The organism is Gemmatimonas groenlandica (assembly GCF_013004105.1).
GTDB lineage: Bacteria > Gemmatimonadota > Gemmatimonadetes > Gemmatimonadales > Gemmatimonadaceae > Gemmatimonas > Gemmatimonas groenlandica.
Genome location: NZ_CP053085.1, coordinates 3977220 through 4034890, shown reverse-complemented (window position 1 = coordinate 4034890; position 57671 = coordinate 3977220). Strand labels below are relative to the sequence as shown.

Annotated in this window: 45 protein-coding genes (2 of these 45 cut by a window edge); 23 read left to right on the top strand and 22 right to left on the bottom strand. The window is 65.5% G+C overall.

Annotated elements, in window-relative coordinates; all coding sequences use genetic code 11:
- The 3 genes from HKW67_RS17170 to HKW67_RS22465 form a co-directional block, all read right to left on the bottom strand.
- Positions 1–2154: the 5' portion of an OPT family oligopeptide transporter gene (locus tag HKW67_RS17170; protein ID WP_171226558.1), read on the bottom strand. 162 nt of this gene lie to the left of the window's left edge; the window shows 2154 of its 2316 coding nt (coding positions 1–2154); the start codon lies at positions 2152–2154; its stop codon lies off the left edge, out of view.
- Entirely contained in the window at positions 2154–2684 is a 531-nt protein-coding gene (locus HKW67_RS17165) for a DUF4199 domain-containing protein (RefSeq protein WP_171226557.1), read from the bottom strand. Before HKW67_RS17165 ends, HKW67_RS17170 begins: the two co-directional genes overlap by 1 nt.
- Before the next feature lie 130 nt (positions 2685–2814).
- The gene (locus HKW67_RS22465; RefSeq protein ID WP_171226556.1) at positions 2815–3300 is read right to left on the bottom strand and encodes a helix-turn-helix transcriptional regulator; all 486 of its coding nucleotides are present in this window, start codon (positions 3298–3300) and stop codon (positions 2815–2817) included.
- 117 nt (positions 3301–3417) lie between these two features.
- On the opposite strand from HKW67_RS22465, the gene HKW67_RS17155 reads away from it, so the two are divergent.
- Positions 3418–4563, top strand: coding sequence for a M23 family metallopeptidase (locus HKW67_RS17155; RefSeq protein ID WP_171226555.1), 1146 nt, complete (start codon positions 3418–3420; stop codon positions 4561–4563).
- Here HKW67_RS17155 and HKW67_RS17150 read toward each other — a convergent pair.
- The gene (locus tag HKW67_RS17150; protein WP_171226554.1) at positions 4552–5991 is read right to left on the bottom strand and encodes a pyridoxal phosphate-dependent decarboxylase family protein; all 1440 of its coding nucleotides are present in this window, start codon (positions 5989–5991) and stop codon (positions 4552–4554) included. The two genes, HKW67_RS17155 and HKW67_RS17150, sit on opposite strands and share 12 nt — an antisense overlap.
- Before the next feature lie 46 nt (positions 5992–6037).
- Here HKW67_RS17150 and HKW67_RS17145 point away from each other — a divergent pair, with 46 nt between their 5' ends.
- Positions 6038–6820 (top strand): dimethylarginine dimethylaminohydrolase family protein, encoded by a 783-nt coding sequence (locus HKW67_RS17145; RefSeq protein WP_171226553.1) that lies wholly within the window; start codon positions 6038–6040, stop codon positions 6818–6820.
- 12 nt (positions 6821–6832) lie between these two features.
- Here the strand turns inward: HKW67_RS17145 and HKW67_RS17140 are convergent, their stop codons facing one another.
- The 4 genes from HKW67_RS17140 to HKW67_RS17125 form a co-directional block, all read right to left on the bottom strand.
- A complete protein-coding gene (locus HKW67_RS17140; RefSeq protein ID WP_171226552.1) occupies positions 6833–8470 on the bottom strand; it encodes an NAD-dependent malic enzyme in 1638 nt (545 codons plus the stop codon).
- Positions 8467–8946 carry a RidA family protein gene (locus tag HKW67_RS17135; RefSeq protein ID WP_171226551.1) on the bottom strand — a complete coding sequence of 160 codons (480 nt, stop codon included), beginning with the start codon at positions 8944–8946 and terminating at the stop codon, positions 8467–8469. The genes HKW67_RS17140 and HKW67_RS17135 overlap by 4 nt, the downstream gene beginning before the upstream one ends.
- A 104-nt stretch (positions 8947–9050) precedes the next feature.
- A complete protein-coding gene (locus HKW67_RS17130) occupies positions 9051–10535 on the bottom strand; it encodes a pyridoxal phosphate-dependent decarboxylase family protein (RefSeq protein WP_171226550.1) in 1485 nt (494 codons plus the stop codon).
- Positions 10532–11563, bottom strand: a complete 1032-nt coding sequence (locus HKW67_RS17125; RefSeq protein ID WP_171226549.1) for a DUF1835 domain-containing protein — start codon at positions 11561–11563, stop codon at positions 10532–10534. Before HKW67_RS17125 ends, HKW67_RS17130 begins: the two co-directional genes overlap by 4 nt.
- A 139-nt stretch (positions 11564–11702) precedes the next feature.
- Here HKW67_RS17125 and HKW67_RS17120 point away from each other — a divergent pair, with 139 nt between their 5' ends.
- Positions 11703–12851 (top strand): mannose-1-phosphate guanylyltransferase, encoded by a 1149-nt coding sequence (locus HKW67_RS17120; RefSeq protein WP_171226548.1) that lies wholly within the window; start codon positions 11703–11705, stop codon positions 12849–12851.
- A 12-nt stretch (positions 12852–12863) separates the two neighbouring features.
- On the opposite strand, the gene HKW67_RS17115 is transcribed toward HKW67_RS17120, so the two are convergent.
- Positions 12864–13670, bottom strand: coding sequence for an enoyl-CoA hydratase/isomerase family protein (locus HKW67_RS17115; protein ID WP_171226547.1), 807 nt, complete (start codon positions 13668–13670; stop codon positions 12864–12866).
- Between the two features lie 171 nt (positions 13671–13841).
- Between HKW67_RS17115 and HKW67_RS17110 the strand changes: the two genes are divergently transcribed.
- On the top strand, positions 13842–14333 hold the full coding sequence (locus tag HKW67_RS17110; protein ID WP_171226546.1) for a hypothetical protein: 492 nt from the start codon (positions 13842–13844) through the stop codon (positions 14331–14333).
- Here the strand turns inward: HKW67_RS17110 and HKW67_RS17105 are convergent.
- Entirely contained in the window at positions 14278–14865 is a 588-nt protein-coding gene (locus tag HKW67_RS17105; protein ID WP_171226545.1) for a 2'-5' RNA ligase family protein, read from the bottom strand. The genes HKW67_RS17110 and HKW67_RS17105 overlap by 56 nt on opposite strands.
- A 78-nt stretch (positions 14866–14943) precedes the next feature.
- Between HKW67_RS17105 and HKW67_RS17100 the strand changes: the two genes are divergently transcribed.
- The 7 genes from HKW67_RS17100 to HKW67_RS17070 all read left to right on the top strand — a co-directional run bounded on the left by HKW67_RS17100 (position 14944) and on the right by HKW67_RS17070 (position 21746).
- Positions 14944–15204 (top strand): hypothetical protein, encoded by a 261-nt coding sequence (locus tag HKW67_RS17100; RefSeq protein WP_171226544.1) that lies wholly within the window; start codon positions 14944–14946, stop codon positions 15202–15204.
- Positions 15201–16013: an SDR family oxidoreductase gene (locus tag HKW67_RS17095; RefSeq protein ID WP_171226543.1), complete on the top strand. Its 813-nt coding sequence runs from the start codon at positions 15201–15203 to the stop codon at positions 16011–16013. The genes HKW67_RS17100 and HKW67_RS17095 overlap by 4 nt, the downstream gene beginning before the upstream one ends.
- A gap of 79 nt (positions 16014–16092) precedes the next feature.
- Positions 16093–17133, top strand: a complete 1041-nt coding sequence (locus HKW67_RS17090; RefSeq protein WP_171226542.1) for an L-threonylcarbamoyladenylate synthase — start codon at positions 16093–16095, stop codon at positions 17131–17133.
- 54 nt (positions 17134–17187) lie between these two features.
- Positions 17188–18105: an enoyl-[acyl-carrier-protein] reductase gene (locus HKW67_RS17085; protein ID WP_171226541.1), complete on the top strand. Its 918-nt coding sequence runs from the start codon at positions 17188–17190 to the stop codon at positions 18103–18105.
- 3 nt (positions 18106–18108) lie between these two features.
- A complete protein-coding gene (locus tag HKW67_RS17080; RefSeq protein ID WP_171226540.1) occupies positions 18109–20022 on the top strand; it encodes an ATP-binding protein in 1914 nt (637 codons plus the stop codon).
- A gap of 12 nt (positions 20023–20034) precedes the next feature.
- A complete protein-coding gene (locus HKW67_RS17075) occupies positions 20035–20487 on the top strand; it encodes a hypothetical protein (protein ID WP_171226539.1) in 453 nt (150 codons plus the stop codon).
- Positions 20488–20570: 83 nt separating this feature from the next.
- Complete coding sequence (locus HKW67_RS17070) at positions 20571–21746, top strand: MFS transporter (RefSeq protein ID WP_171226538.1); 1176 nt, start codon at positions 20571–20573, stop codon at positions 21744–21746.
- A gap of 62 nt (positions 21747–21808) precedes the next feature.
- Here the strand turns inward: HKW67_RS17070 and HKW67_RS17065 are convergent, their stop codons facing one another.
- Positions 21809–25087, bottom strand: a complete 3279-nt coding sequence (locus HKW67_RS17065; protein WP_230981048.1) for a WD40/YVTN/BNR-like repeat-containing protein — start codon at positions 25085–25087, stop codon at positions 21809–21811.
- Positions 25088–25427: 340 nt separating this feature from the next.
- Here HKW67_RS17065 and HKW67_RS17060 point away from each other — a divergent pair, with 340 nt between their 5' ends.
- From HKW67_RS17060 to HKW67_RS17045, 4 genes are all read left to right on the top strand, one after another.
- Positions 25428–26297, top strand: a complete 870-nt coding sequence (locus HKW67_RS17060) for an SPFH domain-containing protein (protein ID WP_171226537.1) — start codon at positions 25428–25430, stop codon at positions 26295–26297.
- 18 nt (positions 26298–26315) lie between these two features.
- On the top strand, positions 26316–26522 hold the full coding sequence (locus tag HKW67_RS17055; RefSeq protein ID WP_171226536.1) for a type II toxin-antitoxin system antitoxin: 207 nt from the start codon (positions 26316–26318) through the stop codon (positions 26520–26522).
- Between the two features lie 18 nt (positions 26523–26540).
- A complete protein-coding gene (locus tag HKW67_RS17050; RefSeq protein ID WP_171226535.1) occupies positions 26541–28181 on the top strand; it encodes an alpha/beta hydrolase family protein in 1641 nt (546 codons plus the stop codon).
- Between the two features lie 515 nt (positions 28182–28696).
- Positions 28697–31009, top strand: coding sequence for a zinc-dependent metalloprotease (locus HKW67_RS17045; protein WP_230981047.1), 2313 nt, complete (start codon positions 28697–28699; stop codon positions 31007–31009).
- 36 nt (positions 31010–31045) lie between these two features.
- Here HKW67_RS17045 and HKW67_RS17040 read toward each other — a convergent pair whose 3' ends face one another.
- Genes HKW67_RS17040 through HKW67_RS17020 form a run of 5 tightly spaced genes read right to left on the bottom strand, consistent with a single transcriptional unit; the run spans position 31046 to position 34732 of the window.
- On the bottom strand, positions 31046–31549 hold the full coding sequence (locus HKW67_RS17040; protein WP_171226534.1) for a DUF6702 family protein: 504 nt from the start codon (positions 31547–31549) through the stop codon (positions 31046–31048).
- Entirely contained in the window at positions 31546–32145 is a 600-nt protein-coding gene (locus HKW67_RS17035) for a HupE/UreJ family protein (protein ID WP_171226533.1), read from the bottom strand. Before HKW67_RS17035 ends, HKW67_RS17040 begins: the two co-directional genes overlap by 4 nt.
- Positions 32146–33408 (bottom strand): tetratricopeptide repeat protein, encoded by a 1263-nt coding sequence (locus HKW67_RS17030; protein ID WP_171226532.1) that lies wholly within the window; start codon positions 33406–33408, stop codon positions 32146–32148.
- A gap of 11 nt (positions 33409–33419) precedes the next feature.
- Positions 33420–33980, bottom strand: a complete 561-nt coding sequence (locus HKW67_RS17025; protein ID WP_171226531.1) for a DUF4331 family protein — start codon at positions 33978–33980, stop codon at positions 33420–33422.
- A gap of 32 nt (positions 33981–34012) precedes the next feature.
- Complete coding sequence (locus HKW67_RS17020) at positions 34013–34732, bottom strand: DUF4331 family protein (RefSeq protein WP_171226530.1); 720 nt, start codon at positions 34730–34732, stop codon at positions 34013–34015.
- Positions 34733–34989: 257 nt separating this feature from the next.
- Between HKW67_RS17020 and HKW67_RS17015 the strand changes: the two genes are divergently transcribed.
- The 8 genes from HKW67_RS17015 to pdeM all read left to right on the top strand — a co-directional run bounded on the left by HKW67_RS17015 (position 34990) and on the right by pdeM (position 48740).
- On the top strand, positions 34990–37095 hold the full coding sequence (locus HKW67_RS17015; RefSeq protein WP_171226529.1) for a TonB-dependent receptor: 2106 nt from the start codon (positions 34990–34992) through the stop codon (positions 37093–37095).
- A gap of 57 nt (positions 37096–37152) precedes the next feature.
- Positions 37153–39732 (top strand): zinc-dependent metalloprotease, encoded by a 2580-nt coding sequence (locus tag HKW67_RS17010; protein WP_171226528.1) that lies wholly within the window; start codon positions 37153–37155, stop codon positions 39730–39732.
- Positions 39733–39860: 128 nt separating this feature from the next.
- Positions 39861–41756, top strand: a complete 1896-nt coding sequence (locus tag HKW67_RS17005) for a serine/threonine-protein kinase (RefSeq protein WP_171226527.1) — start codon at positions 39861–39863, stop codon at positions 41754–41756.
- Positions 41757–41821: 65 nt separating this feature from the next.
- Entirely contained in the window at positions 41822–42727 is a 906-nt protein-coding gene (locus HKW67_RS17000) for a pirin family protein (protein WP_171226526.1), read from the top strand.
- 179 nt (positions 42728–42906) lie between these two features.
- Positions 42907–43947, top strand: a complete 1041-nt coding sequence (locus tag HKW67_RS16995) for a ligase-associated DNA damage response exonuclease (RefSeq protein WP_171226525.1) — start codon at positions 42907–42909, stop codon at positions 43945–43947.
- Positions 43944–45548, top strand: coding sequence for an ATP-dependent DNA ligase (locus HKW67_RS16990; RefSeq protein ID WP_171226524.1), 1605 nt, complete (start codon positions 43944–43946; stop codon positions 45546–45548). The genes HKW67_RS16995 and HKW67_RS16990 overlap by 4 nt, the downstream gene beginning before the upstream one ends.
- Positions 45535–48072 (top strand): ligase-associated DNA damage response DEXH box helicase, encoded by a 2538-nt coding sequence (locus HKW67_RS16985; RefSeq protein WP_171226523.1) that lies wholly within the window; start codon positions 45535–45537, stop codon positions 48070–48072. The genes HKW67_RS16990 and HKW67_RS16985 overlap by 14 nt, the downstream gene beginning before the upstream one ends.
- A complete protein-coding gene (gene pdeM / locus HKW67_RS16980; RefSeq protein ID WP_171226522.1) occupies positions 48069–48740 on the top strand; it encodes a ligase-associated DNA damage response endonuclease PdeM in 672 nt (223 codons plus the stop codon). Before HKW67_RS16985 ends, pdeM begins: the two co-directional genes overlap by 4 nt.
- A gap of 517 nt (positions 48741–49257) precedes the next feature.
- Here pdeM and HKW67_RS16975 read toward each other — a convergent pair.
- The 6 genes from HKW67_RS16975 to HKW67_RS16950 form a co-directional block, all read right to left on the bottom strand.
- A complete protein-coding gene (locus HKW67_RS16975; RefSeq protein ID WP_171227714.1) occupies positions 49258–49614 on the bottom strand; it encodes a DoxX family protein in 357 nt (118 codons plus the stop codon).
- A 13-nt stretch (positions 49615–49627) separates the two neighbouring features.
- Positions 49628–50275 (bottom strand): PAQR family membrane homeostasis protein TrhA, encoded by a 648-nt coding sequence (gene trhA, locus HKW67_RS16970; RefSeq protein ID WP_171226521.1) that lies wholly within the window; start codon positions 50273–50275, stop codon positions 49628–49630.
- A gap of 64 nt (positions 50276–50339) precedes the next feature.
- The gene (locus HKW67_RS16965; protein ID WP_171226520.1) at positions 50340–51806 is read right to left on the bottom strand and encodes an HD-GYP domain-containing protein; all 1467 of its coding nucleotides are present in this window, start codon (positions 51804–51806) and stop codon (positions 50340–50342) included.
- Positions 51803–53509, bottom strand: coding sequence for a HEAT repeat domain-containing protein (locus tag HKW67_RS16960; protein WP_171226519.1), 1707 nt, complete (start codon positions 53507–53509; stop codon positions 51803–51805). Before HKW67_RS16960 ends, HKW67_RS16965 begins: the two co-directional genes overlap by 4 nt.
- 58 nt (positions 53510–53567) lie before the next feature.
- The gene (locus tag HKW67_RS16955; RefSeq protein ID WP_171226518.1) at positions 53568–54821 is read right to left on the bottom strand and encodes a serine hydrolase domain-containing protein; all 1254 of its coding nucleotides are present in this window, start codon (positions 54819–54821) and stop codon (positions 53568–53570) included.
- Positions 54818–57671 carry the 3' portion of a WD40/YVTN/BNR-like repeat-containing protein gene (locus HKW67_RS16950; RefSeq protein ID WP_171226517.1) on the bottom strand. Its footprint extends 299 nt past the window's final position, so the window shows 2854 of its 3153 coding nt (coding positions 300–3153); its start codon lies beyond the right edge, outside the window — the gene reads right to left on this strand; its stop codon occupies positions 54818–54820. The genes HKW67_RS16955 and HKW67_RS16950 overlap by 4 nt, the downstream gene beginning before the upstream one ends.

Below are 57671 nucleotides of genomic sequence, written 5' to 3'. Positions count from 1 at the left end.
CGCCATCGCCGGTACTCCCGCCACGAAGGCGATCAGGATGCCGGCGATCGCGCCGCCCGCGATGTAACCGGACGCCATCAGCACCCCGGGACTCTTGTCGCCCTCCGCCGCCAGTTCATCGTCGGTAAGGTTGCGCCCGACATGCTTGCGCGCGATCCAGCGATCCACCGCCCAGCGCACCACACCGCCCACAAAGATCGGCGCGGACGTTGAGATCGGCAGATACACGCCGACCGCAAAGGCCAGCGACGGAATGCCCGACAGCTCGAGCACCAGCGCGATCATCGCGCCCAGCAGCACAAGCCCCCATGGCAGCTTCCCGCCCAGAATGCCCTTGATGATGTACGACATCAGCGTGGCCTTCGGCGCGTCGAACTTGGGGACGTCCTGACCGTTCGCGAGCTTCCGAATGCTGCCGTTGATGCCCGGATCCACGAAGTACACCGGCTTGCCCGCGTCGTCCACGAGGTACTTCTCGGCGTTGCCACCGCTCGGGTCTTGCTTGTGCCACACCCAGTACTCGCGCGAGTCGGTGCTGCCGTCGGCCATGAGACCGTCCACCGACTCACGACGCGCGAGCGTGCGCACATCCACGGTCTCGCCGCTGGTGAGCGCGGTGCCGCCAGGCGCATCGGCCGCTATCGCCGACGCACTCACATACACGGTACCGGCGGCATTGAGACGCAGCAGAATCGGTCCGAGCGCCAACGCTGACACCAGCGCCCCAACCACGATCGCAATTTGCTGTGAGCGCGGCGTGGCGCCCACCAAGAAGCCCGTCTTCAAGTCCTGCGACGTTGTGCCGCCATTCGACGCCGCGATGCACACGATCGCGCCGATCGACAGCGCGGTCACGTAGTAGTTGCTGCCCGTCCACCCCAGCAGCACAAACGCCAGACAAGTCAGCAGCAGCGTAGCCACCGTCATGCCGGAAATCGGATTCGACGACGAACCGATCTCGCCGGTGAGGCGCGACGACACGGTCACGAACAGAAAGCCGAACACCACGATCAGCAGCGCGGCCGCGATCCGCGTGCCGAAGCCGGTGCCTCCCACGTACAGCGGGCTCGCGCCCACCAGCGCGACGAGCAGCGCAACGATACCGAGCAGCACCAACTTGATCGACAGGTCGCGGTCGGTCCGCACCGTATCGCGAACCGTGGCAGCTGTGGAATTCGACACATCGCGCAGTCCCTCGCGCAGCCCATGCCAGATCGTCGGCATCGATCGGATCACGCTGATGATGCCGCCCGCCGCCACCGCGCCCGCGCCGATGTACAGCACGTACGCGTTACGGATCGCTCCGGGGCCCATGTCGCGAATCAGCGCGCGGGCCTCTGGTGCCAACGGGGTCGTGAGCGCCGATCCGAAGTAGGCGATCATCGGAATGAGCACGAGATACGCCAGCACGCCACCAGCAAACATCACCGCCGCCACGCGCGGGCCGATGATGTAGCCCACTCCCAGCAACTCCGGCGACACTTCCACCGAGACCGACGCGGCCGAGAAGGGCGCGCCGAACACTTTCTCAGGAACATCCTTCCACGCGCGAAGCGCCGACATCGCCGTCTTGTACACGATGCCGATGCCGAAGCCCGTGAAGATCGTGCGGGCACTCGTGCCAGCCCCACCCAACGCTTCCTGCTCGCGCTTCGCCGCATCACTCGCCGCCGCGCGCGACTCGGCATTCGCGCCGGCCTTGAGCACCTCGGCGCACGCCGTCCCCTCCGGATATTTCAGCACACCGTGCTGCGCCACGATCAACGCCCGACGCAGCGGTATCATCATGAGAATGCCCAGCACACCGCCCAGCACCGCCACCAGCAGCACGCGCGCAATCTCGAGGTCGAAGCCGAGAATGAGGATCGCCGGCATCGTGACGCCGATGCCGAAGGCAATCGATTCGCCCGCCGAGCCCGCCGTCTGCACGATGTTGTGCTCGAGGATCGTCGCATCACGGCCGCCCAGTCGTGCAAAGAGGCGGAAGATCGTGATCGAGATGACCGCCACCGGGATCGACGCGCTCACGGTGAGCCCGACTTTGAGCACGAGATACAGCGACGAGGCGCCGAAAATCAGGCCGAGCACCGCACCGACGAGCAGCGGAACCGGGGTAAGCTCGCGCAGGCGGGTTTCGGGGGCGATATACGCCATCAGGTTTGTCGTGGAGGGATCGAGCGGCGGCTGAGCAACCCAGCGGACACCAACGTCATAATCAACGCCACCGGCAGCGGTTCGAGGAAGGTCATGGCCGCATTGATCGCCGGATTCCGGTACATCACCGCGAACTCCGCCATCTCCTGCTGCTTCTTCGCAATCGCTTCCGGGCTCTCGCCGGCGGCCCGCGCCTTGGCAACCGTGTGCGCCGTCATCTTCGCGGTGAAGTCGGGCATGAACTTGAAGTACATGACTTCCCACGTGGCCACGTAGCAGCACGACGCGATCAGCGCGATCAACGCGCCGACTTTGAACGCCCGTCCAAAGGTCAACGAGCCACCAGCCACGGTATCGCGATAGCTACGGATGCCGAAGTAGACGAAGAGAAAGGAGAGCACCATCGTCGTGTAGCCGACGATCATGCCGTAGTCGAAGCCGATCTCGTCCTGGAATGGGATCGTGATGGCCATCATGACCGACAGGAGCGCGCCGGAGATCAGGCCGAACTTCAGAACGATGTTGCGCATAGGTCGTGACGTTGGCGTGGAGAGAGCGAGCGTGAACGTGCGCCAGTCTGGTCTCCGGAGGCCCGCGGGCGCGTCACCCGAATGGATGATTTCGCCCGAAACGGCCGAAAATCACCCGTTCAGGCGACCCTCAGGGGATGAGCCCGGCCTCTTTGGCCAGCTGGACGGCCTGTGTGCGCCGCTTGGCATCGAGTTTGTCGAACAGGCGGGCCGCGTGAGTTTTCACGGTGTTTTCACTGACGAACAGCCGTTCGGCGATCTCTCGATTGCTGTGGCCGGCGGCCATCGCCTCCAGGATGTCGAGTTCCCGCGGCGTAATGCCGAGCGATGCCAGCCGCGTCGCGTTGCGCTCGAACGGTCCGACCGGCACTTCTACGGGAACCTCTACGCGCACTTCGACCGGCACCTCGACCGGCACCTCGCGCACGACCACGGTCTCGCGCGGGCGCGTCAGCTTGCGGCCGAGCCAGAGGCCGAGCGCCGCGAAGAGGGCGGCGACGATCCCGCCGTAGATCTCGAGCGAGTGCTCGAGCACGAGAAAACGGTATTCGACCAAGCGCAGGCCGGCGATCAGCACGCCACCCACGAGGCCGTACAGGAGAACGGTCTTTTTCACGCGGCATCCTCGGGACGGCCAAAGATGCGTCGAAGACCGGCGTTGGGCGACCGGCGTCGAGCGGCCGATACCAGCAAGGGTACAACCTCCGAAGGCGCTCTACTCAGGAGTCGACCCATGTCCCACCCTCGCACCGCCCTCGCGTTCACCCTCTTCGCCGCCGTAGCTCTCGGATGCGGCGACGGTGGCGCGACGGGCAATGACAGCACGCAGGCGCCGGCGGCCGTGCGCGACGTGCCCTGGGTCGACGGCGCGTACACCCAGCCCGTGCCAAGCTGGGGCTCCCCGGTTCGTCTCGCACTGCCAGTTGCGCTGGCCGACATCCGCTTCGGCCCTGGCGCGGGCCTCGGTGCCTTCGGCGCCCACCAGGGCGGCCACGTGGAGGGGCTCAATCACGTCTGGATTCCGACACGGCTCGGCATACCCGTGCGCAGTTGGGCCGCCGGCACCGTGTCCAAGATCGAAGACATGGGCTTGCGCGGTACCGCCGACGGGCGCCACGAGTACTTCATCACGATCGACTATGGTCAGGGGCTCGTCGGTAAGCACCTCGATGCGGACCTGCCGTTGGTGTCGCTTGGCGCCAAGGTGCGCGAGGGCGACCCGGTGGGCAACATGAGCGGCAGCGCCGAGTTCATGCTCATCGACAATCGCCGCACCGACGGCGAACGCACTGGGGGCACGACCGGCTCGCCCGTGTCGCCATTCGACTATCTGCGCGACGACCTCAAGGCGGCGCTCGTGGCACGACACGTCGCCGAAGTCGTTCAACCGTACTTTCGCACCGGTGCTGAAAGCGGAAACAGTCGTCCGTGGGAGCCGCTGCTCACGAACCGTATGCTCTACCACGCCCAGCACCGGGGCACGTTCGTTGGCGAGTGGATCCTGCGAAACCGCAGTTGGAGTGCGCCCGACCCGTTGTACTTCGACGTCATGGCGCTCTTCGATGAAACGAACAGCTACGGCCATTTCCAGCGCGTCGAACTCATGGACCACGACTGGGCGGCGCCCGGCAACAAGCAGCATATCACCGGGACGTGGACGGCGAACGATGGTCCGGGCAAGGCGATCTTCACCCCGGAGCGCGGCGTTCCGTGGTATGCACTTTACGCAGTGAGCGAATCGGGCGGGCGCGCCACACTCACGATGGAGTGGAGGCTCGCTGGATATCCCGCCTCCATCTCGTCGAATGCGGCGGTCTACACCGAGCGCGCGCCGATTTACCTGCGCGGCGACGCCGAGGCGTTGGGGCTACTGCGATAGGGTCCGGTGCTTCGCCACGACCTCCGAGATCGCGGCGTCCATGTCCTCGACGAGATGATCGATCTGCGCCGCATGCGTCCGGAAGCTCAGCACACAGACCCGGCCCACGTAACGACCACCGGCCACCGCGCCGCTGATCATCACGCGTCCCCGCTGCGACACAGCCGCCATCAGCTCGCGAGTGGCCGCGTCCTCCTGCGCCAACGTAGCATTGGGCCACGTGAGATGAAACGGAAACAGCGAAAGCTCCGGCGGCGCGTCGAGCACCACATGCGGCAACTGCGCGACGCGAGCCGCCGCGTCGAGCGCCAGCGCACGCTTCTCGTTGATCGCCGCCCGGAAGGCATCGGCGCCATACAGCTTGATCGTGAGCCACATGCGTAGCCCGGGAAATCCGCGTGACAGGTCCGGCCCATGCTGACTCGGGTCATAGAACTCCGATGCACTGGGCATATCGGGCAGATAGTCGGCCGTGGCTCCATGCGCCGCCCGCAGCGCCGCGCCATCGCGCACCAGTAGCGCACCCGTGCCATACGGCATGAACATGCCCTTGTGCGGATCGAGCGTGAGCGAATCTGCGCGCTCGATACCACGAAGCACCGCGCGCGTGTCGTCGCACAGCTGGAAGAACGCGCCGTAAGCCCCGTCCACATGATGCCAGAGCTGTTCAGCGACGCAGAGGTCGGCGACGGCATCGAGCGGATCCACGGCACCCGTGTTGGTGGTGCCGGCGTTCGATACCACCATGAATGGCAGCAGCCCGTCACGGCGGTCCTGCGCGATCGCCTCGCGCAACGCGTCGACGGCCACGTGGAACTGCGCGTCGCAGGGAATGGAGCGCACGCGATCGGGCATGATGCCGGCCAGCTTCGCCGACTTGATCACGCAATGGTGCGCCTGATCCGACGTGTACAGTACGCCGCGACGAATATCGACGCCCAGGTGCCGTTCACGCGCGCAGAGTACGGCGTTGAACGTGGCCATCGATCCACCGGTGGTGAACACGCCGCGCGTGCCGATGGGAAATCCCATCCATTCGCGCAGCCACTCCAGCGCATTGGCCTCCAGCTGCACCAGCGCCGGAGCCGCTTGCCAGATGCCCGTGTAGCGATTGGTCGTATCCGCGATGAAATCAGCTAACGCCGCCGGAAACAGGCCGCCGCCCGGGATGTACGCGAGATACCCAGGCGATGGCGTATTGAACGACTGCGGGATGTACGTCGTGAACAAGTCGTCGAGCAGCGCGGTCAACGGCGTGCCGGAGTCTGGCGACGACTCGCGCATGCGCTCGCAGAGCGCCTCCGCGTCGTGCACCCCGTACAGCGGTTGGCGCGGCAGCGTGGTGATGTGCTCCACACACCGCGCCACCACCTGGTCGGCCATTGTGCGCATCTCGTGCGCGCTGAATTCGAGATCGATGAGTTCCACGTGCGGAAGTATTCCGCCGCGACACGCGAAGCGCCATACTCTGCGTATGTTCTCACGCTTCACACAGGCGATTGTCCGCCCACCCGCGCGCAACTTCGCCGACGGACTCACCACCGTCGATCTCGGCCTTCCCGACGTCGAGCTGGCCCTCGCGCAGCACGCCGCGTATTGCGCGGCGCTCGAGCGGCACGGTTGCGACGTCATCGCCCTTCCCACTGACGACGCGCATCCCGACTCCACGTTCGTCGAGGACACCGCACTCATTCTCCCCGGCCAGGGCGCCATTATCACCCGTCCAGGCGCGGAAAGTCGCGCCGGTGAGGTCCACGCCATCCGCGACGCCCTCGCTGGGTTCTTTGCGGAGCTACCGGAGATCACGAGTCCCGGGACGCTCGATGCGGGCGACGTCTGCGAGGCTGGCGACACGGCGTTCATCGGCATTTCGCTGCGCACCAATCACGAGGGCGCCCGACAGTTGGCCGAGTGGTTGTCGAAGCACGGTGTCGCATCGCGGCTCGTCGATATCCGCCAGACGCCTGGCATCCTGCATCTCAAGAGCGGTGTCGTGGCCCTCGACGCCGATCGCCTGCTCTGTATCGAGTCGCTCGCGGCGCACGAGGCATTTGCCGACCGGACAGTGCTGCGAGTGCCGGCCGGCGAGGAGTACGCCGCGAATTGTGTGCGGGTGAATGATGCGATCTTCGTGGCCGACGACTTCCCCGGCACGCACGCGATGCTGCGTGCGGCCGGTTACACGCTGGAACCGTTGGCGATGAGCGAGTTTGCCAAGATGGACGGGGGACTGAGCTGCCTCTCGTTGCGATTCTGACTTAGCTCAACACTAGATCAGCGACACGTAGTGCGGCTCGAACATCGCGTCCGTCACGGCGGCCGCGATGTCAGCCGGCCGCTCCACCCGCGCCAACCCGCGGTCGAAGGCCAACGTGGCCACTTCGATCGCGATGGCGCGTGACACTTCGCGAATGCGCGACAAACTTGGATAGATGCGTCCTATCGCCAGGTCATCGTCGGTCACCATCGACGCCAGTGTGCGCGCCGCCGACGCGAACATCGCTTCCGTCACGCGGGACGACGCACTCACGGTGACGCCAAGGCCGACGCCGGGGAAGATGTACGCATTGTTGCCCTGTCCCGGCACGTGGGTCTTGCCCTTGTACGTGACCGGCGCAAACGGACTGCCGCTGGCAAAAATGGCGCGACCATCGGTGGCCGAATACGCCTGCAGCGCCGTGCACTCGGCCTTCGACGTGGGATTCGACAGCGCGAGCACGATCGGCCGCGCACGCTCCCTCGCCATCGCCTCCAACACGTCCTTAGTGAACGTGTTCGGCGTGCCCGAGACGCCGATGATGGCGTGCGGCTTGAGCGATTCCACCGCCTCCAGTAGCGTCTTCACCGGTGCATGATCGTGCGCGAAGGGCTTCTTGTGCTCCGCCAGGTCGGTGCGCGAGTGCTCCACGAGTCCCTTCGAATCCACGAACCAGCAGTGACGCCGCGCCTCGGCGAGCGACAGGCCCTCCGAGCAGAGCGCCTCGACCACGAGATCGCCGATGCCGATGCCGGCCTCGCCGGCGCCAAGAAACAGGAGGCGCATATCACGCAGCGGCGTACCACTGATGCGTGCCGCGGAATACAACCCGGCGAGGGCGACCGACGCGGTGCCCTGAATGTCGTCGTTGAACGTGCAGATTCGGTCGCGCCATCGTTCGAGCAGCGAGAACGCATTGTGGTTGCCGAAGTCCTCGAACTGCAGACAGGCCATCGGAAAGCGCGCCTGCACCGCCTCGACGAATTCATCCAGCAGCTCGTCGTACTCGGCACCGCGCAACCGCGGCTGACGCAGCCCCACGTACGAATGACTCTCCCGCAGCGTGGTGTTGTTCGTGCCCACATCGATCGTGATTGGCAAACACTGATTCGGAGCCACACCCGCGCACGCCGTATACAACGTGAGTTTACCGATCGGGATGCCCATGCCATTGGCGCCGAGATCACCCAGACCGAGAATGCGTTCGCCGTCGGTCACGACGATCATGCGGATATCGTCCTGCGGCCAGTTGGCGAGGACCTCCGCCACGTGTCCCTTGTCGGCGGCCGTGATGTACATGCCGCGACTGCGACGGAAAATGCGGCCGAACTCCTGGCAGGCCTGACCGACCGTCGGCGTGTACAGGATCGGCATCAGCTCTTCGAGGTGATCCATCACCAATCGATAGAAGAGCGTGACGTTGCGATCGTGCAGCGCAACGAGGTACACGTACTGCTCGAGCGGCGACGGCTTGGAGCGTACGCCAGGCAGAATGCGCTCCATCTGCTCGTCCTGCGACATCACCCGCGGCGGCAACAGCCCGCGCAATCCAAACGCATCGCGCTCGGCGTCGGTGAAGGCGGTGCCCTTGTTCAGGAAGGGGTCGTGCAGAAGGTCTGCACCACGCTTGGAGTGGAGCGGGGTCGTCACGGCGTCTCCGGAGAACGGATCTGTGCGCTGCACTTGATTTCCACGCGCGCGGCGGGACGCGGGAGGGCGGTCACGGCGACCGTCGCGCGCGCCGGGGGATCGACGCGGAAGTACTCGGTATATACACCATTCATCGCGGCGTAGTCGCGCATGTCGGTCAGGAATACCGTGCACTCGCCGACATCGGCCATGCTCGCACCAGCCGACTGCAGGGCGGTGCGGATGTTCTCGAGTGTCTGACGCGTCTGAATCTCGACGCCCCCCTCGATGATATCCTGCGTGCCCGGTTTGATGCCGGTCATGCCCGACACAAACACCTGAGAGCCGGATCGAATCGCCACCGAGTACGCCGGCACCAGCGGCGAGATGCCCGGTGGATTGATCGTGCGCCGGGCGAGCGTGGTCGGCGAGCAGCCGCTGATCAGCAGCAGTCCGAACGCCGCGGCGCCACCGCGCGTCAGCAGGGTGTTGCGCATGTCGGGAGTCTCATGAACCGAGGGGAGGGGAGGCTTCGCATCAGAACACAGATGCGCCCTCGCGCCGCGATGCGCTAGTGCTAGCGCGTGTGCCGACGCGTGTGCTAACGCTTATGCAGCAGCAGCGCGGCCTCCGCCGACAGTCCGTCCACCAGTGTGGCGAGGTGCGTTTCGTTGGTGCGCGCGTTCATCACGGTAATGCGGAGCACGCGACGACCGTCCAGCGTGGTCGCGGTGATCCAACCACGACCCGAGCGGTTGTAGCGCTCGCGCAGCGCATCGGTCAACATATCGAGATCGGCCGCGGCCACTCCCGACGGCGTCCAGGCGAAGCACAGAATGTTCGACATCGGCTCGTGCAGCGGTGTGAAGTCGCTGCGGGCGCTGAGCAGGCCATGCAGTGTCTGCGCCATCCGGCAGAGCCGATCGTACAACCGCGCCAGATTGTCGGATCCATAGCGCTCGATCGCCACCCAGAGCTTCAGCACATCGGCGCGACGCGAACACTGGAAGGAGCGCGGACCCATATCCCAGATCTGCGCGTCGGATCCGGAGCTGAAGAGATACGGTGCCTCCTGCGTGAAGGCGCGCGTGAGATCGTCCTGATCGCGCACCAGCACCATGCCGGCCGACAGCGGCAGCAACAGCGTCTTGTGCGGGTCCCACGCGAACGACCGCGCCCGCACGATCCCCTTCACCCGATGGCGATGCTGCGCTGACAGGATCGCGGCACCGCCATGCGCCGCGTCGACATGTAGCCACAACGGACCATGATCGTCCGCGAACTCGTCGCAGAGGTCGGCCACTGCGTCGAGATCATCGAAGCTGCCCGTCGCGGTACACCCTGCCGTAGCCACCACGGCCATCACCCGCGTGCCGGTGGCCCGCAACGCCGCCAAACGCGCGCGCAGGGCGTCGGTATCCATGCGCAACGCGCGCGACGGAATCACGATGACCCGAGCGAGGCCAATTCCCATCTCACCCGCCGCCCGCGACACGGCGTAATGCGCATGCTCGCCGCACACCACCACCGGCGGGTTCGCTCCGAGCCCGTTCGTCCAGACGTCGGGCACCGCGCGACTGCGCGCCGCCAACAGCGCGGTGAACGTCGCTTCGGTACCACCTGACGTCATCGTGCCACCCGCCTGCTCATCCCACCCCACGAGATCGGTCATCCACGCGATCACCTGATGCTCCAGCGGCGTGAACGACGGCGACATCTCGCGCACGGCCTGCGACTGATTGAGCGCGCTGATCAGCGCATCGGTCCACACGGCCGCCGGCAGCGGGGCCGACACCTGATGCCCGATGTACATCGGGTGCGCCAGTCGGTTCACGTCCTCCAACAGCAGCGACGACAAGCGGCGCGCCACATCCGGCAGCGCCCGCGCACCGCGCGGCATCGGCCCGGCGATGCGGTCGGCGATCACCTGCGCACTGTGCCACGTGGACACCGGGCCCTCGCCCCGTCGCGTGTCGGCGAAGTAGCCGGCCGCCAGCTCGAGAATCGGACGCGCCGCCTCGAGTGTCATGTCTGCTTCGAGCATCGCCAGCAGTTCGGCGTCAACGTCGGCGCTGGGGTCCATCATGGGCGGGGAAAGAGTTCGGTTCGTTGCGTGCGCGCATCCCAACGCCAGTACTGCGCATTCGTGCAGTGCGTGCCGCCGATCCAGCGGTCGATGCCGTTGGCCCGAACAACATCAGCGCGGGCGCGAACCACATCCTGTCCGAACGGCGTCAGCTGCACGGCGCGCTCCCAGAATGCCCGGCCGTCGGTGTCACGCAGCGGCGCAATCACGCGCGAGCCGTTGGTATGCACTACGATCGGATGCGCGCAATCACTGAGACGCTCGGCGTACCACGCGAAGCTCAAATCACCGAGCCACACCCACGACTCCGTGGCCTGATGTGCCGCGAACAGCTTGCCCAGCGTGATCGTGCCCGGCGACAGTGCCTCACACAGCTGTCGTTCGCTGCGCGACAATCCGGCGTCGGTATCCGGATACTCCTCGAGCTGCCGACGCAACGCCGCCACCAGATGCGGCAACCGCACACGATCATCGGAGGTGTAGGTGCGCGCGGTCACCTCGCGGTCGAGCCGGTTGGTCACGTCGAGCAGGTCGTCGGGCGTAGTCGACGTAAACGCGCGCCACGCGACGCCGCCGTGCACGAGGTCGTCCGACGTGATCGCGCGACGTGCCGCGTACAGTGGCGCGAACTTCTCCGGCAGCATCGGTCCGAGGTAGCAGTCGGCAGGGACGATCGTGAGGCGTGGTCGCTCACTCGGTGCCCGACGCTCGAATCGCGCGAGAATCTGGATCAGCTGCAGTTGATCGTACAGGTCGGGCTCGAACCACAACACCACCTCGTCGCCCGCCCCCACATCTTCCAGTCGAGCATCGCGTTGCTCGAAGTCGGTGACCGCCGCCGCGATGTTCGACCACCCGCGGCTCGCCAGAAATTCGGCGCGGACGCGGTGAAACGCGCCGAGGTCGTCATCAGGTGGCACGGGACCGTCGTGCAACAGGTCGCGCCAGGAGACAATGTCCCCGGGAAGGCCGGAGCGCGCGAGCGCGCTCGCGGCCGAGTCGCCGTTGGTGAGGTGCAGGGTGAGCATGGCTTAGGTATGTTGTCCGTAGCCGAGCAGATGCGCCAGTTGCCACGGGCGTTTGCATTCGCAGCCCGCCCTTCGTGTTCTCCACTCCGCTGCCACGATGCCAGAGCCCCGCGCTGTCGCTCCTCACGTCGCACCTCCCGTGATCGTCGAATCATCGCCGATCGCGGATACCATGGAGGAGTTCGAACTCGAGCCCCTGCTCGAGACGCAGACCGCGCTCTGGGCCGTGGTCTTTGCCGGTGGCATCGGCACCCGCTTCTGGCCGCTGAGTACGCCCAAGCGCCCCAAGCAGCTGCTGGCCCTCGTCAACGAGCGCCCGCTCATTGTCGACACCATCGAGCGCCTCTCGCCGCTGGTGCCCGCCGAACGCGTGCTCGTCGTCACCAGCGCGGATATCGCGGACGCGCTCCACGAAGCCATTCCGGAAGTCCCGCGCGCGAATATGCTCATTGAGCCGCGGCCGCTCGGCACTGCGGCCGCGCTGGCCTGGGGCGCCCATGAAGTCGCCAAACGCGCCGGACCCGACACCGTGTTCTGCGCCCTGCACGCCGATCTGTCGGTCGGGTTTCCCGGGGTTTTCCGCGACGCGCTGCGACGAGCCGCCACGATTGCGTCATCGGAGCCGGTGCTGGTGGCGCTCGGTGCCACCCCGACGCGCTGTGAAACCGGCTTCGGGTATCTGCAGCCCAGTACCCCGTTCGATCCGTTCATCTCACGGGCCGAGGGTGGCGCGTGCCACGTGGAGCACTTCGTCGAGAAGCCCACGGCCGCGCTGGCCGACACGCTCATCGACAAGGGCGCGCTCTGGAACACCGGCATTTTCGTGTGGCGCGCGCGGGTCGTGCTCGACGAGCTCGAAGCCAATACCGGTGAGCTGCAGCATGGATTGCCCAAACTGGCCACCGGCGACATGACCAGCTTCGCCGAGCTGGTCACGTCAGTCTCGATCGACCGCGGGTTGCTCGAGCGCAGCCGCCATCTGGTGGTGCTCCCCACCGAGTGTGCGTGGGATGACGTCGGCACCTGGGCCTCGCTGCGCCGCGTACGGGATCTCGACGACACCGGCAATGGCGTGATGGGCCACGTGCACTGCGTCGACGCGTCCGGCAACGTGATTCACGCCGACGGCTGCTGCGTCGTGGCCTACGGCATTTCCGGACTGTTGGTCGTGTCACTCGACGGACTCACCTTCGTGACCACCCTCGAGCGCGCCACCGAACTCGGACCGCTGCTCAATTCCCTGCCCGGCAGTCTGCGCTACAACCCCGGCCGCAACACCACGAGCTGATTCACGTCGCGGTCAGCGTCCCTCGAACGTCGGGACACGCTTTTCCTTGAACGCGACCATCGCTTCGCGCACATCGGCACTCGCGAAGCAGCTCTTGATGTGCGTGAGCTCCTCGCGTAGTTGCGCGTCGAGCGTCGCGTCGGGACTCGCCAGCAGCAGGCGTTTCGACAGCGCCAGCGCGAGCGGTGGACCAGCCGCCAGCTGCGCCGCGTAACGCTGCACACCATCGGCAAAGGCATCATCCGCCAGCACCGAGGTGGCGAGTCCGATACGTTCGGCTTCGTCGGCGCGCACGTCACGACCGGTGAGAATGATGTCGGTGGCGCGCGCGTGACCGATCAGTCGCGGCAGAAACCAGGTGACGCCGGCGTCGGGTGACAACCCGCGTCGTACGTAGCCCGCCGTGACCGTGGCACTCGCACTCACCAGTCGGAGATCACAGGCCAGCGCCAGACCGAATCCGGCGCCGGCCGCCGCGCCATTCACCGCCGCGAGTACCGGCTTCTCGCAGGACGTGATCGACTGCACCCACCGCCCCACCCAGTAGTACGGATCCAATCGTGTGGCACGGTCGGCATCCTCGCGCAGACCCGGCTCGCCTAGATCGAGACCGGCACAGAAGCCCCGTCCCGCTCCGGTGATCACCACCACACGGACCGCGTCTTCGCGCGCCGCATTCGCCATCGCGATCGGCAGTTCGGTGGCGAGTCGCGGATTCACCGCATTCAGTCGCTCGGGGCGGTTCAGCGTGATCGTCCGCACGCCGGCGGCCGTCGTGTCGATGAGCAGATGCTCGAAGGAATCGATGTGGGCAGTCATCTACCAAGCATACAGGACGCGCCGGAGATACGGGTCCGACTTGTGTCGATTCACGTATCAGCCTTCGCACACCCACTACCACGCGTATGGGTGCGTTCGCTAGATCACATGGTGTGCCTGTTCGAACCGGTTATCAGGCGCACGGACCCGCTGGCCACTCTTGCCCCCACCATGTCCCCCTCCCGCGCTGCTGCTTCCTCGATGATGCTCGACGACCCGACCGCTGCGCAGCAGGGGCCGATGTACTGCTGCGACGCCCTCGCGCGTACCGCGTCGGAGACCTGCCGTCAGCATGAGCGACTCGCCCGCCTGAACGCATTGTCGGTGGCAAAGTCTGAGCTCGGAGCCGCCCACGCCATGGTGGACAACATCGATTTAGCGCTCGCCGAGTGCGTGCGCGACTTCGAAAAGACCTGCTCGAAGGTCACGATCAGTGACGACGCCGACATCCGGCAGGCGGCCAACGCCATGTGGCTCGCCGCCCGCGAGTACCTCCGTCGTCACAGCATCGCCGAAAAGGCTTCGCGTCAGCTCACCCAGCACGATGCCGAGAAACTCGGCGACCTGCAGCTCGAGTATGAACTCGAAGCGTCGGCCCTACTGGGTCTCAAGCACGCGATGTCGACCTACCAGAAGCTGCGCCCAGAGACCCGCTGCCCGTAAGCTCGCCGGTCAGCGCGACCTCGAACAACAGCTTGGACGGCTGCGGATCACGTGTGAGATAGACCTGCAGCCGTTCGATGATCGCCGGGGCATTCACGCGCATGGCCAGCAACTCGCGTTCGCGCGCCGGCGTGAGCATGGGATAGAAGCTGAGTGTGCAATGCGGCGTGAAACGGAACCGCGCCTGCTTGAACGGCAGTCCGCTGCGCGCGATCCGTTCGTGTAGCGCCCGCAGCGGCCCGTTGTGGTCCAACGGCAACGACACGATATCCGTCTGCATGAACCGGTGCGGCAGCCCCAGCGCGAGTTCCATGGGTGCCGTGCTGGCTGCGATCGGTTCCAGCGCCTCCCGAATGCGCGCGACCGGGGTATCCGTGGGCATCGCGCCCACGCCCGAAGAGCCGACCAGCGTCACGTGTGGAGGCGTGAGCCGGGCCAGCTTGGGATCGAAACGCTGTTGAATCTCTCGCACCATGGCACCTGCTTCGCCAGGAAGCTCTGCCAGTACGAAAATGCCGAAGGTCGCCGCCATTCCAGAAATCTAGTCGGTGTACACGCTACCCTCACGGTGGCGCGACCCGTGCGATATGTTCGCCCTATGGGAGCCGCCATGAAGGTCATCCGGGAGTACGTGAACGAGATGGAAGCGCTCGTTGCACGGAGCGTGCTGGAAGCACATCACATTCCAGCCGTGGTGCTGCGCGACGATGCGGGCGGCATGCTGCCCGCCATGCATCTCGTGTATCCGGTTCGTCTCGCCGTGCGGGTCGGTGACGCCACGCACGCGCTGCGCATTCTCGATGCGCCCTTCGAGGGCGACCCCTACATCGATGACCTGCTCGGCCCGGACGACGCGGCCGGACATCCGTGAGCGGTCGCTTCACCGGGCAGGTCGTGCTGATCACCGGCGCCTCGAGTGGGATCGGCGCGGAGTTGGCACGACAGTTTGCCGCGGACGGCGCCCGTGTGGCGCTCGCCGCTCGTGATGTCGCGCGACTGGAATCCGTAGCCGCCGACTGCCGGGCGTTGGGAGCCGAGGCGTTGGTGGTGCATGGTGACGTGGGCGTCGAGTCGTCATGCGCGTCGATGGTCGAGCGCACTGTCGCACACTTCGGACAGCTCGACGTGCTGGTGAACAACGCCGGCATGGGCTCGAGCGGACTATTCGAAGACGTCACTGATCTCACGATTTTCGACACGCTGATGCGAGTGAACTACCTCGGCAGCGTGTGGTGCACCGCCCATGCCTTGCCGCATCTCAAGCGCTCGAAGGGCCGCATCGTAGCGATCTCGAGTCTCACCGGGCTCACCGGCGTCCCCAAGCGCACCGCGTACGCCGCCACCAAGCACGCGATGGCAGGCTTCTTCGACTCGCTTCGTATCGAGCTCGACGGCACCGGCGTATCCGTCACGATGATCTATCCCGGGTTCGTGTTTTCGGAGATCAATCAGCGGGCGCTGTCCCCCGATGGCACCCCGTTCGGCGATCGCGGCTACAAGCGCCGGAAGGGCGAAACGATGGAAACCGACGAGTGCGGTCGCCTCATTCTCGCGGCCGTGGCGGCGCGCGATCGCGATCTCGTGATGACCTGGCGCGGCAAGATCGGCCGCCTGCTCAAACTGATGTCGCCCGCGCTGGTGGACCGGATTGCCCGCGGTGTGATCGAGTCGCGGCAGTAGGCGTCGTTTCAAGGGGTCAGAGTCGTTGAACGCCCAGCGTTCAACGACTCTGACCCCTTGAACACCGCTAGATTCCGGTATGGCTGGCGCTCCCATTCTCACGCTTGACCCCGACAACCCGGATCCCGTGGTCGTCGAGCACGCGGCCGCCCTGCTTCGGCGCGGTGGGCTCGTCGCCTTCCCGACCGAAACGGTGTACGGCTTGGGGGCCAATGCGCTCGACCCCGACGCCGTGGTGGCCATCTACACGGCGAAGGGGCGTCCCGCCTGGAACCCGGTGATCGCCCACGTGCCCGACGTGGCGGCCGCCCGCGTGCTCACCCGCTACTGGCCGCCAGCCGCCGACCGCTTGGCCGCCGCGTTCTGGCCGGGTCCGCTCACCATGGTGCTGCCCAAGGCCCCTCAGGTGCCCGACGTGGCCACGGCCGGGCTCGACGCCGTCGCTCTACGGATTCCGGCGCATCCGGTGGCGCTGGCCCTGCTCCGGGCCGCCGGCGTGCCCATCGCAGCCCCCAGCGCCAACCGATTCACCCAGATCAGTCCCACCACCGCCCAGCACGTGCAGGCGTCGCTCGGCGACCGCGTGGGCCTCATTCTCGACGGGGGCCCGAGTTCGGTGGGCATCGAAAGTACGGTGGTCGACCTCACCGGCCCGGACGCGGTCGTGCTACGGCCTGGCATGATCTCCGCCGCCGATCTCGAACTCGCCCTGCGTGGCTCGGGCGTCGCGGTCCGCATGGCGACCGTCACGGTGTCGCACGACGCGCCGACGGCGACGGCGGCGCCTCAACGCTCGCCCGGCATGGCCGATCGCCATTACGCCCCGCGCGCCGATGTCTGGCTCTTCGACGCCGAGCAGTGTTCGGAGATCGACGCCGCGCTCGCCGACCGACGTGCAGGAACCGGCACCGTAACGGCGCTCCTCAGAACGACCACGCTGTCGGTGCCGGATGACACGATCGTTCGCATGCCCGACGATCCGGCGGCCTATGCGCGAGCGCTCTACGCCGCTCTGCACGCGGCCGACGCCACCGGCGCCTCGCTCATCGTGATTGAGCGTCCGCCCGATGACGACCGCTGGGCCGGCCTCCGCGATCGACTCACCCGCGCGGCGCGGTAGTCGCGCTTCGCAAGACGCGCTTCGCAAGACGCGCTTCGCTGCTATCTTGCCCAGATGCTACCCATCGATCTTTCCGGCAAGCGCGCCCTCGTGGCGGGCGTCGCCGACGACGGCGGCTTCGGGTTCGCCGTTGCAAAGGCCTTCGCGGAGGCCGGCGCCTCTGTCTGCGTCGCCACGTGGCCGCCTGCGCTCAACATCTTCCTCAACCTGCTCGAACGCGGGAAGATGGATGAATCCCGCAAACTGCGCGATGGATCGCTGCTCACCTTCGAGCGCATCTATCCACTCGACGCCATCTACGACTCGCTCGAGGATGCGCCGGACGACGTGCGCAGCTCGAAGCGCTACAAGGATGTCGGCGACTTCTCGATCGGCGGACTCGCCCAGCGCATCGCGGCCGACTTCGGCGACCAGTCACTCGACATTGTCTTCCATTCGCTCGCCAACGGCCCTGAAGTGAAGAAGCCGCTGCTGGAGGTCAGTCGCGCCGGCTACCTCGCGGCGTCCAGCGCCAGCGCGTATTCGCTCGTGTCCATGGTGCAGCGGCTCGCGCCGCTCATGCGTCCGGGCGGCTCGGTCTGCTCGCTCACGTACATGGCCAGTGAACGCGCCATTCCCGGCTACGGCGGCGGCATGTCATCGGCGAAGGCTGCGCTCGAGAGCGATACGCGGGTGCTGTCGTTCGAAGCAGGTCGCAAGTATGGCTTGCGTGTCAATACGATCAGCGCCGGCCCGTTTGCGTCGCGCGCGGCCAGCGCCATCGGCATCATCGACAAGATGGTGAAGTACTGCGCCGCGAACGCACCGCTCGCCGAAGAACTCACCGCCACAGAAGTCGGCAACACGGCGGCGTTTCTCTCCAGCGCGTTGGCCAGCGGCATCACCGGCTCCACGGTGTACGTCGATAAGGGATACCACGCGATGGGGATGGCCGTCACGATGCCACCGGGCGTAGAGCCGCTCGGCGCGTAGCAGGTGCCCGACCGCACGCCACCCGAGCAGGACGACGTTCCACCAGTACAACGGGGAACGGGTCTCCGCACGCGACTGCTCGGCATGGCGTTGATCGTGTCCACGCCGCCGCTGCTCGTCAGTCTGCTCACGCCGATGCCGAACAGCGGCTGGCGGGGCGTGTTGCTGTTCGGCGGGGCGCTGATCGTGTCGATCGCCCTCGCCGTGTATTTCGGCACCAAGATCTCACGGCCGGTGCAGGCGCTCATCGACGATGCGCATGCGCTGGCGGTGGGTGTGGCCGGACACCGCTCGCGCATCAGGTCCAGCGACGAGATCGGTTCGCTCGCGACGGCCCTCAACCAGATGGCCGAGACGGTCGAGCGCCGCAATGCCGCGCTGGCCGACAGCGAACGTCGCTATCGCTTCTTGTTCGATTCCAATCCGCTGCCTATGTGGGCGTGGGACGCGGACACCATGCTCGTGCTGGCCGTGAACGAAGCCGCAGTCGAGAAGTACGGCTACGATCGCGATGCGTTCCTGTCGCTGCGCATTCTCGACCTGCTCGATCCCGCCGAACACGCGCGATTCAGCGGCGCCCGACTGCCCTTCTCCGAGTCCAAGCAAAGCGCCGGCACGTGGCTCCATCGCACCGCGACCGGCCGTCAGCTCGAAATGGAAGTGATCACCACGTCGTCGCGCCGACTCGGGCGCGCCAGCTGGCTGTCGGTGGGTATCGATGTCACGGCGCGGCGCGAAGCTGAGCGCGCGCTGGCCCGCAGCGAAGATCAGCTGCGGCAGTCGCAGAAGATGGAAGCCATCGGCACGTTCGCCGGCGGTATCTCGCACGACTTCAGCAACTTGCTCACGGGCATGCTGGGCTACTGCGATCTCGCCCTCGCCATGATGTCCGCCGACGATCCTGTGCGGCGCGACGTCAGTGAGATCCGCGCACTTGCCGTACGCGGCACCGATCTCTCCAAGCAGATCCTCGCCGTCAGCCGCAAACTGGTCGTCCAGCCCACGGTGCTCGATCCCAATACGGTCATCATGGGGCTCGACCGTTTGCTCCGCCGGCTCATGGGCGAGCACATCGAAGTCAGCACCACGCTCGGCGGTGACCTCGGCACCATTCGCATCGACGCGGCACAGCTCGAGCAGGTCATGCTCAACTTGGCCAGCAACGCGCGTGACGCGATGCCCTCGGGTGGAACACTGCGTGTCTCCACCGCACGGGTCAGCGAGGCGGAAGTGCAGACCTTCGGACTCGACGCACATCGCGAGTGGATCGTGATCCGCGTGGCCGACTCCGGCGTTGGCATGACCGATGCCGTGCTCGAGCACATCTTCGAACCGTTTTTCACGACGAAGGAGCGCGGCAAGGGCACGGGACTCGGCTTGCCGCTGGCGTACGGTATGATCGATCAAGCCGGCGGCGAGATCCGCGTGAACAGCGCCCCCGGACACGGCACCACGTTTCATTTGTTGCTGCCCCGTCTTGGCGAGCTTCCCACCGATCTGACGGTCGAGGAAGAAGTGCCCGAGGTGCTCACCGGACAAGAAACCGTCCTGCTCACCGAAGACGAAGACAGTGTGCGCGCTGTCGCCACGGCGGCTCTCGAGCGTCGCGGCTATCGCGTGCTCGCCGCCGCCGACGGTGACTCTGCGATTGCGATCTCGCGCGCCTTCCCGGGACGTATTGACCTGCTGGTTACCGACGTCGTGATGCCCGGCATGAATGGTCGCGAGCTGGCCGAACAGCTCGAGATTATGCGACCCGGCTTGCGCGTACTCTTCGTGTCAGGCTACACCGACGACGCCGTGTTGCTGAAAGGCGTGTCGCTCGACGAGCGCACCTTCCTCCAGAAGCCGTTCACCTCGCTCCAACTCGCCAAGCGCGTCCGCGTGGTGCTCGATCAGTCGCCGCGCGTGAGCTGAGCGCCGGCGGCCATGTACTGGATTCTCGTCATCATGGCCGCGATCGCGGCGAGCCTGATCGCACTGGTCGTTGGTGGCCTGGTTACGCCGGCCGAATACCGAGTGGTGCGTCGAATGCATCTTCAGCGCCGTGCCGACGACGTGCGCGCGCTGCTCACCGACCTCGCCGCCTACGAACAGTGGGCCCCGTCACCGACCACGATCGAACGGCAGGAGTCCCGTGACGCCCAGACGATCGCGCTACACGTGACCGACGACGACACGGAATCGCAGCTGCGATGGGAATGGCGCGTTGAAGGCGATGACGCGCACAGTGTGGTCACGCTTACCGAGTCCGGCCGCGTGGGCAATCCCGTGATTCGTTTCTTTGCGGCGCTCCGTGGACACGGTGGTAACGCCGAACGCACGCTCCGTGCGCTGGCGGAGCATTACAACGAGTTCGGCGTGTCGGTCGAACGTCTCTAGCCGGCGCACTCCCGGTGCACGCGCCGCCCGGCGATCTCTCAAACGTCTCTCCAGAAGGCGATTCGCATCCGGATCGCTGGCGCATGCTCGGCATTCTCACCGTCGCCGAGCTGTTGGGTATGACCTTGTGGTTTGCCGCCAGCGCCGTGTCGGTGCAGTACAGCGCGCAGTGGACACTGAGCAGCAGCGAGGCGGCGTGGCTCACCACCATCGTCCAACTGGGCTTCGTGACCGGCACTGCGATCTCGGCGCTGCTGAACATTGCCGATATCGTTCCGGCGCGCGTGCTGTTCGCCCGTTGCGCGATGGTCGGCGCGGTCGCCAACACGATGCTGCTCACCGCGGATGGTTTGTCGGGCGCGCTGGTGTGGCGGTTCGTGACCGGGCTCGCGCTCGCCGGCGTGTATCCACCGGCCATGAAGATGATCGCCACCTGGTTTCGCGCGCGACGAGGCCTCGCCGTGGGCACCATCGTGGGCGCGCTCACCGTGGGCAAAGCGCTGCCGTATCTCGTGCACGCGATCCCCGGCGCCGGCATCACGCCGGTGGTGTTCAGCGCCTCGGTGGGCGCCTGCATCGCCGCGCTGCTGGTATGGTTCGGCTATCGCGAAGGACCGTATCCGTTTCCCGCGCGACCGTTCTCGTGGCATCTCGTGCGCGATGTGGTTGGTTCGCCGGCGTGGCGCCTGTCCACCAGCGGCTATCTGGGCCACATGTTCGAGTTGTACGCGGCATGGACGTGGTTGCCTGTCTTCATCGCCGCCAGCATCGCCGCGCATGATCCCACCGCTGGCGCGCGCGGCGCCTCGATCGCGTCTGCCATCGCCTTCGCCGCTCTCGCGATCGGTGGCGCCGGGTGCATCTGGGGCGGCCTCGTCGCCGACCGTCGTGGGCGCGCCTGGCTTGTTACGCGAGCCATGGCCATCAGCGGCGCCTGCTCGGTACTGATCGGTTTCGCGTTCGGGCGCTCGCTCTGGCTGCTGGTGCCCATCGCCCTGGTGTGGGGCTTCTTCGTGATCGCCGACAGCGCGCAGTTCTCGGTGCTGGTCACCGAGAGCGTGCCGCCGCACGCGGTGGGCACCGCGCTCACGCTGCAAACCTCACTCGGCTTTCTGCTCACCGCGGTGGTGATTCAACTCGTGCCACCGCTCGCGGCACGTGTCGGGTGGCAGTGGGCGTTCGCAGTGTTGTCGTTGGGGCCGGTGTTCGGGATCGCGAGTATATCGCGGTTGGTACGCAGTACGGCGGGCCGCCGCTAGGAACCGGGGGTTCCTGCAACGACCCGCCGTGTTGTCACGATACGCGTCGCGAGCGCGACGGCTTACATCCCTGTCGTTTCTTCCTCGGCGCCGATGCGGCGCGGGGTCTGCACGTCGCCAGCCTTAACTTCGATCGCCGGCAGGCCGTGCTTCTTGAGGATCTCGTCGATCGGCGGCAGCAGCTCCTTGTACGCCTTGCGGAGCTCCACGAGATACACCTCGAGCTCCTTCGACAGCGTGTCGTACACGACCACCGACTGCTTGGTGGGACGCGCTTCGGTGCTGCCCACCACGCCCGCCAACGCCGCGATCTGGTTGTTCACCTTGATCGGGTAGTTGAGCGGATCCTGACCGCTCTGGTTCTTCACCTGATAGATCTGCGCTTCCATCTCGCTGATCTTGGTGTCGAGCGACTTCACCAGCTGCGCGTACTGCGCGGAGTCGGCACCCACTTCCTTCGAGCGCGACACGGCTTGGCTACGCACATAGCGAACGGTGCGCACGGCGTCGTTGGCATCGGTGGTCCGGTCACGGATCTGCATCAACATCTTGTACTGCGCCACCAGATCGGCCGCCGTCGCATCGCTGCGCGGGTCCTTCTTCACCAACAGCTTCGTCTCGGACACCGGTGCACCATCCACGAGCAAACGCACCGAGTAGTTACCCGGCAGCACCAACGGACCGGTGAGCACGCCAGCCCACATGATCAGGCCGTTGAACGTGGTCGCATCACTCTCACGCAGATTCCACGAAAACGTGTTCATGCCCACCTTGTTCGTGGGTGCCGCATCGGCCGCCACGCCGCGTCGGCCGCCAGCCGGGGCGCCCGCTGCGCCCGCGCCCGCCGTGTCGCTCGAGAACGTACGCACGGTGCGACCCGTGGAATCCTTGAACTCGATTGTGACCTTGTTGGCCGGCGACTTGAGCCAGTAGTACACGATCGCGCCGTTGGGCGGGTTGGCGCCGACCGGTGAGCCGTTGCCACCACCCGGGTTGAAGCCGCCGCCCCAGTTGATGCGGTACGCCGCGCGCGGCGTGAACAGGTGCGCGCGCTCGGCCATCGCACTCGCCGTGAGCTGACGCAGCAGGGTGATGTCGTCGATCACGTAGAACGAGCGACCATGCGTGGCGGCAATGAGGTCGCCTTCCTTGATGGCCAGATCGTGCACCGGCACGATCGGCATGTTGCGACGCATCGAGAACCACGTCGCCCCGTCATCGAGCGACCCGTAGATGCCGCGCTCGGTGCCGGCGAACAGCAGCCCCGGACGCACTTCGTCTTCGCGGATCACGCGCGTGAACTCGGTCGCCGGAATCCCGTTGGCCTTGCCGCTGTTGTCGATGCGCGACCACGTCTTGCCGAAGTCGGCGGTCTTGAACAGGTACGGCTCGTTGTCGTCCATCTGGAAGCGGTTCGCGGCCACATACGCCACACCGGCATTGAAGTGCGACGCATCGATGATCGAGATGCGCGACCACTCGCGCTCCTTGAGCAGCGGTGGCGTGACGTTCGTCCATGACACACCGCCGTTCCGCGTGATGTGCACCGTGCCGTCGTCGGTACCGGCCCAGATGACACCCTTCGTCACCGGCGACTCCGAAATCGCGAACACGGTGCCATACGTTTCCACGCCCGTCTGGTCCTTCGTGATCGGGCCGCCCGACGGACCGAGCGTGCGCGGATCGTTGCGCGACAAGTCGGGGCTGATCGCGGTGTAGCTGTCGCCTTCATTCGTGGTCTTGAACAGCACGTTCGAACCCACGTAGATCGTCTTCGCGTCGTGCGGGCTTACGGCGATCGGGAAGGTCCACTGCATGCGGTACTTCGAGTCGATGGCCGAGTGACCCATCGGATTGAGCGGCCATGGATTGACGTCACGTGCGAGTCCGGTGCGCATATCCTTGCGCGTGAGGAAGCCGCCGTAGCTGCCGGCGAACACGATGTCCGGATTGTTCGGCAGCGCCGCAATGAAGCCCGACTCGCCACCACCCGCATCCTGCCACATATCCATCGTAATGCCACCCGCTGCCCGCGACGGTCCGCAGAGCGTGCTGTTGTCCTGCTGCGCACCACAGATCTTGTACGGGAAGTGGTTCGTGGTGGTGACATGATAGAACTGCGCGGTAGCAAAGTCCTGCGCCGTCCACGTCTTCGCGCCGTCGGTGCTCACGTTGGCACCGCCGTCGTTCGCTTCGATCATACGATCGCCGTTGTCGCCCGCGATCCAGAGATTGTGCGAGTCACCGTGCGGCGCATTGATGTTGCTCCACGTCTTGCCACCATCGCGCGACACCTGAAACTGCACGTTACTGGCGTACACGATGTCGGCGTTCTTCGGATCGGCGTAGATCTTGGAGTAGTACCACGCGCGCTGACGCAGCTTGCGTTCATCGTTCACGCGCGCCCACGTGCCACCGCCGTCGTCGCTGCGGAACACGCCGCCCTCATCGGCTTCGATAAGCGCGTAAATGCGCTGCGTATTCGCCCCGCTCACCGTGATACCGATGTTGCCCCACAGCCCGGCCGGCAGACCCTTGTGCTTGGTGATGTCGGTCCATGTGTCGCCACCGTCGGTGCTCTTGAAGAGCCCGGAGCCCTTGCCGCCCGACACCAGCATCCACGGCTTGCGATGCATCTGCCAGAAGCCGGCGTAGAGCACGTTCGGATTGCTGGGATCCATCGCGAGGTCCGCCGCGCCGGTCGAGTCGTCGCGGAACAGCACCTTCGTCCAGTTTTTCCCGCCGTCCTTGGTGCGGAACACGCCACGTTCGGCATTCGGGCCCCACGCATGCCCCTGTGCCGCGACATAGGCGACCTCGGGATTGGTGGGGTGCACCAGCACGCGAGAAATCTGCCGCGTGTCGTTCAGGCCGATGTTCGTCCAGCTACGGCCACCGTCGGTGGTCTTCCACACACCGTCACCATGCGACACGTTGCCGCGAATCGTGAACTCGCCGCCGCCCACGTACACGACATCGGGATTGCTGGGGGCCACGCCGATGCTGCCGATCGTGCCGCCGAAATATTTGTCGCTCATCGGCACCCACGTATCACCGCCGTCGACCGTCTTGAAGACGCCGGCGCCGACGGTTCCCATCCAGTATTCGTTGGGACGGGCCACGCTTCCGGCCACCGCCGCCGAGCGGCCGCCGCGATAGGGACCGATCTCGCGCCACTTGACGGCCGAAAGGGCGCCCGTGTCGAAGGGGGCAGCCAGTGGCGCAATCGCCGCAGGACGTGCGGTGGCGCGGGCGACGGGACGCGCGGCTTGCGCACCGGCGGTGACACTAGGAATGAAGACGGCGGCAGCCAGTGCCATCCGTGGGCTAAATCGTTTCACGACATGCTCTCCGAGTACGGGGGACGGGGCTATCCTCGCGACTATTGCTCCGCATTCCGTCGGAAGCAAGACTGGTTTTTTTTCGGACGGCGGGGGGAGGGGGACGGTGGGCCATGGGCCATGGGCCATGGGGGCCATGGGCCTTGGGCCTTGGGCTGTGGGCTGTGGGCCTCCCTGAGAACTCAGAGCTGAGTACTGAAGGAACCCCATGGCCGATGGCCCATGGCCGATGGCCCACAGCCCCCAGCCCCAACGTTGAAACCCGCTCCCTCCTCATTGCGTACGGCGATACTGAAGTGATATCACTTCAATACCAAACCCCTCCACAGAGGTTTACATAATGTTCCGCGAAATCCAGGCCAAGCCATCCCCTGGCATCCTCATGGCGCTCCTGCTCGTCGTCGCCGTCATCGCCGGCGGCTATGTCTTCGCCAATGGCGCACGCGGTGACAGCGGGTTCGAGGTCGCCATCGGCTTGGTCATTCTGCTCTTCGCGTTTCTCTGCATGCCCGGCCTGTTCACGGTCGCGCCCAACGAAGGCAAGGTCCTCACGCTGTTCGGCAATTACAAAGGCACCGTCAAGACGCCGGGGCTCTGGTTCACGAACCCGTTCATGAGCAAGAAGGCCGTCTCGCTGCGCATCCGGAACTTCGAGACCAACAAGCTCAAGGTGAACGACGCGCGCTCGAATCCCGTCGAGATCGGTGCCATCGTGGTCTGGAAGGTGATCGACACCGCCGAGGCCATCTTCGAGGTGAACGACTACGTGCAGTACGTCGCCGTGCAGAGCGAATCAGCGGTGCGCGCCTTGGCGTCGTCGTATCCCTATGACCACCATGGCGACGACGCGATCGCCCTCAGTACGCACCCGACGGAAATCTCCAAGGGCCTGCTCGAAGCGTTGCACGACCGGCTCGCCACGGCCGGCGTCGAAGTGATCGAAGCGCGCATCAGCCACTTGGCCTACTCTCCCGAGATCGCGGCGGCCATGCTGCAACGCCAGCAGGCCAGCGCAATCGTGGCGGCGCGACAGACGATCGTGGAGGGCGCCGTGGGCATGGTCGAAATGGCGCTCGACGCGCTGTCGTCTCGCCAGATCGTCACGCTCGACGACGAACGCAAAGCGGCGATGGTCAGCAATTTGCTCGTCGTGCTCTGCTCCGATCGTTCAGTACATCCGGTGGTCAACACCGGGACACTGTACTCCTGAGCACGGGAGCGACGTCTCATGGCTGAACGCAAGTCATTCCTCATTCGCGTGGACCGCGATGTGCTCGACGCAGTCCAGCGTTGGGCCAACGATGACCTGCGCAGTCTCAACGGACAGATCGAATTTCTGCTGCGGCGCGCGCTCCGGGATGCCGGACGCGTGTCGAAGCAGGCGCCGGCTGATCGCAACACCCCGGTCGACGATATCGACCACGAGTCCTCATAACTCGCACGGTACTCCTCAATGCTGCACGTCATCTTCAATCGCTCGCGTCGCGCCGGCATCATCGCACTGCTGGCCGCGGCGGTGGCGCTCGTGCTTGGCGCCGTCCTGGCCACCTCGCTGCGCGCCCAACCCGCGCCCGCCTTCCACTTCGTGTATCTGCGCAGCATCGACACGCTCGGCACGGAAGTGGTCACACCCGGTCCATCATCGATCGTGGGGCTGCTCACCATGCGCGGGGCACCGGTGATTCGCTGGGAGCAGCAGCACGTGAACACCACGCCCGGGCGCCTCACATTGTCCGTGTTTGCACCCGGCGCGCCGACGTCCGGGCTCCCGACCCAGAACGTCGTGGTCAACATGGTCGGTGACAGCGCCAAGCTCACCATCTCAGCGAATGGCACTACGAGCGAGCAGACTCTGGCGAGTGCCATCGGGGCGGTGGCGCTCGTGGGCAACTCGGTGTTGCACAGTGCGCTGATGGCCGATCACGCCCGCGGCGCCAAGAAGACCTCGCTGCCGGTGTTTCTCACCAACGGCGGCCGCACCATGACGGCGTCCGTCACCGAGCAGGGAGACACCACGGTGTTCTCGATTGCGGGGATGGACGTGCGCATTCTGTGGGACCCCAACGGCGGACCACGCGAGATGAGCATTCCCGCGCAGAATCTGCGCGTGGTGCGCGCCAGCGGCGTTTCGGGTGGCGCCGCCACTGGCACCGCCAGCGCGACGACAGCGCCAGTGAAGATCGACTACAGTGCGCCGGCCGGTGCGCCGTACACCGCCGAAGACGTGGTCATCCCCACGCCGCGCGGTTACACGCTGGCCGGCACGCTCACGCGTCCGAAAGGCGCCGCCAAGCTGCCGGTGGTAATCACCATCAGCGGCAGCGGCCCGCAGGACCGCGACTCGCGCATCAGCATCGTGCGCAACTACGCACCGTTCCGCGATATCGCCGACACGCTCGGCCGCCGCGGCATCGCCGTGCTGCGCTTCGATGATCGTGGCGTCGGCGCCAGCGGCGGCGCGTCATCACGCGCCAACGCCACCAGCGCCGACTTCGCCGATGACGTGGCGGCCGTCGTGGCATATCTGCGCACGCGCTCCGACGTCGACGGCACCCGCATCGCGCTCGCCGGACATAGCGAAGGGGGACTCATCGCGCCGCTCGTGGCCGCCAAGGATCCCACGCTCCGCGCCGTCGTGCTGTTGGCAGGCCCCGCCTACAACGGCCGTCGCATCCTAGAATTCCAGAACGAGAACGCCATCAAGTCGGCTACGCAGATCACCGAGGCGCAGCGCGATTCGATTCGCCGCACCGTTCCCAAGGGGCTCGATTCCATCGCCGCCACCAATCCGTGGATGGGCTATTTCATGCGGACCGAGCCCTCGGCCGCGCTGCGTGGCGTGAAGCAGCCCACGCTGATCCTGCAGGGGAACACCGATCAGCAGGTTACCCCCGAGCAAGCCGACTCCATCGCGACCATTCTCAAGGCGAGCGGCAATACGCGCGTCACGCTGCGCCACTTCCCTGCCACGAATCATCTGTTCCTGGTTGATCCCTCCGGCGCGCCGGGCGGCTACACCGCGCTCAAGGACACGCGGGTGCGGCGCGACGTGCTGGGCGCGTTGGCGGATTGGATGGTGCAGGTGATGCGATAACAGCCAACAGCTTAGGGGGCAGGGAGGAGGGTCTCAGGAGGAGGGAGGAAGTAGCAACGGCACGCGGCTCACCCCCCCCCCCTCCTCCCTGACACCCTCCTCCCTGCTCCCTAAGGGGTTGGCAGTTGCCAGTTTTCAGTTCCGGGACCACCACCCGTCAGCACCCCGCCACCACCGCGCGTTACACTGCGTCTGCCGGTGCGCCACAACGCGCCCCCGGGCAACGTCCCCTCCCAGAGAACTGAACTGCATGCGACACGCTTCACTGTCGATCGCCGCCGCCGGCCTCGTGCTCGGCGCCTGCGCCCCGAAGCCGACCCCCGCGCCCCCCCCCCCGCGCCGACGCCGCCCCCCCCACCGCAGCACCGGGCGGTCGTCCCGCCGGCGCCCCGAATCAGGGCGGAGCCCAGGGCGGTGGTCAGCCCGGCGGCCAGGGCGGCGCCAACGCCGCGCAGGACCCCCAGCCGCGCCCCTACGGCACCGTCATCACGCCGCGCGCCGTCACCAAGAGTGGCGTGTTCAAGGTCCACTCCGTCGGCAGCCGTCTCTACTTCGAGATCCCGCGCGCTGAGCTCGGCAAGGATTACGTCATCGTCACCACGCTCGCCGGCACGCCCGACGAGATCGGCATTCGTGGCACGCAGGGCGGCAACAACCTCGTGCGCTTCGAGCGTCGCGACAATCGCATCTTCGTGCGCGAAGCCGATTACCGCGACATCATCGCCGACACCGCGTCGTCGCAGCGCATGGCCGCCGAGTTGATCGGCGTCACCAAGATTCTCGCCGCGCTCAACATCGAAGCGTACGGCCCCGACAGCTCGGCCGTCGTTGAAGTCACGCGCATGTTCACCGGCGGCGTGGCCGAATACACCGCACTCGGTCGTCGCGCCACGGTCGATGCCGCGCGCTCGTACATCGATCGCTTCGCCGCGTATTCGCGCAACGTGAACGTCACCGCCGTACAGAGCTTCACGCCGCAGGGCGGAGCGCCCGGTGCAGGTGGCCCGCCGGGTGCAGGTGCCGCCGCGACGGCACCAACGACCGAGAAGTACACCTTCTCGATCGCCAAGCTGCCCGACGTGCCGATGCAGCCGCGCCTGCTCGACGAGCGCGTGGGCTACTTCGGCGTGAATCAGCGTGACTTCTCCGGCGCCACACAGCGCGTGGAAACCAAGCGATACATCTCGCGCTGGCGCCTTGAGTGCTCCGACAAGAAGGTCGGCAATCTCTGCGTCCCCAAGAAGCCGATCACGTATTACCTCGACCCCGCTACGCCGGCGTGGTTGAAGCCGTGGATCAAGAAGGGCATCGAAGACTGGCAGGTGGCCTTCGAAGCCGCCGGCTTCTACAAGGGCATCATCGCCGCCGAAGCACCGGCCAACGATCCCGACTTCTCCGGCGAAGACGCCACCGTCGCCATGGTGCGCTGGCTCCCGTCGGCCACCGAAAACGCCGTCGGTCCGTCGCTCAAGGATCCGCGCACCGGTGAGATCATCGACGCCGACGTGCAGACGTATCTCAACGTCATGAACCTCGGTCGCTCGTGGTACTTCACGCAGGTCGGCCATCTCGACAAGCGCGCGCAGAAGTTCCCGTTCCCCGACTCACTCGCCGGCCGTTTGCTCGAGTACGTGACGGCGCACGAAGTGGGACACACGCTCGGCTTCCCGCACAACTTCAAGGCCAGCTCGATGTATCCGCTGGACTCGGTGCGCTCGAAGACGTGGGTCGCCAAGAATGGCCACACGCCCACGCTGATGGACTACTCACGCTTCAACTACGTGGCGCAGCCGGAAGACGGGATCGCGCTCGACGACCTGATCCCGAAGGTCGGTCCGTACGACAAGTACGCGGTGATGTGGGGCTACTCGCCGATTCCGAACGCCAAGACGCCGGAAGCGGAGAAGGCCACGCTCGACAAGTGGTCGAAGATGCAGGACACGATCCCCTGGTACCGGTTCGCCAACGACGGCGGCGCGCAGGGTGCAGATCCGGGTGAGCAGTCGGAAGCGGTCGGTGATGCCGATGCCGTGAAAGCCACGACGCTCGGCGTGAAGAACCTCAAGCGCACGATGGCCATTTTGGAGTCGGCCACGGCGTGGAAGGACGGCAGCACGTACGACGACCTCGAAGAGATCTACGGCCGCACCGTTGGTCAGTGGGCCACCGAGATGGGCCACGTGGCCCGCATCATCGGCTCGGAGTACAAGCAGGAAAAGCTGGTGGGTCAGAAGGGCGTCGTCTGGCAGAACGTGGAGCCCAAGCGCCAGAAGGACGCGCTCCAGTTCCTGCTCGACAACGCGTACACCACGCCCACGTGGCTGCTCGACGAGAACATCACGCGCAAGATCGAGTCGAACGGCAGCTTGAGCCGTGTCGGCAACGCACAAGCGCGTTCGCTGGCGTCGGTGGTCAGCAACGACCGCCTCGCTCGCATGGTCGAGCTGGAAGCGATGGCCAAGTCGAAGAGTGAAGTGTATCCGGTGGCCGACATGCTCACCGATCTCCGTCGCGGCCTGTGGAAGGAAATCGAAACGGGCGCACCGATCGACGCCTTCCGTCGTCGTCTGCAGCGCGTGTACCTCGAAGCGATGGCGAGCAAGATCAACCCGCCCGCCGCGTCGGCGGCTCAGCAGGCGCCAGCTGGCGCCCGTGGTGCACCGGCTCCGGTCACCACGGCGGATTTCCGTCCGATCCTAAAGAGTGAGATGCGGGCACTCGACGCCGATCTCGCTGCAGCCATCGCCAAGACCAGCGATCGCATGAGCAAGGCGCATCTCGAAGATGCCCGCGATCAGATCGCCAAGATGCTCGACCCGAAAAACTAAGTAGGGAGTAAGGCGTGGGGTGTGTGCGGACCGTCGTTATGACGCCGCGCACACCCCACGTTCTACAATGGCCGTTGCCGCGCGACCGCGCGTGAACAGATTGGTGCGGCGACTGCCCGCCACGTCGCATTGCACAATATTGACCTGATCGGCGTGCAGCTCCGACAGCATCTGATTGCCCAGCCGTAGCGGCGCGGTGCGTGTCGCCGTGACAAGGCGGAAACACAGGACGTACGCATCCTGCATTCGCTTCACGCCGCACGACTGCATGATCAGCGGTTTGCCCGCCGCGGTCGTCGGCGTCAATCGCGCCGTCGCATAGGCGACCAACTCGGGCACCCGCACTGACGAATCAGCCGGCGGCGTGCGCCCGCTGAAACGCGCCACCGACGCCGACAAGTCGTCAGCGAAGGCTCGCACCGTGAGCGTATAGCCCTGCGCGTCGGCCGTCACGGTGGTATGCGTGGTATGAATGGCATGCGCCCGCGCCGGCGAAGCCAGCGCGAGGCTCATCAGGAGCACCACGGCCACGCGTTTCATTGCGGAAACCGCTGCCACGCCCAGCCCGTGGCGATGACCGTGACGCCCAGTGACACTGCAGTGAGGCGCAGCGGAAATGGATCGCGCGACGGCAGAGCGACCGACAATCCGCCGTCAACGAGGCGAAAGAGCACCGCCGTCGCGGCGAGCACGACGATTTGCCCAGCCTCGATGCCGAGGTTGAATCCCACCAGCGGCACCGCGATCGAGTCGAGAAACAGACTGCGCAGGTATCCCGCAAAGCCGGCGCCGTGCACCAGGCCGAACCCCGCGGCGAACAGCACGCGATGCCGTGAGAACGTGCCCTGGGCGGCGCGGGAGCGCTGCACGATATTCTCGATGCCAGTGGCGACGATGGTCAGCGGTATCAGGAACTCGACGAGGCGCGGCGGAAGTACCAGCACGTTCGTGACCGCCAGCGCCAGCGTGATCGAGTGCCCAATCGTGAATGCGCTGATCACCCAGAGCACTTGGCGCCAGTCACGACCACGATAGATCGCCGCCAGTACCAGCAGAAACAGGATGTGATCGAACGCGTCGATGGCGACGATGTGCTGAAAGCCGAGAGCCGCGAAGCTGACGAGTTCAGAGAGCATCTATCGGCCCGCCGTCTCGCGGCTCGCCGACACGACCGTTGGAGCGGCGGCGATCATCGCGGCGTGATGCTGCAGCAGCGGATCCGGCGTGTTCAGCCGCATCGCCTGCGCCATCATCTCACGCGCCTCGCTGAAGCGGCCGGCCCGATACAGCGCCCACGCCGTCAGGTCATACCCGTACACATCGCGTCGCGTCTCCAGCTCGGCCTTCGCCTTTTCCAGCACGGTGTTGACCTGCTCCCGCTGATCCAGCAGGTACAGACTCCACGCGCGATCATACGGCCCCTGTTGGGCCGATGCGACCACCGCCAGCGTTTGCGCATACTCGCGCCCCTTCGCGTGGTCGCCGAGCGTCGTGTAGGCCTTCGACAGCAGTCCGAGGGTGGCCGGGTCCATGCGCACGGCGATGGCACGTTCCCCCCAGGCGATGACCGCCGCGGGCTGCTCTTGCTGCTCCGCGAGTCGCGCCATGGCTGCCAGCAGGCGGGGATCCTGGTCATCGAGCGCGAGTCCGGCGCGGTATGCCGTGGCGGCATCCCGGGCACGACCCGCACGCAGCTCGAGATCTCCGACGCGCAGATGAAACCAGGCCTTCGTCTCGGTACTCAGATCGCGACGGGCCAATGCCTCCGTGCGCGCCGCGTTCAACACGCGGCGTGCCTTCTCGACGTGATTCGTCAGTTCCAGCCATCGCGCCACGCGCGGAGCGATCGACAGTCCGGAGCGGGCCGTCCATACCGAGTTGAACATGGTCGCGGCTGTGGAATCATCACCGAGTTCCATGGCGACTTCGCCGAGCAAGGCCCGATAGGCCGGCTGCTCGGGTTCCCACGACACCAGTGTACGTGCCACGTCCATCGCGTCGGTAAAGCGATGTTGCGCCAGCAAACTATTCGTCAGCGTGACCGCCGTAGCCGCATTGCGTCGTGTGCGCGTCGACAAGGAGCGACGCGCCAACGCTTCGGACGTGAGATATTCATCAAACACACCACTTTCCCGGGCGCGTTGCAGGTGCAGCGCGGCGAGTTGTCCCATTGAGACCGCGCTGACGGGATCAGCCGCCAGCGCTTCATTCCAAACGCGGATCTGCACATCGCGTTGCGCCCGCTCCGCCTCACGCTTTGACTCGCGCGAGGCGACTGCTGATGATGTGGCCGCGGTGCCCACTGCCGATGGCACCGTAAGATCTACGGCCATCGCCTGGTGGTAGGCCACTCCGCCAAGACCGGCGATCGTGAGACCAATCACCGCCGGCCACATCATCAGCCGGGGATTCATCGCGCCGCTTCGAGATACGGGAACGCCGTGCCGTACGTGCGCACCGACGTGCTGATGTTGTCCGACGTCAGGCCGGGCAATACCGTGGCAGCGGGGTCGAGCAGGTTGCCGAATGTCGCCGTGAGACCGGCATCGACCACATCGTCCTTCAGATTGCGGCCGCCGTAGCCACTGGCCAGCGCCCAGCTCAGCCAACCCGAGGTCGTGCCCGCACGATTCGGATACACCATGAGCATGTCGGGAACCAGCACCGCACCCAGCGTCGTGCCGATCGTGTTGCCACGATTGAAGGCATCGGTGAACGCCTTGATCTTGGTGCGGAAGCCGTTCGTGATGTCGGTGGCCGGCGCAGTCGTGTTGTGCAAGCCGTGATCGCGCTTGGCGAAGAACACTTCGCTCACCAGCGGATTGCCGAGGCGTTCGACCTGCGAGTATACCCGCGGGGTGGTGACGACTGGGTCAGTGATGGTGCCCCCGTTGTCGTCATCGCTGCACGCAGCGAACAACGGAAGGGCAAGCGCGACGGTGAACAGACGAGTAGCGAGTGAGCGGCGCATGCGCAGGGCTCCGTGAGAGTTGAGATTGGCGTTCATCGGCTGATCGTGCCCCAGACGCCGAAGTTGGCGGTCGCGGCCGTGTTCGACTGCAGCAGGGCCTTCGGGAGTTCGATGGCGATCGCGAGCGTGTTGAACGGACGCAGGAAGTCGATGCCAGGCGTACGGAATGCCGTAGCGGTCGGCGTGGCCGGGCCGGACAGCGCGCCGGTCGACGGACGACGGTCCGGAATGATGTTGAAGAACTGCTCGAGATCGATCACGAACGGATCCGCGCGCACGCCCGTGAACACCTGCGTGCCGGTGGCCGAGCCGCCGATGCTGCCGACCGTGCCCGTGAGCACCGGGCCGGTGGTGACGAGAGACGACTTCGTGCCGGTCATCGTCGGGGCAACGGGGCCACGCACCGTGTACTTCTGCGCTGCACCGACGCCATTGTCGAACGTGACCTGGAACACCAAGTCTTCGATCGCGTCGCCGCTGTTGTCGACCTTGAGCTGGTACAGCAGATCCGGATCGAACGACGCCGTCGTGCCGGCAATCGGGCTCGACGTGGTCATGATGAGCGCAATGCGATCGGCCGAGGAGCCGGGGAACGCATACACATCATTGATGTCCATGCGCGGATTCAGCTCGACTTCGGGCGTATCCTGGTGATCCGATGCGTATACCGCGCCGGCCACACCGATCGAGCCGACGGCGGCGACCAGCGCGACGACGCGCGAGGCGCGTCGTGAGAGAAAGGAGATGTCCACAGAGAATTCCTATGTGTGGGAAGGGTAGAGTCCGAGCCGCTCGCGATCGACGCGAGAACGGAGAGGAGGTGCAGTGCCTGACTGCCCGACCCGAGGACTACGACGCTGACGGCGTCTTGGATGTATGAACCATTGCACATCGTGCGCCAGCACCCCTCGCCCCCCCTCCACCATCCAGCGGATCGCGGCCGGCGTATTGCAACGGGTTTGCGAACCTTGGGTCCATTTGGTACCTCTCATCTACCCTTGCCTTCCATATGCGCGATTCTCGCGATGCATCCTGCCGACTGCTCGCCGTCGCGCTCAGCGGACTCGTCGCTGCAGCACCGCTCTTGGCACAGCAGACAGACAGCAGCGCCGCGCGGAAGCAGCGGACTGACTCGGCCGCCTCAACCACACTGCGCGCCGTACAGGTACGCGGACGCGCGGATAACCTGATTGGCATTGCCTCCAGCGCGTCTCAAGGGCGCATCGGTCGCGCCGACCTTCGCCTGCGTCCGCTGCAGCGTGAGGGCGAGATTCTCGAAGCCGTGCCCGGCATGATCCTCACGCAGCACAGCGGAGACGGCAAAGCCAATCAAATGGTCGTGCGCGGATTCAACCTCGATCACGGGACCGACTTCCAGACCCGTCTCGAGTCGATGCCGCTCAATCTTCCCACGCACGGCCACGGGCACGGCTACACCTATCTGAATCCGCTCATTCCTGAGTTCGTGGATCACCTCGAGTACAAGCTCGGGCCGATGTACGCCGAACTCGGAGACTTCGGCAGCGCCGGCGGTGCCACGCTGCACCTCACGCGATCACTCCTCAAGCCGGTTGCCTTGCTCGAGTCCGGGGCCTTTGGCTTCCGACGTGCCGTACTGGGCGCCGGCGCATCAACGCGCCGCAACCAGTTCATCGTCGGCGGCGAAGCGAAGCAGTACGATGGACCGTGGGAGCAGCCCCAGCGGCTGGGGAAGTTCAGTGGCCTCGCGCGATGGACGTACACGGGCCAGCGCGACGAGATCTCGGTGTTGGCCTTGGGCTATGCGAATAAATGGAACGCCACCGACCAGATTCCGGCGCGCGCGTTCGCGTCCGGAGCTATCGGTCGGTTTGGACAGGTCGACCCCACGCTCGGCGGCGACGCCTCGCGCAACAGCCTCTCGCTGTCATGGACGCGCACACAGCGGCGTGGCAAACTCGCCATCGATGCGTTTGTCGTGCGTCACGACCTCAATCTGTTTTCGAATTTCACCTACTTCCTCGACAACGCAGGACGTGGTGATCAGATCAATCAGACCGATCGTCGCACGATTGGCGGCGTGAACCTCGAGTTGACCCGAGTTGGCATCGTGTCCGGTGTTGCACACGCGCTCCGCACCGGTGTGCAATTGCGCGGCGACGATATCGCGGTGGGACTGTATCGCAGCGATCGGCGCGTACGTGGTGACACGGTACGCCGTGACAATATTCGCCAAGGGAGCGCCGGAGCGTATGCCAGTCTCGAGTCGCATTGGAGCCCGCGCGTGCGCACCGTGCTTGGGGTGCGGCAAGATTGGTATGACTTCCACGTGCAGAGCAACGACTCACGCAACAGCGGCACGCGCCTGGCAACGATTGGAAGTCCGAAGGCATCCTTGGTTTTTTCGCCGGTCAGTGGTACCGAGCTGTATTTGGGAGGCGGCCTCGGATTTCACAGCAACGACGCACGCGGCACCACCATTCGCTTCGACCCGGTCAGCGGCGACCCCGCGACACCGGTCAACCCGCTGGTGCGTTCTCGCGCGGCAGAATTGGGCCTCCGGACATCGCGTGGCGAATGGTTGCGTACGACCGCATCGCTCTGGGCATTGAACCTGGATAGCGAGTTGTTGTTCGTCGGCGACGCGGGCACCACCGAGGCCTTGGGGGGAACGCATCGCGTGGGAGTCACCATGGCGAACTTCGTGAAGCCAGTGAGCACGCTCAGTCTCGACACCGACGTGTCGTTCACGCGCGCACGCTTCGCCGATGTCGGTCGCGATGCCGATCGCATTCCCGGTGCACTCGAACGTGTGATCACGGCCGGTGCCACCTGGGAGCCGCGTCGGGGCGTGCACGCCGTCGCTCGTGTGCGTCACTTCGGATCGAGTGCGCTCACGGAGGACAACCGTGTGCGCGGTACACCCACCACGCTGCTGAATCTGAGTGTTGGTGGTACCATCCGCGGCACCCGACTCACAGCCAGCATGCTGAACGCGAGCAATGCCCGGTCGAGTGACGTGCAGTATTTCTACGCGTCTCGGCTGGCCGGAGAGTCAGGAGCGGGCGTGGCGGACGTGCATTTCCATCCCGTCGAACCGCGCATGCTGCGCGTTGGCCTCTCACGCGGCTTTTAGCTAGACTCAAGGTGAGCCCGTCAAATGTGCGGGTGCCCCCTTTTCCGATCAGGTCCAATGCGCTTTCGCTCTCTCCCGCTGGCCGCGGCAGGGCTCGCGCTCGCAGCGTGTCAGCCGGCCAAGAAGCCGACGCCCGCTCCGACGCCTGCCGCTCGCCCCGCTGGCCAGAATGGCACGCCGACGCCCGGACAGCCGACTCCGGGCCAACCGACACCGGGCCAGCCGCCCGCTGGCGGTCTCCCTGCTGGACTCGCGGCGGGCCTTGCCGGTATCGGAGGCGGTGGAGCTGACCCCGTGCCGCGTCCGTACGCCACGGTCATCACCCCGCGCGCCAAGACCAAGACCGGCGTCTTCGGTGTGCACCAGGTTGGCTCGCGTCTGTATTTCGAGATCCCGGCCGCCGAAGTGGGCAAGGATTTCGTGATCACGACGGTGCTCGCCGGCACGCCCGCCGGCATCGGCATCAACGGCACGCTCGGACCCGATCGCGTGGTGCGCTTCGAGCGCCGCGATAATCGGATCCTCATTCGCGACATCAACTACAACAACGTCGCGACCGATAGCATGCTCTCCACGCGTCGCGCGATGTCGCTGATCGAGTTCTATCCGATCATCGCCGCCCTGAACGTGGAAGCGTACGGCAAGGACAGCGCGGCCGTCATCGAAGTGACGCGCATGTTCACCGGAGGCATCCAGGAGTTCGCCGCCGGCGGACGTCGTGCCGCCGTGGACCCCACGCGTTCCTACATCGAGAAGTTCGCGGCCTTCACCCGCAACGTGAACGTCACCGCGACGCAGACCTTCACACCGCAGGGCGCCGGTGGCATCGCCATTCCGGGGCTAAACCTCGGCGGCGCGCAAGCGACCACCGAAGCGTACACCTTCTCGGTCGTCCGTCTCCCCGACGTGCCGATGATGCCGCGCTTCAATGACGCGCGCGTCGGGTTCTTCGGCCCGAACAAAACCGATTTCGGTTCGCCCGAGCAGCGCGTGCTGCCGCGCCGGTACATCTCACGCTGGCGTCTCGAGTGCTCCGACCAGAAGGTCGGCAATCTTTGCGTGCCGAAGAAGCCGATCACCTACTACGTCGACCCGGCCACGCCCGAGTGGCTCAAGCCGTGGATCAAGGCCGGCATCGAGGAGTGGCAGGGCGCGTTCGAACAGGCCGGCTTCGCCAAGGGTATCGTGGCGGGCGTCGTGCCCTCCGATCCCGACTTCTCCGGTGAAGACGCGTCGGTCGCGATGGTGCGCTGGCTGCCGTCTCCGGTGGCCAATGCCGTGGGACCGAGCACGGTCGATCCGCGCAGCGGCGAGATCATCGATGCCGACGTGCAGATGTATCACAACATCATGGACCTCCAGCGCGAGTGGTACTTCTCGCAGGTGGGCCATCTCGACAAGCGCGCGCAGACGTTCCCGTTCCCCGATTCACTGATGGGACGTCTGGTGCAGTTCGTTGCGGCCCACGAAGTCGGCCACACCCTCGGCTTCCCGCACAACTTCAAGAGTAGCTCGATGTACCCCGTCGACTCGGTCCGCAGCAAGACGTGGGTCGCGAAGATGGGCCATTCGCCGTCGATCATGGACTACGCGCGGTTCAACTACGTCGCCCAGCCCGAAGACGGCATCCCGCTCGGCGATCTGGTGCCGAAAGTCGGCCCCTACGACATGTTCGCGGTGAAATGGGGCTACACGCCCATCGCGAACGCGAAGCGCCCGGAAGACGAGAAGTCCACGCTCGACAGCTGGGCCCGCATGCAGGACACCGTGCCGTGGTACCGCTACGGCGGCGGGCAGGTCGATCCCGGCGAGCAGTCGGAAGCGATCGGTGACGCCGACGCCGTGAAGTCCACGCGCCTCGGCTTCAAGAACCTGCGTCGCATCGTGGATCTGGTCGTGCCCGCCTCGACGACCGACAAGACGGCCGACTACTCGCTGCTGCGCGCCACGTATGGCGGCGTGCTCAATCAGTGGGCGACCGAAGCGCAGCACGTGACGCGAGTGGTCGGTGGCCTCGACAAACAGGAAAAGGCCGTCAGCCAGAGCGGGCCGGTGTGGACGATGGTGCCGCGTGCCCGTCAGAAGGCCGCGATGAATTTCCTGAACGACGAGGTGTTCACCACGCCGACCGCGATGATCAAGCCGGACATCCTCCGCAAGATCGAGTCGGACGGCAACATCAACCGCGTCAGCGGTGCCCAGGCCCGCACCCTGTCGTCGCTGGTGCAGAACGCCAAGCTGCAGCGCATGGTGGAGTTCGAAGCGATCGCCACGAACAAGGCGCAGGTGTACACGCTGGGTGAGATGCTCACCGACCTCCGCCGCGGTCTCTTCAGCGAGATCTACGTGGGTAAGCCGATCGACGCGTACCGTCGTCGTCTGCAGGCCACCTATCTCGAAGCCATGGCGTCCAAGATCAAGCCGCCCGCCGCGAATCCGCAGGACGCGGTGCTGGCCGCCCTGTTCGGGCAGGCGGTCGTGAATACCCGCGACTTCCGCCCGCTGCTCAAGGACGAGATGCGCACGCTCGATCGTGAGCTGGCAGCGGCCGTGGGCCGCGCCGGTGATCGGAACACCCGCGCCCACCTGCTGGACGCACGCGACCAGATCAAGGCGATGTTGGACACGGAGAAGTAGTCCGGCACCACCAGGTCTGCAGGGTCGAGAGTCGGGGCGGTCGCGCGAACAGCGTGGCCGCCCCGTTTTTCGAGCCGCAGGACCCTCCCGTGTAACCGGACAGTGCGCGCGCACGTAATTTTCCGCACATGTCATTGCACGCTGAATCCGCCCCCGGCGATGTCGCCCCGGTCCGATCCGCCCTGCGCGGCCAGTACGAAATCCAGCGGGAGCTTGGACGCGGCGGCATGGGTATCGTGCTGCTGGCGCGCGACGAACGGCTCGATCGATTGGTCGCGCTCAAGGTGCTGCCACCGCAACTGGCCGAGCATGCGGAGACCAAGGAGCGCTTTCTTCGGGAAGCGCGGATGGCGGCGCAGCTGTCGCATCCCAACATCGTGCCGGTGTACCGGGCCGACGAGATCAACGGCTTCGCCTTCTTCGCGATGGGATTCGTGGAAGGCGAGACGTTGGGCGAACGGATCCGCGACCGGGGCGCCCTGCCCGCCGCCGACGTGGTCCGGGTGCTGCGCGAAGTCGCTTGGGCGCTGGCCTACGCGCACGCCCGCGGCATCGTGCACCGGGATGTGAAGCCCGACAACATCCTGCTCGAGCGCGGCAGCGGCCGGTCGGTGGTGACCGACTTCGGCATCGCCCGATCGGACTTCAACCCGGCGCTGACGCAAGATGGCTATGTGCTGGGCACGGTCCACTTCATGAGCCCGGAGCAGGCCAGCGGGGAGCCGCTCGACGGCCGCAGCGATCTGTACGCACTGGGGTGCATCGGCTTTCTGGCGCTCAGCGGCCGCCTCCCCTTCGAGGGATCGGCACCGCAGGCGATCCTGGTCGCTCACGCCACCAAGGAGCCACCGGCGCTCCGATCGGTCGCGCCGTCGGTGCCGCCAGCCTTGGCCGCCGTGATCGACCAATGCCTGCGGAAGCGGGCCGACGACCGCTTCGCCAACGGCGAGGAGCTGGCCGACGCGCTGGGCAAGGCACTACAAGCGGTCGAAAGCGCGGCCCGTGACGACAACGGTCAGACCGCGCTCTCGAGCGACGACGCCATGCTGATCTGGCGTCGCGCAGCGGAATTGCAGGCTGAGGCAGCGGCGCGTCTGGAGTCGAGAATGCGGGCGACGGCGGGTTCGAAGCAGCTCGTTGCGACCTCGATGGTGCCGGTCGAGGCACAAGATGGCGCGACAGCAGCTGGTCAGAATTCGACCAGTGATGCGTCATTACCGACCGATGCGTACCGATTGCGCGATGTCGAGGCCGCCGCGGTTGAGGCCGGCATCTCACAACGATACGTCGCGTTGGCCCTCGATGAGCTCCGGGCGTCGCCCAATGCTGTGCAGCGCGCGCAGCCGATGCCGCGGTGGAAGGAGAGTCTCGCCACACGCCTGTTCGGCACCTCGCAACGCACCCTGTCCGTCACCCGCCGTTTCGCGGCCGCACCTCGCGCAGTACTTCAGGTGCTGGGCCGGTCACTCCAGGCAGCGCCGTGGTCACTGGCGCTACGCGATACACTGGGGGGACACCCTCTCGATGGTGGCGTGTTGGTGTTCGATCTTCCGGCGATGGTCGATGGGAACTACAAGTGGACGTGGACTCGCTACGGCGTGTACGTGCCCGAGCTTCGTGTGTCGCTCGCTGCCGCGCCGGGCAGTACGAAGGCCTGCGAGGTCACCATCCACGTCAGCCTGAGAGAGGGGCTCACGGCCAACATCGCCGGCTACGGGATCATCGCCGGCGGTGGCAGCGCCTTCGGTGGCCTGATTGGTGCGGCGATCGGCAAGAAGGCGTTGCTGCTCGCCGGAGCCGCCATCGGGGGGCCGGCACTGGCCGGCGCCCTGTTGGCTGGTGTCGCGGTACTGGCAACGGCCGGCCCGCTGTACCGCTGGGAGATCCGGAAAACCGAGGCCGAGCTGCAGGCCGCATTGGCGACCATCGACGTCGCGATGCGGTCGATCGACATCTTCGGGGAGGCGCCGACGCCGCCTCCGCCTCGGCCGATCAGCTCGGGCATGGATTCGTTCGGCTTCTGAAGAAGCAGCTTGTTTTCTCTCATTACTGAGATACATTAAGAGCATCCCAACACCGAGAGAACGCAATGTCTATCCGTCCCGTCAAGCGAATCGTTCAGGCCCAACCGACCATGGAAGGCGCCGGCGTACACCTCCACCGTGCCTTCGGGTTCGGTGAAACGTCCGAAACCGACCCGTTCCTCCTGTTCGATGATTTCCGCAACGACGTGCCTCGGCAGTACCAGGCGGGCTTTCCCTGGCACCCGCATCGCGGCATCGAAACGATCACGTACGTCCTCGCCGGCAACGTCGAGCACGCCGACTCGCTAGGAAACCGCGGCATGCTGGGCGCCGGCGACGTGCAGTGGATGACCGCCGGCAGCGGTATCGTGCACCATGAGATGCCGCAGGGCGACTCGCAGGGACGCATGCACGGCTTCCAGCTGTGGGCCAACCTGCCCTCGTCGCTCAAGATGACGGCCCCGCGCTATCAGGATGTGCAGTCGAAGGAGATCGCCGAAATCGTGGACGACGACGGCACCACGGTCCGCGTGATCTGCGGCGAGTTCTGGGGAAAGCGTGGTCCGGTGGACGGCATTGCGGCTGATCCCAGCTATCTCGATGTGTTCGTCCCGGCGGGTCGCACGAAGTCGCTGCCGGTCGACGCATATCGCAGTACCTTCGCCTACATTTTTGAAGGGACTGGAACGTTCCGTCATGCCTCGGACCCGATGGGCGTGCTGACGGAGCGGACGGCGGGCAACGACGACGACCTCGTGCGGGACATGTCCGGCAATCGGTCGCTCGTGCTCTTCGACAGCGGCGATGAGGTCGTGGTTCGGGCCGGCGAGCAGGGTATTCGTTTCTTGCTCGTTTCTGGCGCCCCGATCAAGGAGCCGGTGGCGTGGTATGGTCCGATCGTGATGAACACGCAGGCTGAGCTGCAGGTCGCGATGCGCGAATTGCAGGCGGGGACCTTTATCAAACACTGAATGCGCTGAGCCGCCGTCCGTCTGTTCAGCAGACCCAGCGCCACGTGGCGCTGGGCGGTTCGTTCTTCTCGAGCGGGCTCACGCTGAGTTTCTGAGGGTGCGTCGAGGCAGCCCTCGGTTCCCGACGGCCTTCTCCGAGGACCGGGAACCTCGGCGAGCAGTCGGACACTCAGAAGATCATGTCCCTGCTCACCGAGACCGCGCGCGGGCTCTACTGTACCGCCGCCGACTGTTACATCGACCCGTGGGCTCCCGTACCGCGCGCGCTCATCACGCACGCGCACGGCGATCACCTCACCTGGGGATGTGAGCGCTACCTCGTGGCGCGCGATGGCGAAGGCGTGTCGCGCGAACGACTCGGCGCATCGGCGTCCGGCCTCGAATCGATCGCCTATGGCGAAAGGCGCGATATCAACGGCGTCACGGTGTCGTTTCATCCGGCCGGACATATTCTGGGCTCAGCCCAGATCCGCCTCGAGTATGGCGGTGAGGTCTGGGTGGTGTCCGGCGATTACAAGACCGACCCCGATCCCACCTGCGCCGCGTGGGAGCCGGTACGCTGTCACACGTTCATCACGGAAAGCACGTTCGGATTGCCGATATACCGGTGGCCGTCGCAGCAGCAAGTGTTCGCCGACATCAACGCGTGGTGGGCCAGGAACGCGAGTGACGGACAGGTGTCGTTGCTGTACGGCTACGCGTTGGGCAAGGCGCAGCGCATGCTGGCCGGTCTCGACCCTTCCATCGGGCCGATCCTCACGCACGGCGCCGTGGAACGGATGACGCAGGTGTACCGCGACGGTGGCATTGCGATGCCCAGCACGATCTATGCGCTCACCGCGACGAAGGCGTCCGCCACCTCGCGGGCGATCGTGGTGGCGCCACCCAGCGTCGACGGGTCGGCATGGGCGCGTCGCTTCGGCAGCACACGCGCCGCCTTCGCCAGCGGCTGGATGCAAGTGCGCGGCGCACGACGACGGCGCGGCGTCGACATGGGCTTCACGCTCAGCGATCACGTGGATTGGCCTCAGTTGCTCAGTGCGATCAGCGCGACCGGCGCCGAACGGGTGTGGGTGACACACGGGTTCACCGGCCCCGTAGTGAAGTGGCTGAATGACCACGGACTCGATGCGCGGGCCATCGCGACACGCTACGAAGGGGAACGCGATGATGCGGCCGTCGACACCGCCATTGATTCGGCCGCGGACGTGGCGCCGTGAGACAGTTCGCCGCGCTGTACGACGCGATCGATGCCACCACGGCGACCAGCGAAAAGGTCGCCGCTCTGGTGGCGTACTTCCACGCGGCATCAGCGCCGGATGCCGCATGGGCCGTCGCGTTTCTGTTGGGTCGCAGACCAAAGCGACTGGTACGCGCCCCCGATCTGCGCACGTGGGCCGCCCAAGCCGCCGATGTTCCGGCGTGGCTGTTCGAAGAGTGCTACGCGCAGGCCGGTGATCTGGCCGAAACGATCTCCTTGTTGGTACCCGAGAGCGACGCCAACGACGAGCAGACGCTTGCCTGGTGGGTGGAGGAGCGACTGCTGCCACTCGCCCACATGGACAGCGATGTGCAACGCGACGCGCTGCTGCACGCATGGCAGCAGCTCAACGGCACCTCACGCTTCCTCTTCAACAAACTGCTCACCGGCGCCTTTCGCGTCGGCGTGTCCGACGGCCTCGTGGTGCGCGCACTCGCGCAGGTGAGCGGGATCGCTGCCGAGTCGATCGCGCATCGACTCATGGGACAATGGGAGCCGAGCGCGGCGTGGTTCACGCAGCTGGTCGCCACTGAAACCACCGACGCCGACTGGAGTCGTCCATACCCGTTCTATCTCGCGTATCCGCTCGAGGCCGAGCTCGAATCACTGGGCCCGCCCGACGACTGGCAGCTGGAGTGGAAGTGGGACGGGATCCGCGCGCAGCTGGTACGTCGTCGCGGACGCACGTTCCTGTGGAGCCGCGGCGAGGAGCTGCTGGCCGATCGCTTTCCCGAGGTCGAAGCGAGCGCCGCATGGTTGCCTGATGGCACCGTGCTCGACGGCGAACTGTTGGCGTGGCGTGACGGTGCACCAATGCCGTTCAGCGAGCTGCAGCGCCGCATCGGTCGCAAGACGGTGGGCAAGAAACTGCTCGCCGACGTGCCATGTCATCTTCTCGTGTACGATTGTCTCGAAGCGGATGGCGTTGATGTGCGTGACCGGCCTATGCACGAGCGTCGCGCGCTGGCCGAATCCATCGTGTCGCGGCTGCCCGGCGGTGCGTCGATGGGCCTGTCACCGGTAGTCGACGTGTCCTCGTGGAGTGCCGCGCGGGATGCGCGCGAACGCTCGCGCGAGATGGTGGCTGAAGGGTTGATGCTGAAGCGTCGCTCGTCGCCCTATGGGGTGGGTCGAAAGGTCGGCGACTGGTGGAAGTGGAAGGTGAATCCGCTTACGGTCGATGCAGTGTTGGTGTACGCACAAGCCGGTCACGGTCGCCGCGCCGGACTCTTTACCGACTACACGTTCGCCATCTGGGACGGTGACGCGCTCGTGCCCTTTGCGAAGGCGTATTCAGGACTCACCGATGCCGAGATCCGCGAGGTGGACGCCTTCGTGCGTCGCAACACACTCGAGAAATTCGGGCCCGTGCGTACGGTAAAGCCGGAGCTCGTGTTCGAACTGGCCTTCGAGGGCATTCAGCGCAGCACGCGCCACAAGAGTGGCATCGCGGTGCGCTTTCCGCGCATGGCGCGGTGGCGTCGCGACAAGCCGGCCAACGAGGCGGACACGCTGGAAACGGTCAAGGCGTTGCTCACCGCGGGGCATGCCGGTGAGTGATGCTGAGGGGCGGCTCGAACAGTGGTTTGCGGCGCGCGGCTGGAGTCCGTTCGCCTTTCAGCGTGAAGTGTGGAGCGCCTATGCCAACGGCGAGTCTGGGCTGATTCACGCCGCGACCGGCACCGGCAAGACATACGCCGCGTGGATGGGGCCCGTGCTCGAAGCGCTGGCTGAGCATGAGGCGCCGCGCACTTTGCGTCGTCGTGCCGATGGAGCACCGCTGCGCGTGCTCTGGATTACGCCACTGCGTGCGCTTGCCGCCGACACCGAGCAGGCATTGCGCGAGCCTATCGAAGCGATGGGCCTGCCATGGACCGTCGAATCGCGCACCGGAGATACCAGCGCCGCTCGACGTGCGCGACAGCGCGACCGGTTGCCGTCTGCGCTCGTGACCACACCGGAATCACTCTCGTTGCTGCTCTGTCGCAAGGATCACGAGGCGATCTTTTCGGACGTGCGCTGCATCGTGGTCGACGAGTGGCACGAGCTGCTCTCCACCAAGCGCGGCGCGCAGGTGGAGTTGGCGCTGGCGCGTCTGCGACGCATCTGTCCGCAGCTCCGCACGTGGGGTGTGTCGGCCACGCTCGGCAATCTCGACACCGCAGCGGATACGCTCCTCGGGTATCGCGCCGATGGTGCGCCGCATGCCCGTCGGCTCGTACGCGGTATCGTACCCAAGGATACGCAGGTCGAGGCGCTCACACCCGACACCATGGACCGATTCCCGTGGGCGGGGCACCTGAACACCAAACTGTTGCCCGAGGTGATGCAACGCCTCGAGTCGGCGCAGAGTGCGATCGTGTTCACGAACACGCGCTCGCAATGTGAGATCTGGTTTCAATCCATCATCGCCGCGAACCCGGCATGGTTCGAGTTCACCGCAATCCATCACGGTTCACTTTCACGCGCGCAGCGTGAAGACGTGGAAGACGGACTCAAGACGGGGCGCTATCGCGTCGTGGTGGCCACCAGCTCGCTGGATCTTGGCGTGGACTTCTCACCCGTCGATCTGGTGATGCAGATCGGCAGCCCCAAAGGCGTCGCGCGGTTGATGCAGCGCGCCGGCCGATCGGGGCACTCGCCGGGCCGCGTCTCGCGCATTCTGTGCGTGCCCACGCATGCCTTCGAGCTGGTCGAAGTGGCCGCCGCCCGAGATGCGATGCGCGCCGGCGCCATCGAGAGTCGCGAGCCGCTCGATCGTCCGCTCGATCTCTTGGCGCAGCATCTCGTCACGCTCGCACTGGGCGGTGGATTCACCCGCCACGCAGTGCTGCAGGAGCTGCGTTCCACTCGGGCCTATCGGCTGCTGACCGATGTGGAGCTCGATTGGGTCATCGACTTCGTCACGCACGGCGGCAATGCCCTGAAGGCGTATCCCGAGTATGCGCGGGTTCAACTCGTGGGGGATCGCTACGTGGTGACCGATCGCCGTGTCGCAATGCGACATGTGCTCAACATCGGCACCATCGTGAGTGACGCGGCCATCGCCGTGCGCTATCTCAAAGGCGGCCGACTCGGCACCGTCGAAGAGTCTTTCGTATCTCGACTCTCCCCCGGCGATAAGTTCATCTTCGCCGGCACACCATTGGAGTTTGTGCGGCTGCGCGATCTCACGGCATGGGTGCGCAAGGCGAAGGGCATCACCGGGGCGATTCCGCGCTGGCAGGGCGCCCGCATGCCGCTCAGCACCGAGCTCTCGCACGCGGTACGGGCGAAGCTCGAGGAGGCGCGACAGGGCGTATACAGCGATCCCGAGATGCAGGCGGTACAGCCGGTACTCACTCTGCAGGCCGAGCGCAGCATCATTCCGCGGCCGGATGAGCTGCTCATCGAGCGATGCGAAACCCGCGATGGTCATCACCTGTTCGTGTATCCGTTCGAAGGCCGCTTGGTGCACGAGGGGCTCGCCGCGCTCTTTGCGTATCGCATGGCGCAGCTGACGCCGATCTCGTTCTCGTTCTCCTGTAACGACTATGGATTCGAGCTGCTTACCGCCGACGCGGCACCGTTGGAGGAGGCATTGGAGTCGGGCTTGCTGACGACGGAGCACCTGCTGCACGATATCACGCACAGTCTCAATGCCGCCGAATTGGCACGTCGTCAGTTCCGGGAGATCGCGCGCGTCGCCGGTTTGATCTTCGGAGGCTATCCGGGACAGTCGAAATCGGTGAAGCAGATGCAAGCGTCAAGTGGATTGTTGTACGATGTATTCGTGAACTACGATCCCGAGAACCTGTTGGTGCAGCAGGCCCGCCGAGAGGTGCTCGAGCGGCAGCTCGAATCGAGCCGGTTGGGCCGTGTGCTGCAGCGCCTGTCCGAGAGCATCGTGCGCGTGATCGATGTCGATCGCCCGACCCCGCTCGCCTTTCCGCTGCTGGTCGACTCCACGCGGTCGCGCGTGAGCTCGGAGAAGCTGGCGGATCGCGTGCGTCGCATGACGGTGTCGGCCGAGAAGTCGACGCGATCGGGCACGTCGATGACGTTCCGTGCGCACGAGGGCCGTGCCACGAAGGTGGTGAAGTGACGGGGAGCGCGATTCCCGCCGGCGCCGTTATCCATTCCGTTGCTGGTGAGCAGCTGGTGCTCTTGCCCGACCGTGCGATCTGGATTCCCGAGCGCCGCATGGTCATCGTCGCCGATCTCCATTGGGGCAAGGCGGCGGCATTTCGGGCCGCGTTCGTGCCGGTGCCCTTTGGCACCACGGCCAGCGATCTGGCGCGATTGTCCCGCGTGCTGCACGACACGGCCGCAACCCATCTGGTGGTGCTTGGCGATCTGCTGCACGCACGCGCCGGACGCCATGCCGATACACTGGCCACGATCGGCGCATGGCGTGAGGTGCATGCGGAGGTCGCGATCACATTGGTGCGCGGCAATCACGACGCGCATGCCGGCGATCCACCGGCTTCGTTGGATATTGTCTGCGTGGATGCGCCGTTTGCCATCGGACCATTCATCGGCGTGCACGAGCCGGCAGAGCACGCGGATGGCTACGTGCTGGCGGGACATTTGCATCCGTGCGTCTCGGTGTTCGGCCGCGGCCGTCAGCACGCGCGTCTCGCCGCATTCGTGTTCGGCCCCCGTGTCGGGGTGCTACCGGCCTTCTCCAGCTTCACCGGCACGGGAATGTACGAGCGGTCGGAGCAGGACACGCTGTTCGTGATCGCCGAACGCGACGTGATCGCGCCGTAGCGCGTTAGCCACCTCTGGTGCGCCGAGCGCAGCAGACCTGTGCCGCAATCTTCACAGAACAGCTTTGACCGCGGATTGGCACGGACAACACACGGATTCTCACGCACGCGCTTCGGAAACCGGGAGTGTACACGAGGTCGCTGTTTGTATTTGAAAAACAAACGGCAGGCCTAGCGCGGCATGCGGAGCGCGCGGTCTATACGGCACCAATTCGTGCGTGATCGGCGAAAATCCGCGGTCTGTATTTTTTGGTTCAGAAGCATCCAGCGCAGCTCGGAATCGCAGCAAAAGACTGAACAGCTTTGACCACGGATTCACACGAATAACACACGAATTCTCACGCACGCGCTTCGGAAACCGGGGGTGTACACGAGGTCGCTGTTTGTATTTGAAAAACAAACAGCAGGCCTAGCGCGGCATGCGGAGCGCGCGGCCCATACGGCACCAATTCGTGCGTGATCGGCGAAAATCCGCGGTCTGCAGTTTTTTAGCGATCACACAAAGCAGTACGTTGCACTCAGCGGCGGATCGCCACACGCCATACCCACCACATTAGCAGCGGCTGCAGCGGTAACCGCAGCCAGAGCCCGGCGATGTACCCGGCCGACGCATCGGCGGCGCGTGCTTGGTTCAGCATGTGAATGTTGGCCGGCAGCACCGCGGCGAGCAGCGCAATAAGCCCCCAGGCGGCCGCCACTCGCGTCGCGGGGATCAGCAAGCCGATGGCGCCTGCTATTTCGAATACGCCACTCACGTAGGTCGCGAGTCGCGCGTTGGGCACCCACGGTGGCACGATGCGGTCGAAGAACGCCGGCATAACAAAGTGCAGCATGCCGGCGACGAGGAAGAGCGCCGCCGGGCCGAGCACCGCCATGGGTAACACGCGGCTATCGCGCAGGAGCGGCGTACCAGAGCACCGCGAAATAGTGGCAGATGCTGCCACCCATCACGAACAGATGCCACACGGGATGCGTCCAGGCGCGGCGGCGGTCCACATAGAAGATCACACCGCCCGTATAGCACAGCCCACCGGCCACCAACAGCATCAATCCCGCGTGCTCCATGGAGGCCATCAGCGGTTTGATCGCGATGATGATCACCCAGCCCATCGCTACGTAGATCGCCGTGGACAGTTTGGCCATCGCGCCGCTGCCGAACACTACTTTGAACAGCACGCCGAGCGCGGCCAACGTCCACACGATACCGAACAACGTCCAGCCCCAGGTGCCGCGTAGTACGCCTAGTGTGAACGGGGTATACGTGCCGGCAATGAGCAAGTAGATCGCGGAGTGGTCGACTACGCGCAGCTTCTGCTTGAGGGTGGGATGCGGGATCGCGTGGTACAGCGTACTCGCCGAATAGAGGGCGATCAACGTGGCGCCGAACACGCTGGCGCCGATCACCGTCGCGCGTTCGCCGTGATTCATCGCGGCGAGGATCAGGATCGGCATCCCGATGAGACTGAGCACGAGACCAACGCCGTGCGTGACGGCGTTGGCGAATTCTTCACGGAGACTCACGACCCTGGTACCCATGTGTGATTCTAACACGATCAGGCTCCGTTCGGTCGATCTCTTTGCGCTTCGACCTGCACCAGACTCAGGTGAGGTAGTCGCTCACCTGAATCCCGAGGCGGTCGGCGTCCTCGGTTCGAACGATGGTGCGGAGATGCTGACCCGACGAATCCTTTTCTGTGAGATCGAGCACGGTTGCCTCGTACGAAGGGTTTCCACGCTCGTCGAACAGCAGCCGGATCTGTGGCCGTGAGGGCGGCTGACCCTCACGGCTCGCCGCGACAACGAGCGCGATCTCATGGCTGTCGAGCAGGACGACCGTTCCGATCGGATAGATCCCCATCAGTCCGGTAAAGGCCCGCACCAACACCGGGTCTAACCCAAGACGCGGGTTGTCGCGCATGCCGCGGATGACATCAGCCGGTGACCAGGGGTTCGGCTGATAGACACGCGTCGACGTCGCCGCGTCAAAGCCATCAACGATGGAGACGATCCGGCTGAAGAGCGAGAGCTCTCTCGAACGCACCGTGCGCGGGTACCCACTGCGATCGAGACGGAGATGATGCTCGTAGGCCACGGTCATCGACCTCCACGCGCGCGCCGTGGACCCGCTGAGCGCGAAGAGAGCGAGCACACCATGCCACGTATGCCCCTGTAACACCCTGAATTCATCCTCCGAGAGCTGACCGCGCTTGTTCAGAATCTCAATCGGAATGCGGGACTTGCCGATGTCGTGCAGCAGCGCCGCGAGGCCGAGGTCGAGCAACTGGAGCTTGGACAGCCCGATACGGCGACCCAGAGCGACCGCGAGAATGCAGACATTCACGCTGTGGACAAAGGTGTACTCGTCGAAATCGCGCAGTGTCGTCATCCCGATCAAAGACGTATCGTCGATCATGATTTGATCGACGATGCCCTGCACGGCGCGCTTTGCCTGACGGAGCGCGGGAGTACGGCCCATGCGGACATCCGTCATCAGCTGCCGTGTTGCCGACAGTGACTGCATGAAGGTCTGGCGCGTTCGCTCCTGAGACGACCCTTCCTCCAGATCGGCCAACTCGTCGACGGCCGGCTCGATCTTGAAGTCGGACACGTTCTCGCGCTCGAGTTGCGCGGTGATATGCGCTCGCCGTTCATCGCTTTGGAGTCCCGGCGTCGGTGCGAGTAGCGCCGAGATCAGCGTCACCCACGCGGCACCATCTGGCGCACTCAGCACGAGGATGCCACCGATGCCAGCGTGACGAAAGCGGCCCGCGACGTGCGAGATCGCGGCGTACGTGTCGAGTTGAATGCGCAGCCGGATGCCGCACACGAAGACGTAGTCGCCGACAGAGCGGATATCACACTGGCCGGTCGACGCGATGAGCGATACGACGGCACCGTCCAGTGCAACGAGGGCGGCCTTCACCATCGTGTTTTCCCGAGGATACAGTCTGATCGCCCGCAACGCGCGATGGAACGCCTGGAGCACGTTGCGCGCCTCGAGCTGCGTAACGGCGCTCTCCTGGACCATGGGTCTGGGCGGCGGCGTACGGCTTCCGGTCGAGGTCACGGCGTGCCTCGCATGGCTTGGCTGATGGCCCGACGTACCATTGGATCCGACGTATCAGCGGCACGCTGCAAACTGCGGGTGGCCCGTTCAGTACCGATCATCCCGAGTCCGTAGGCCGCACACATTCGCAGCTCGGGAGCCTCCTTGTAACCAAGCAGACCACGCCCGTTGAGCATCGCATCGAGGGGGGCGGTGGCATCGTCTCCACCGGCCGCCGCGAGGGCCTCGACAAAGGCACGCTTCTCACTCAGGTCGACTCGGCGAAGCGCCTTCGCATCAAGATCCCGAACGAGGCGTGGAAACGCTTGGCGATAGCGTGTTGCGGCGATCGCTTTCAATGCCGCGAGGCGCACGTCACGAAGCTCGTGCGCAATGGCACTTTGCAGCACGTCCATGGCCGTCGGCGACGCGATCGCGGCAAGCGCCGACGCCGCTCCGCTCCGCGTGGAGTCGGCGCCCTCCCGGAACAGCTTCGCCAAAGGCGCGACCAGTGCGGGACTGGCGACCTGCCGCGCGAAAAGGATGGCACCACGTACGACCGGCTCACGCGGATCCTCGAGGAGTCGCTGGAGGAGCGAGAGTCGGGCAGCGAGCTGCCGTGTGACGATACCCTCGACGGTCTGGCGCGACGAGTTCAACGGTGCATCAGCGAACCATGCCACGAGCGGGACCAGCGCGTCGTACCCCAAACCTTCGAGGAGGGGCTCGAGCGTTACGGGAGCCGCCGCGAAGGCGCCTCGCTCAACGGCGCTGATCAGTCCGTCGATCGCCGACGCGGCATTCAGTCGGGCAGCCAGTGCGGAGAGGGCGCGTCGTATCTCATCGGACCAATCGGCCCGGGCCAAGGCGGCCCGGGTATCGCGCAGAATGCAGGCAACGACCGGATACTCTTCGGCCGATAAGGCATTGAGCAGCAGACGATCGAGGATATCGCACACCTCGGCGCGCACCTCGTCATCCTCTTGTACCTCGACGATGTCGAACAGGCTGTCGAGGACCGTCGGCAACCCGTCGTTCGCATACTCGCGCCGGATGGCCGCCTGCAAGGCGATGGCCTCCTGTGGATCGAGAAAGTGGAGGGTCGACGCGTCGTCGTCGAGGTGAATGAGCCGTGGCGGCGGGCCATCGCCGAGTGGCGGCGACTCAATAAGTTGTACCGCCGAGGGCACCCCGGCATATCCGCCAGACGCGACCTCGCCAGGGTCACGCTCGACGTAAGCGGCGTCGAAATCCGTCAATAATTCGACGTTGCGAAACGTGAGCTTCTGGAAATCGGCCAGCCACAGCTGCGTGACCAAGTCATCATCGTCCGAGCTGGCATCACGCGCCTGCTGCAAGATATCGAGCAGCGTGTCGAGCTCCGCATCCTCGAAGCCCGGGTGGAGATCGAGGCGGCGGAGGCCATCGCGATACAACAGCCACGGCAGCGCTGCACTGGTTCGCTCGTCTTCGCGATAGACCTCGCGATCGCCGGCCAGGAGCGACTGCTCCGTAATCGTCAGCGACAGTTCACTCTCCTGCAACCAGAAAGCCCGAAACGCCTCACGGGCATCATCTCGAGCCTTCGGTCGCATCGCACTATTCGGGAGATACATCTGCGTCGCGCGATTCGCGCGCACGAACGTGCGGAGCACGCTGGCGATACTCTGCGTCAAGGATCGCAAACGCGCCTGCTCCGCATCTCCGTCTGAATCGGTCGGCATATCACTCCACACGATTGAATTCCCCCTTACAGCACATCACTACACTACGATACTGCGACTATTTCAGGGAGGACAAGAGCCGCTCCACGAACCCGTTTACCGACGCATTCGTGTCGATCCAACGGACCACCGCGACCACATCGTTCACCGGGTCGACGTAGATGATGTTATTCCCGGCGCCTACATGCACGAATGCCTGCGCCGGTGCGGCGGGCACGTACTTCCGGTCGGTATTCACGAACCAGTTCATGTAGCCGTACGTGGGCTGCGCCGGCGTGGGCGTGAGCGCTTTCGTCACCCACGCCTCGGAGAGCAGCTGCTTGCCGCCCCACACGCCCCGACGCTGCGTGAGCAGGCCAAAGCGCGCCAGGTCCCAGGCGTTGATCATCATGCCGCCGCCCCAGTGTCCGCCACCGCTTACCGACTGCACCAACTTGCCGTCGAGCACGATCCACGAGTTGTCGTAGCCGTACCAGCGCCACGTGTTCGACGCGCCGATCGGCTCCATGATTTTGTCACGAAGAATGTCCGGCAGTGGCTCGCGCCACACCTGCAACGCCGCCAGCGCCAGCACATTCACGCGCGTGTCGTTGTACTCGTAGGCCGTGCCCGGCTCCACGCGCGGGCGCGTGGTCCACGTGTTCACCTGCTGCGCCGGACGGTCAGCCCACTCCGGCTTGCCCCACAGCGTGCCTTCCCAGTCGCTCACCTGCCGCAGCAGGTGATCCCAGGTGAGGCGCTTGTTGTGCGGACTGTCGAACGGACGCAACCACTTCGCGTCACCCGGCCAGTCGGCGCCGAGTCCGGTGCCGTTGGGATACGCGCGCAAGATCGGCGGCATCACCTGCGACACCGTATCGTCCACGCTTCGAATGCGACCCGCATCGAACGCCAAGCCGACCACGGTGCTCAGGAAACTCTTGGTCACACTGTTAGTGATCTCGACCGCGTTGGGATCCCCCCACGTGGCTACCACGTAGCCTTTGCGCAGAATCACGCCCGTGGCGCCACCACGCGGCGCCAGCGGTCCGATCGCGGCCCCAAAGGGCTCGCGACCAAACGTCTGGTAGTGATTGAGCTCGAGATCGCGCGGCGTCTTGCTCTCCTTCTCGATGGCGTACGCAATCGCTTCGGCCAGCTTGACCGAATCCATCCCCATCGCCGAGGGCGAACGACGTTCCCACGCCCCCGCCGGCGGCACATACGGCGCCGCCACCACACCCTTCTTCTGCGCCAAAGCCGGTGTCGCCAACCCGACCGCCAGCGCCGTCACACTCAAAACCCGAAACCCAAAACCCAAAACTGCTTTCATGCAATCGGCCCCTTCTTCTTCGCCGCGCCGATCACACCCGGCACGTTGTACTTCTGCAGCAGTGCGTTGAAGGCGTTCACGTCCACCGTCTCCACCTGCTCCACTTCGGCCTTGAGCGTCTGCCACAGCTTCTCGAGCTCCACCAACCGATCCTTCACCGGCTGCGTGAGTTCGCTGTTGCCCTCGACCTGACCGAGGAGGAAGCCGAACTGGCCGTTGATGCCGTTGGCGTAGTTGATGATGTCCTGCCCGTTGCCGGCTTTCGTCGTCATCTTCGGATCGAGCGCGCCCAGCTTGCCGGTGAGCGTACGACCCGCCTTGGCGATGGTGTCCGGTGCGGACGTTTCCTTGGCGCGTGTCACGTAACCCTGCACTTGGCTTTTCAGGTCGCGCACGCGCAGCACAGCTTCGTGAATCTCGTTGATCCGGTTCGACAGCAGGTTCGCCACCGAGTCCCGCTCGGCCACCACACGCGCCGGCACGTCGAGCCGCGGATCCTGCTTCACTTCGAGCTTCTGCGACTGCACCGTGCTGCCCATCGTGAGACGCACCGTGTACGTGCCAGGCACCACGCGCGCGCCACCATCGCCCGGCGCGCCGAACAGCAGGACACCAGCCAGTCGCGCCGGAGCCGCACGACGCAGGTTCCAGTTGAACGAGTTGAGCCCTGGCTTCACGGTGAGCTTGTTCACACTATCGCCCTTGGTGGCGAAGGATCTCACTACGGCGTTCTTGGCGTCCACGAATTCAAGCAGCAGTGTGCTTGCCGTATCGGGCGCCGCGGCCAGGCGGAAGTTGATCACCGCACCATACGACGCGTTCTTGCCCGCGTTGCGAGGCGTGCCGAACCCACCGCCGCCAGCCAGCACCGCCGCGCGCGGTGCATACAGGTGCATCGCCGCCTTCTCGATCGCATCCGCGCGCTGACGCAGCACCGAGAGATCGTCGAGAATCCAGAACGCGCGACCTTCGGTGGCCGCGATCAAGTCGCCGTGCTTCACCTGCAAGTCCGTGACGGGGACGACGGGGAAATTGCCGCGGAACGGCAGCCACTGCGCGCCGGCGTCGTACGAAACATACACACCTGTTTCGGTGCCAGCGTACAGCAGTCCCTTCCGCTCCGTGTCTTCACGCACCACGCGCACCGGCTCGCCGTCGCGCAAGCCGTTCACGATGCGCGTGAACGTGGTACCGTAGTCCTTCGACACGAAGATGTGCGGCGTGGGATCACCCAAGCGATCCTTTCGGAACGACACATAGATCGTGCCGGCATCGTGCGGCGAGATCGCGATCTCGTTCACCAGTCCATCGCCCCACGAGGCCGGCGTGATGTTCGTCCACGTCTTGCCGCCGTCGCGCGTGCGCTGAATGAGGCCGTCGTCGGTGCCCACGTACATCGTGTTGGCATCGTGCGGAGACTCTTCGATCACGACGATCGTGGCGTACACTTCGCCGCCGGCACCTTCGTTCGTGATCGGACCACCGCCCCAACCCTGGCGCGTCTTGTCGTTGCGCGTGAGGTCGCCCGAGATCGGCGTCCAGCTCTGTCCGCGCGTCGTCGTCTTGAACAGCACATTGCCGCCGTGGTACACGACCTTGTCGTCGTGCATCGACACTTCGATCGGTGCCGTCCAGTTGAACCGATACTTCGTCTTGTCGGTGGGCTCGGTGAGATTCATCTCGGGCCACGGCATGATCGTGCGCGACAAACCGTTCGTCGCATCCATCTCGTCGATCAGTCCCTGATAGCAGCCGCCGTAGATGTAGCGCGGGTTCTTGGCGCTCACACCCATGTTGGCGCTCTCGCAGCCGGGGCCTTCATTCCACTCGCGAATGCCGATGCTTCCACCGTCACTCTGCGACTGAATGATCACCGAACTGTTGTCCTGCTGACCGCCGTACAGCTTGTACGGGAAGCCGTCGTCCACCGCCACGTGATAGAACTGCGACGTGGGCTGATTGTCCTGCGTGCTCCAGCTCTTGCCGCCGTCCAGCGAGATCGACGCGCCGCCATCGTTTGCGTTGATCAGATAGTTCGGATTGGTCGGATTGATCCACAACTGATGATTGTCACCGTGCGTGGCCGATACATTCGCGAAGGTGCGGCCGCCGTCGATCGACTTCATCACCGGCGCGTTCATCACCCACACCACATCGGCGTTCTTCGGGTCGGCCGTGACGTTCATGTAGTACCACGAGCGCGTCTGAATCAGACGGTCGCCCGACTGCTGGCGCCAGGTCTTGCCCGCATCGTCGCTACGGAATACACCACCGTTCTCCGCTTCCACAATCGCGTACACGCGATCGGGGTTGGCCGGCGATACTGACACACCGATCTTGCCCACCAGCTTCGGCAGTCCTTCCTGACTGCGCTTCCACGTGTCGCCGCCGTCCACCGACTTCCAGATACCGCTACCGGCACCACCGCTGCGCACCATCCACGGCGTGCGCTGGTGATCCCACATCGCCGCGTACAAAATGCGCGGGTTCGTGGCGTCCATCGACAGGTCGCTCGCACCGCTGAAGGCGTTCTCGCCCTTCAGCAGCTGCGTCCACGTCTTGCCGCCATCGGTCGTGCGATAGATGCCGCGGTCGCTCGTGCCCTTCCAGCGATCGCCCTGCACCGCGACGTACACCACGTCGGGATTGCTCGGGTGCACACGCACGGCCGAGATTTGCCGCGACGTGGCGAGTCCGATGTGCGTCCACGTACGCCCCTGATCGGTGCTCTTGTACATGCCGTCGCCGTACGTCGACGACTGGCCACGGATCGCGTGCTCACCCATGCCCACGTAGATCACGTTCTCGTCGCTCGGCGCCACGGCAATGGCCCCCACCGATCCCGTCTTG

Bases quoted from the DNA above. Each gene is read 5' to 3' on its own strand.
- HKW67_RS17165 (WP_171226557.1), bottom strand. From the start codon at position 2,684: ATGCGCAACATCGTTCTGAAGTTCGGCCTGATCTCCGGCGCGCTCCTG.
- HKW67_RS17155 (WP_171226555.1), top strand. From the start codon at position 3,418: ATGTCCCACCCTCGCACCGCCCTCGCGTTCACCCTCTTCGCCGCCGTA.
- HKW67_RS17145 (WP_171226553.1), top strand. From the start codon at position 6,038: ATGTTCTCACGCTTCACACAGGCGATTGTCCGCCCACCCGCGCGCAAC.
- HKW67_RS17135 (WP_171226551.1), bottom strand. From the start codon at position 8,946: ATGCGCAACACCCTGCTGACGCGCGGTGGCGCCGCGGCGTTCGGACTG.
- HKW67_RS17130 (WP_171226550.1), bottom strand. From the start codon at position 10,535: ATGATGGACCCCAGCGCCGACGTTGACGCCGAACTGCTGGCGATGCTC.
- HKW67_RS17125 (WP_171226549.1), bottom strand. From the start codon at position 11,563: ATGCTCACCCTGCACCTCACCAACGGCGACTCGGCCGCGAGCGCGCTC.
- HKW67_RS17115 (WP_171226547.1), bottom strand. From the start codon at position 13,670: ATGACTGCCCACATCGATTCCTTCGAGCATCTGCTCATCGACACGACG.
- HKW67_RS17110 (WP_171226546.1), top strand. From the start codon at position 13,842: ATGTCCCCCTCCCGCGCTGCTGCTTCCTCGATGATGCTCGACGACCCG.
- HKW67_RS17105 (WP_171226545.1), bottom strand. From the start codon at position 14,865: ATGGCGGCGACCTTCGGCATTTTCGTACTGGCAGAGCTTCCTGGCGAA.
- HKW67_RS17100 (WP_171226544.1), top strand. From the start codon at position 14,944: ATGAAGGTCATCCGGGAGTACGTGAACGAGATGGAAGCGCTCGTTGCA.
- HKW67_RS17090 (WP_171226542.1), top strand. From the start codon at position 16,093: ATGGCTGGCGCTCCCATTCTCACGCTTGACCCCGACAACCCGGATCCC.
- HKW67_RS17085 (WP_171226541.1), top strand. From the start codon at position 17,188: ATGCTACCCATCGATCTTTCCGGCAAGCGCGCCCTCGTGGCGGGCGTC.
- HKW67_RS17075 (WP_171226539.1), top strand. From the start codon at position 20,035: ATGTACTGGATTCTCGTCATCATGGCCGCGATCGCGGCGAGCCTGATC.
- HKW67_RS17070 (WP_171226538.1), top strand. From the start codon at position 20,571: ATGCTCGGCATTCTCACCGTCGCCGAGCTGTTGGGTATGACCTTGTGG.
- HKW67_RS17060 (WP_171226537.1), top strand. From the start codon at position 25,428: ATGTTCCGCGAAATCCAGGCCAAGCCATCCCCTGGCATCCTCATGGCG.
- HKW67_RS17055 (WP_171226536.1), top strand. From the start codon at position 26,316: ATGGCTGAACGCAAGTCATTCCTCATTCGCGTGGACCGCGATGTGCTC.
- HKW67_RS17050 (WP_171226535.1), top strand. From the start codon at position 26,541: ATGCTGCACGTCATCTTCAATCGCTCGCGTCGCGCCGGCATCATCGCA.
- HKW67_RS17040 (WP_171226534.1), bottom strand. From the start codon at position 31,549: ATGAAACGCGTGGCCGTGGTGCTCCTGATGAGCCTCGCGCTGGCTTCG.
- HKW67_RS17035 (WP_171226533.1), bottom strand. From the start codon at position 32,145: ATGCTCTCTGAACTCGTCAGCTTCGCGGCTCTCGGCTTTCAGCACATC.
- HKW67_RS17030 (WP_171226532.1), bottom strand. From the start codon at position 33,408: ATGATGTGGCCGGCGGTGATTGGTCTCACGATCGCCGGTCTTGGCGGA.
- HKW67_RS17025 (WP_171226531.1), bottom strand. From the start codon at position 33,980: ATGCGCCGCTCACTCGCTACTCGTCTGTTCACCGTCGCGCTTGCCCTT.
- HKW67_RS17015 (WP_171226529.1), top strand. From the start codon at position 34,990: ATGCGCGATTCTCGCGATGCATCCTGCCGACTGCTCGCCGTCGCGCTC.
- HKW67_RS17010 (WP_171226528.1), top strand. From the start codon at position 37,153: ATGCGCTTTCGCTCTCTCCCGCTGGCCGCGGCAGGGCTCGCGCTCGCA.
- HKW67_RS17005 (WP_171226527.1), top strand. From the start codon at position 39,861: ATGTCATTGCACGCTGAATCCGCCCCCGGCGATGTCGCCCCGGTCCGA.
- HKW67_RS17000 (WP_171226526.1), top strand. From the start codon at position 41,822: ATGTCTATCCGTCCCGTCAAGCGAATCGTTCAGGCCCAACCGACCATG.
- HKW67_RS16995 (WP_171226525.1), top strand. From the start codon at position 42,907: ATGTCCCTGCTCACCGAGACCGCGCGCGGGCTCTACTGTACCGCCGCC.
- HKW67_RS16985 (WP_171226523.1), top strand. From the start codon at position 45,535: ATGCCGGTGAGTGATGCTGAGGGGCGGCTCGAACAGTGGTTTGCGGCG.
- HKW67_RS16975 (WP_171227714.1), bottom strand. From the start codon at position 49,614: ATGGCGGTGCTCGGCCCGGCGGCGCTCTTCCTCGTCGCCGGCATGCTG.
- trhA (WP_171226521.1), bottom strand. From the start codon at position 50,275: ATGGGTACCAGGGTCGTGAGTCTCCGTGAAGAATTCGCCAACGCCGTC.
- HKW67_RS16960 (WP_171226519.1), bottom strand. From the start codon at position 53,509: ATGCCGACCGATTCAGACGGAGATGCGGAGCAGGCGCGTTTGCGATCC.
- HKW67_RS16955 (WP_171226518.1), bottom strand. From the start codon at position 54,821: ATGAAAGCAGTTTTGGGTTTTGGGTTTCGGGTTTTGAGTGTGACGGCG.